Origin of the sequence: Kribbia dieselivorans NBRC 106261, assembly GCF_001552435.1 — a bacterium.
Classification (GTDB): Bacteria; Actinomycetota; Actinomycetes; order Actinomycetales; family Dermatophilaceae; genus Kribbia; species Kribbia dieselivorans.
On sequence record NZ_BCRE01000070.1, the window covers coordinates 1 to 44,367 of the forward strand.

General features: G+C 69.4%; 49 protein-coding genes and 1 tRNA gene. 16 read left to right on the forward strand and 34 right to left on the reverse strand.

Annotated features, from left to right (window positions below):
* Positions 1-80: 80 nt before the first annotated feature.
* Entirely contained in the window at positions 81-980 is a 900-nt protein-coding gene (gene ppk2 / locus KD1_RS06730; RefSeq protein WP_068399415.1) for a polyphosphate kinase 2, read from the reverse strand.
* Between the two features lie 106 nt (positions 981-1,086).
* Here ppk2 and KD1_RS06735 point away from each other — a divergent pair, with 106 nt between their 5' ends.
* Positions 1,087-1,974 (forward strand): DUF4031 domain-containing protein, encoded by an 888-nt coding sequence (locus KD1_RS06735; RefSeq protein WP_068399419.1) that lies wholly within the window; start codon positions 1,087-1,089, stop codon positions 1,972-1,974.
* On the opposite strand, the gene KD1_RS06740 is transcribed toward KD1_RS06735, so the two are convergent.
* The 4 genes from KD1_RS06740 to KD1_RS06755 are packed head-to-tail and all read right to left on the reverse strand — an operon-like array spanning position 1,921 to position 5,083.
* On the reverse strand, positions 1,921-2,985 hold the full coding sequence (locus KD1_RS06740) for a hypothetical protein (RefSeq protein ID WP_068399422.1): 1,065 nt from the start codon (positions 2,983-2,985) through the stop codon (positions 1,921-1,923). The two genes, KD1_RS06735 and KD1_RS06740, sit on opposite strands and share 54 nt — an antisense overlap.
* Positions 2,982-3,644 (reverse strand): hypothetical protein, encoded by a 663-nt coding sequence (locus tag KD1_RS06745; protein WP_068399425.1) that lies wholly within the window; start codon positions 3,642-3,644, stop codon positions 2,982-2,984. The genes KD1_RS06740 and KD1_RS06745 overlap by 4 nt, the downstream gene beginning before the upstream one ends.
* A gap of 9 nt (positions 3,645-3,653) precedes the next feature.
* Positions 3,654-4,412 (reverse strand): NUDIX hydrolase, encoded by a 759-nt coding sequence (locus tag KD1_RS06750; RefSeq protein ID WP_068399541.1) that lies wholly within the window; start codon positions 4,410-4,412, stop codon positions 3,654-3,656.
* A 35-nt stretch (positions 4,413-4,447) separates the two neighbouring features.
* Positions 4,448-5,083, reverse strand: a complete 636-nt coding sequence (locus tag KD1_RS06755; protein ID WP_068399427.1) for an L-threonylcarbamoyladenylate synthase — start codon at positions 5,081-5,083, stop codon at positions 4,448-4,450.
* A gap of 76 nt (positions 5,084-5,159) precedes the next feature.
* On the opposite strand from KD1_RS06755, the gene KD1_RS06760 reads away from it, so the two are divergent.
* Positions 5,160-5,822, forward strand: a complete 663-nt coding sequence (locus KD1_RS06760) for a histidine phosphatase family protein (protein ID WP_068399430.1) — start codon at positions 5,160-5,162, stop codon at positions 5,820-5,822.
* 10 nt (positions 5,823-5,832) lie between these two features.
* Here the strand turns inward: KD1_RS06760 and KD1_RS06765 are convergent, their stop codons facing one another.
* From KD1_RS06765 to KD1_RS06820, 12 genes are all read right to left on the reverse strand, one after another.
* Positions 5,833-7,314 carry a glutamate-cysteine ligase family protein gene (locus tag KD1_RS06765; protein ID WP_068399433.1) on the reverse strand — a complete coding sequence of 494 codons (1,482 nt, stop codon included), beginning with the start codon at positions 7,312-7,314 and terminating at the stop codon, positions 5,833-5,835.
* Positions 7,314-10,256, reverse strand: a complete 2,943-nt coding sequence (gene gcvP, locus KD1_RS06770) for an aminomethyl-transferring glycine dehydrogenase (protein WP_068399436.1) — start codon at positions 10,254-10,256, stop codon at positions 7,314-7,316. The genes KD1_RS06765 and gcvP overlap by 1 nt, the downstream gene beginning before the upstream one ends.
* A gap of 72 nt (positions 10,257-10,328) precedes the next feature.
* Positions 10,329-10,916, reverse strand: coding sequence for a MerR family transcriptional regulator (locus KD1_RS06775; RefSeq protein WP_068399439.1), 588 nt, complete (start codon positions 10,914-10,916; stop codon positions 10,329-10,331).
* 176 nt (positions 10,917-11,092) lie between these two features.
* The gene (locus tag KD1_RS06780; protein ID WP_068399442.1) at positions 11,093-11,593 is read right to left on the reverse strand and encodes a bifunctional nuclease family protein; all 501 of its coding nucleotides are present in this window, start codon (positions 11,591-11,593) and stop codon (positions 11,093-11,095) included.
* 91 nt (positions 11,594-11,684) lie between these two features.
* The gene (ftsR, locus tag KD1_RS06785; protein ID WP_068399445.1) at positions 11,685-12,413 is read right to left on the reverse strand and encodes a transcriptional regulator FtsR; all 729 of its coding nucleotides are present in this window, start codon (positions 12,411-12,413) and stop codon (positions 11,685-11,687) included.
* Positions 12,414-12,421: 8 nt separating this feature from the next.
* Positions 12,422-12,859 (reverse strand): FHA domain-containing protein, encoded by a 438-nt coding sequence (locus tag KD1_RS06790; RefSeq protein WP_068399448.1) that lies wholly within the window; start codon positions 12,857-12,859, stop codon positions 12,422-12,424.
* Between the two features lie 11 nt (positions 12,860-12,870).
* On the reverse strand, positions 12,871-13,260 hold the full coding sequence (gcvH, locus tag KD1_RS06795) for a glycine cleavage system protein GcvH (RefSeq protein ID WP_068399451.1): 390 nt from the start codon (positions 13,258-13,260) through the stop codon (positions 12,871-12,873).
* A 23-nt stretch (positions 13,261-13,283) separates the two neighbouring features.
* Positions 13,284-14,189 (reverse strand): DUF881 domain-containing protein, encoded by a 906-nt coding sequence (locus KD1_RS06800; RefSeq protein ID WP_245627303.1) that lies wholly within the window; start codon positions 14,187-14,189, stop codon positions 13,284-13,286.
* Positions 14,186-14,518, reverse strand: coding sequence for a small basic family protein (locus KD1_RS06805; RefSeq protein WP_068399454.1), 333 nt, complete (start codon positions 14,516-14,518; stop codon positions 14,186-14,188). The genes KD1_RS06800 and KD1_RS06805 overlap by 4 nt, the downstream gene beginning before the upstream one ends.
* Complete coding sequence (locus KD1_RS06810) at positions 14,515-15,450, reverse strand: DUF881 domain-containing protein (protein WP_068399457.1); 936 nt, start codon at positions 15,448-15,450, stop codon at positions 14,515-14,517. Before KD1_RS06810 ends, KD1_RS06805 begins: the two co-directional genes overlap by 4 nt.
* Positions 15,437-16,051 carry a CDP-alcohol phosphatidyltransferase family protein gene (locus KD1_RS06815; RefSeq protein ID WP_068399460.1) on the reverse strand — a complete coding sequence of 205 codons (615 nt, stop codon included), beginning with the start codon at positions 16,049-16,051 and terminating at the stop codon, positions 15,437-15,439. The genes KD1_RS06810 and KD1_RS06815 overlap by 14 nt, the downstream gene beginning before the upstream one ends.
* A 19-nt stretch (positions 16,052-16,070) precedes the next feature.
* Positions 16,071-16,637, reverse strand: a complete 567-nt coding sequence (locus KD1_RS06820; protein ID WP_068399463.1) for an amphi-Trp domain-containing protein — start codon at positions 16,635-16,637, stop codon at positions 16,071-16,073.
* 224 nt (positions 16,638-16,861) lie between these two features.
* Here KD1_RS06820 and KD1_RS06825 point away from each other — a divergent pair, with 224 nt between their 5' ends.
* Together KD1_RS06825 and bfr are read left to right on the forward strand one after the other, a co-directional pair.
* Positions 16,862-17,065, forward strand: coding sequence for a (2Fe-2S)-binding protein (locus KD1_RS06825; RefSeq protein ID WP_068399466.1), 204 nt, complete (start codon positions 16,862-16,864; stop codon positions 17,063-17,065).
* Complete coding sequence (gene bfr / locus KD1_RS06830) at positions 17,052-17,537, forward strand: bacterioferritin (protein WP_068399469.1); 486 nt, start codon at positions 17,052-17,054, stop codon at positions 17,535-17,537. The genes KD1_RS06825 and bfr overlap by 14 nt, the downstream gene beginning before the upstream one ends.
* 38 nt (positions 17,538-17,575) lie before the next feature.
* Here the strand turns inward: bfr and KD1_RS06835 are convergent, their stop codons facing one another.
* Complete coding sequence (locus tag KD1_RS06835; RefSeq protein WP_068399473.1) at positions 17,576-18,670, reverse strand: NADH:flavin oxidoreductase; 1,095 nt, start codon at positions 18,668-18,670, stop codon at positions 17,576-17,578.
* Positions 18,671-18,771: 101 nt separating this feature from the next.
* Between KD1_RS06835 and KD1_RS06840 the strand changes: the two genes are divergently transcribed.
* The 3 genes from KD1_RS06840 (at position 18,772) to amaB (ending at position 23,043) form a co-directional block, all read left to right on the forward strand.
* Positions 18,772-19,710, forward strand: coding sequence for an alpha/beta hydrolase (locus KD1_RS06840; protein ID WP_068399477.1), 939 nt, complete (start codon positions 18,772-18,774; stop codon positions 19,708-19,710).
* Positions 19,711-19,819: 109 nt separating this feature from the next.
* A complete protein-coding gene (locus KD1_RS06845; protein ID WP_217995815.1) occupies positions 19,820-21,352 on the forward strand; it encodes a hypothetical protein in 1,533 nt (510 codons plus the stop codon).
* A 155-nt stretch (positions 21,353-21,507) separates the two neighbouring features.
* Positions 21,508-23,043, forward strand: a complete 1,536-nt coding sequence (gene amaB / locus KD1_RS06850) for an L-piperidine-6-carboxylate dehydrogenase (protein ID WP_068399484.1) — start codon at positions 21,508-21,510, stop codon at positions 23,041-23,043.
* Here amaB and KD1_RS06855 read toward each other — a convergent pair.
* Positions 23,019-25,256: a thiamine pyrophosphate-dependent enzyme gene (locus KD1_RS06855; RefSeq protein ID WP_068399487.1), complete on the reverse strand. Its 2,238-nt coding sequence runs from the start codon at positions 25,254-25,256 to the stop codon at positions 23,019-23,021. The two genes, amaB and KD1_RS06855, sit on opposite strands and share 25 nt — an antisense overlap.
* A 117-nt stretch (positions 25,257-25,373) precedes the next feature.
* Here KD1_RS06855 and KD1_RS06860 point away from each other — a divergent pair, with 117 nt between their 5' ends.
* Positions 25,374-26,642, forward strand: coding sequence for a serpin family protein (locus tag KD1_RS06860; RefSeq protein WP_068399490.1), 1,269 nt, complete (start codon positions 25,374-25,376; stop codon positions 26,640-26,642).
* Positions 26,643-26,651: 9 nt separating this feature from the next.
* On the opposite strand, the gene KD1_RS06865 is transcribed toward KD1_RS06860, so the two are convergent.
* Entirely contained in the window at positions 26,652-27,197 is a 546-nt protein-coding gene (locus tag KD1_RS06865) for a MarR family winged helix-turn-helix transcriptional regulator (RefSeq protein WP_157073222.1), read from the reverse strand.
* Positions 27,198-27,275: 78 nt separating this feature from the next.
* Between KD1_RS06865 and KD1_RS06870 the strand changes: the two genes are divergently transcribed.
* Complete coding sequence (locus KD1_RS06870) at positions 27,276-27,857, forward strand: protoglobin domain-containing protein (RefSeq protein WP_068399496.1); 582 nt, start codon at positions 27,276-27,278, stop codon at positions 27,855-27,857.
* Here the strand turns inward: KD1_RS06870 and KD1_RS06875 are convergent.
* From KD1_RS06875 to KD1_RS06895, 6 genes are all read right to left on the reverse strand, one after another.
* Positions 27,839-28,342: an SRPBCC family protein gene (locus KD1_RS06875; RefSeq protein WP_068399499.1), complete on the reverse strand. Its 504-nt coding sequence runs from the start codon at positions 28,340-28,342 to the stop codon at positions 27,839-27,841. The two genes, KD1_RS06870 and KD1_RS06875, sit on opposite strands and share 19 nt — an antisense overlap.
* A gap of 1 nt (position 28,343) precedes the next feature.
* Positions 28,344-28,679 carry an ArsR/SmtB family transcription factor gene (locus KD1_RS06880; RefSeq protein WP_068399502.1) on the reverse strand — a complete coding sequence of 112 codons (336 nt, stop codon included), beginning with the start codon at positions 28,677-28,679 and terminating at the stop codon, positions 28,344-28,346.
* A gap of 81 nt (positions 28,680-28,760) precedes the next feature.
* Entirely contained in the window at positions 28,761-30,251 is a 1,491-nt protein-coding gene (locus tag KD1_RS06885; RefSeq protein WP_068399505.1) for a carboxylesterase/lipase family protein, read from the reverse strand.
* Positions 30,238-30,399: a hypothetical protein gene (locus KD1_RS17340; protein WP_245627304.1), complete on the reverse strand. Its 162-nt coding sequence runs from the start codon at positions 30,397-30,399 to the stop codon at positions 30,238-30,240. Before KD1_RS17340 ends, KD1_RS06885 begins: the two co-directional genes overlap by 14 nt.
* A gap of 269 nt (positions 30,400-30,668) precedes the next feature.
* Entirely contained in the window at positions 30,669-31,361 is a 693-nt protein-coding gene (locus KD1_RS06890) for a response regulator (RefSeq protein ID WP_068399508.1), read from the reverse strand.
* On the reverse strand, positions 31,358-32,518 hold the full coding sequence (locus KD1_RS06895; RefSeq protein ID WP_068399511.1) for a sensor histidine kinase: 1,161 nt from the start codon (positions 32,516-32,518) through the stop codon (positions 31,358-31,360). The genes KD1_RS06890 and KD1_RS06895 overlap by 4 nt, the downstream gene beginning before the upstream one ends.
* A 92-nt stretch (positions 32,519-32,610) precedes the next feature.
* Between KD1_RS06895 and KD1_RS06900 the strand changes: the two genes are divergently transcribed.
* On the forward strand, positions 32,611-33,003 hold the full coding sequence (locus KD1_RS06900; RefSeq protein ID WP_245627305.1) for a PaaI family thioesterase: 393 nt from the start codon (positions 32,611-32,613) through the stop codon (positions 33,001-33,003).
* A 24-nt stretch (positions 33,004-33,027) separates the two neighbouring features.
* Here KD1_RS06900 and KD1_RS06905 read toward each other — a convergent pair whose 3' ends face one another.
* Positions 33,028-33,831 (reverse strand): hypothetical protein, encoded by an 804-nt coding sequence (locus KD1_RS06905; protein WP_245627306.1) that lies wholly within the window; start codon positions 33,829-33,831, stop codon positions 33,028-33,030.
* A gap of 166 nt (positions 33,832-33,997) precedes the next feature.
* On the opposite strand from KD1_RS06905, the gene KD1_RS06910 reads away from it, so the two are divergent.
* Entirely contained in the window at positions 33,998-34,225 is a 228-nt protein-coding gene (locus KD1_RS06910) for a FitA-like ribbon-helix-helix domain-containing protein (protein ID WP_068399517.1), read from the forward strand.
* Positions 34,222-34,623, forward strand: a complete 402-nt coding sequence (locus KD1_RS06915; protein WP_068399519.1) for a type II toxin-antitoxin system VapC family toxin — start codon at positions 34,222-34,224, stop codon at positions 34,621-34,623. The genes KD1_RS06910 and KD1_RS06915 overlap by 4 nt, the downstream gene beginning before the upstream one ends.
* 39 nt (positions 34,624-34,662) lie before the next feature.
* Here the strand turns inward: KD1_RS06915 and KD1_RS06920 are convergent, their stop codons facing one another.
* The gene (locus KD1_RS06920) at positions 34,663-35,586 is read right to left on the reverse strand and encodes an LLM class F420-dependent oxidoreductase (RefSeq protein WP_068399523.1); all 924 of its coding nucleotides are present in this window, start codon (positions 35,584-35,586) and stop codon (positions 34,663-34,665) included.
* A gap of 124 nt (positions 35,587-35,710) precedes the next feature.
* Here KD1_RS06920 and KD1_RS06925 point away from each other — a divergent pair, with 124 nt between their 5' ends.
* Complete coding sequence (locus KD1_RS06925) at positions 35,711-36,154, forward strand: hemerythrin domain-containing protein (RefSeq protein ID WP_068399526.1); 444 nt, start codon at positions 35,711-35,713, stop codon at positions 36,152-36,154.
* Positions 36,155-36,191: 37 nt separating this feature from the next.
* On the opposite strand, the gene KD1_RS06930 is transcribed toward KD1_RS06925, so the two are convergent.
* Entirely contained in the window at positions 36,192-36,833 is a 642-nt protein-coding gene (locus tag KD1_RS06930; RefSeq protein ID WP_068399529.1) for a CGNR zinc finger domain-containing protein, read from the reverse strand.
* A 265-nt stretch (positions 36,834-37,098) separates the two neighbouring features.
* Between KD1_RS06930 and KD1_RS06935 the strand changes: the two genes are divergently transcribed.
* Both KD1_RS06935 and KD1_RS06940 read left to right on the forward strand, forming a co-directional pair.
* On the forward strand, positions 37,099-37,665 hold the full coding sequence (locus tag KD1_RS06935; RefSeq protein ID WP_217995816.1) for a cysteine hydrolase family protein: 567 nt from the start codon (positions 37,099-37,101) through the stop codon (positions 37,663-37,665).
* Between the two features lie 242 nt (positions 37,666-37,907).
* Entirely contained in the window at positions 37,908-38,411 is a 504-nt protein-coding gene (locus KD1_RS06940; RefSeq protein WP_068399532.1) for a hypothetical protein, read from the forward strand.
* A gap of 43 nt (positions 38,412-38,454) precedes the next feature.
* Here KD1_RS06940 and KD1_RS06945 read toward each other — a convergent pair whose 3' ends face one another.
* A complete protein-coding gene (locus KD1_RS06945) occupies positions 38,455-39,306 on the reverse strand; it encodes an alpha/beta fold hydrolase (protein ID WP_245627307.1) in 852 nt (283 codons plus the stop codon).
* 127 nt (positions 39,307-39,433) lie between these two features.
* Here KD1_RS06945 and KD1_RS06950 point away from each other — a divergent pair, with 127 nt between their 5' ends.
* Positions 39,434-39,880 (forward strand): SRPBCC family protein, encoded by a 447-nt coding sequence (locus KD1_RS06950; protein WP_068399535.1) that lies wholly within the window; start codon positions 39,434-39,436, stop codon positions 39,878-39,880.
* Positions 39,881-39,992: 112 nt separating this feature from the next.
* Here KD1_RS06950 and KD1_RS06955 read toward each other — a convergent pair.
* The 4 genes from KD1_RS06955 to KD1_RS06970 all read right to left on the reverse strand — a co-directional run.
* Positions 39,993-40,066, reverse strand: a tRNA-Pro gene (locus KD1_RS06955).
* A gap of 87 nt (positions 40,067-40,153) precedes the next feature.
* Positions 40,154-42,331, reverse strand: coding sequence for a bifunctional cytidylate kinase/GTPase Der (gene der / locus KD1_RS06960; protein WP_068399538.1), 2,178 nt, complete (start codon positions 42,329-42,331; stop codon positions 40,154-40,156).
* Positions 42,332-42,373: 42 nt separating this feature from the next.
* Positions 42,374-43,483, reverse strand: a complete 1,110-nt coding sequence (locus KD1_RS06965) for a prephenate dehydrogenase (RefSeq protein ID WP_245627308.1) — start codon at positions 43,481-43,483, stop codon at positions 42,374-42,376.
* A partial coding sequence (locus tag KD1_RS06970) for a pseudouridine synthase (RefSeq protein WP_068399556.1) occupies positions 43,480-44,367 on the reverse strand: 888 nt, incomplete at its 5' end. The genes KD1_RS06965 and KD1_RS06970, both read right to left, overlap by 4 nt.

The following is a 44,367-nucleotide window of genomic DNA, read 5'->3' on the forward strand; positions in this document are numbered from 1 at the left end:
GAGACCCGGCTTCCACCGGAGGCGACCATGACCACGCCCCGCACCAAGGGAGAAGTCTGCCCCTGTGAGGGGCAGCGAAGTTAGGGAGCGGTAGGCCAGTCCTGCGGGGCTCCGCTGACCGTGACCTCGCGGTTCTTGCTCCCGTTCTCGCGCTTCTCCCCCGGCTTGAGGCCGTTCATGGCCTCGACCGCGGCAGCATGGTCGGCCACCTCGTGCTGAAGGGACTTGTCCATGCGGATGTATCCCTTGGACTTCGGGCGCGGCGGGAGCTCCAGAACCGGGGCCTCGACCTCGACGTACGGCACCTTCGTCAGGACGTCGGCGATCATGTTCAGCCGGGAACGACGCTTGTCCTCGGACTCGACGATGTTCCATCGGGCCTCGGGAATGTCCGTGTGCACGAGCATCTCGTCTTTGGCGCGCGAGTACTCCTCCCACATCGACAACGACTTCACGTCCGTCGGAGACAACTTCCACCGCCGCATCGGGTCGGTCAATCGCGAGGCGAATCGGCGGTACTGCTCCTTGTCGGACACGGAGAACCAGTACTTCAGGACGCGGATGCCATCCTCCACGAGGAGCCGCTCGAAGATCGGGCACTGGTGCAGGAATCGGCGGTACTCATCGGGAGTGCAATACCCCATGACCTTCTCGACACCGGCGCGGTTGTACCAGGAACGGTCGAACAGGACGATCTCGCCGGCGGCCGGCAGGTGCTCGATGTAGCGCTGGAAGTACCACTGCGTCCGCTCCCGTTCGGTCGGCACCGGCAGCGCGACGATCCGCGTCTGCCGCGGGTTGAGATACTCGTTGAATCGCTTGATCGTCGAGCCCTTGCCGGCGGCATCCCGGCCCTCGAAGACGACGATCAGTCGCTCGCCCTCCCGTTTGACCCATTCCTGCAGCTTCACCAGTTCACCTTGCAGGTGGTACAGCTCAGCCTCGTAGACGGCTTTGTCCATGCGGGGTGTCGATGCCATCCCTCGATTCTTGCACTTGGCCGGCACGAGCCACCGGAGCCCAGCTCGACCGGGTGGCGAGCCTCGGCGGCTTTCGGGGGGTGGTCGGCCTCGGTATCCTGCGGAAATGGCCGTGCTCATCGATCCCCCGCAGTGGCCGGCCCGCGGGACGCTCTTCTCCCACCTGGTCTCCGATGCCTCGCTGGAGGAACTGCACGAGTTCGCCGACCGGCTCGGGGCACACCCCCGTGCCTTCGATCAGGACCACTACGACATCCCGCAGGAGCTGCACTCTCCGGCGGTGGCCCTCGGTGCCCTCGCGGTGTCCGGCACGGAGCTCGTGCGTCGGCTCATCGCCAGTGGCCTGCGCCTCTCGGGGGCAGCCCGACGCGCACAGACCACGACGCGGGTCTCGACGTTGCGACAGCACTGGGCCACCGTGCTCCCCCAGGCCCCCGCGGTCGGCGAGGAGTTGCTGGAACGGTGGGGTGATCGATCCCGCCGCTACCACGACCAACGTCACCTGCTCGAGGTTCTGGAGGCGCTCGGGTCTGCGCAGGTCGCCCACCCGTCACGGGCGCTGCGGCTTGCGGCCTGGTTCCATGACGCGATCTACGAGGGCCGACCCGGGCAGGACGAGTCAGACTCGGCCGAGTTGGCCATCGTCGCGCTGTCTGCGCATGTGCCGGTCGCGGAGATCGATGAGGTCACCCGGCTGGTGCTCCTCACTGCGGGACACCACGTCGAGCACTCGGACCATGACGGCATCGCCCTGTGCGACGCCGACCTCGCCATTCTCGGTGCCGACCCCGGCCGCTATGACGCCTACGCCCGCGACGTGCGGGCCGAGTACTCGGAGGTGCCGGTCGACCTGTTTCGTCAGGGACGAGCCTTAGTGCTCGACGACTTCCTCACCCGCGAGCGGCTGTACGTCGGTGACGTCGCCCACGCCAAGTGGGACTCACCGGCCCGGGCCAACCTCTCCCGCGAGGTCCACCGGCTCAGATCCGGCTGACTCACCACGCTGCACCCGCAGACGGCCGCCCGTGGCGGGCCCACCCTCCGGGAGACCGGGGTCCAAGCCGGCCTCGACGATGAGATCGGCAATGGTGTCGATCGTTGTGTCCGCGAACGACCGGCCGTCGGGGGCCATGGCGTCGGAGTCCATGTACGAGTCCGAGCCGCAGTGCTTCATCGTGCCGATGACGTGCTCGCTGACACGGCCTTCGGCCAGCGCCTTGTTCCACGCCGAGTTCCGGGCTGCCGGCCAACGCCCGGGGAAGAACACCTTGCCGATCAACTGGATGCGGTCCTTGGTTCCGCGGATGTGCCAGAGGTGCTTGACCCGGCGCACCCCCGGGTCGTTGGCCATGACACCACCGACGGAGACCAGTCGCACGTCCAGTCCGAGCGAGGCGAGGTACCAGACCGAGCCGAGCGCCATCTGAGCTCCGCCGCTCCACGCCAACAACGTCACCGGGCGACGCTCCGCCGGGCGGTAGCCGGCCCGCAGCAGGCCGGCCCAGATCTGCTGGGCCAGGCCGGCGCTGTACACCGGGCCATACCGGTTGTCCGCCGAGACGATGAGTTGGATGACGTTCCGGATGTTGATCGCGTACCCGATGATCACCCCGCGGCTGCGCAACCGGCGGGCGCGACGCCAGAGCCAGGCCGTCGGCCGCCGGGCGGTCAGCCCGCGGTTCTCCGCGGAGTACGGGAAGACGTCGCGGACCACCCGGGTGGCGGGGAGCCGCTCGTCCAGTGCGTCGAGGATGGCCCGCTCCCCGCTGGGCAGGTAGTCCCCACCGATCGTGGCGATGCCCGAGAGGAACACGAGGTAGTGGCCGGACGACGGGTCGGTCCCCGGCAGCGCATGGGGGTGCTCCCCGACGGCCTGGTGCAGCTGTCGCGCGCGTTTGCGCGACTCTGCCTGTCCCTCCCTCGACCACCACGCCAGCGACTCGAGCGGAGACAACAGCAGGGCCACGACGATGATGACGACGATGCCGATGAGGATCTCGATCAACGCTGCCCCTCCTGCGGGTCGGGCTCCGGCATCGGGAAGGCGTCGAGCACGTCCTGCACGGTCAGTTGCATGGGCGTCCCTGTCGCGAGTCGCCAGATGGTGTCGCGCACCCACTGCAGCGGACGCGCCATGAGCCATGCGCCCACCCGCGTGATCGCCCACGCCGCCACCGAGATGCCCAGCGCGGTCCAGCGGTCCACGTCCAGGACGACGGCCACTCCCGTCCACAGGACCAGGGCCCCCCACACCGACAGAATCCGCTCGATCCCGGGACCGAGGTAGGGCACCAGGACGAGGAACCCCCAGATGTGCGGTGCCGTGGCCAGCAGGACCACGGGCACGACCCGGCCCAGGCTGGGAGCATCGCCCAGCACGACCGTGGCCGTGCCCCAGACGGCCACCGCGGTCAGGGTGTACAGGATGAACGGTACGAGCGAGGCCACGACGATCGAGAGCACGAGGCGCCCGCCGCGGACCCCGTTGATCGCCAGCACCGCCCATCGCCCCAGCACCGACGAGATCCCGGCCAGCAGGGCGACGCCGAGGGCGACGACGAACTCCCGGCCGCCGCTGTCCACCCGACTGATCACCTCGGAGTCGAGCCCCATGGCACCGCGGGCGACCTGAAGAATGTCACCGAGCAGGTGAAGCACGTCCATGAGGATCGGTCAGCTCCAGGCGAAGACGGGCTGCTCGAAGTCGTGCACGGGCCGGTCCGACCCCTCGAGTCCGAGCCAGCGCATCTGCACGAGCACCGCGCCGGTGGGTGCGTGGATCAGGTCGCCACCGAGGGGCACCTGCACCACGGGCCGGTCGCTCTCGGGGATCGTCACGAACCGCGGGGAGTCGGGACGAGTCAGCTGGTTCAACCCGACGCGGTACACCGCCGCCACCTCGTCGGGCTGGGGCCGCAGCTCCAACGGCCCACCTCCCCACACGACGACCGGCGTCATCACGTAGCCCGATCGGGTCGGGTAGTCGTCCATCAGGCCCAACACCGCGGAGTCGGGAAGCCGCACGCCGCACTCCTCGTCGAGCTCCCGCAGCGCCGCGTCGATGGGTGTCTCCCCTGCATCGAGCCGACCACCGGGCAGCGCCCACTGACCGGAGTGGGCGTTGAGGCGGGCCGCGCGACGACACAGGACGAACGCCGCTCCGCCGGAGACGTTGACCATGCGACCATCCAGGTTCGACACATCGCCGGGGACGTTCGCCTGGGCCCAGTCGCCGGAGAGCGCGTACGGGTCGACGCGCACCTCACCGGGCTGGGAGTCGACCAACACGACCGCGACGGCCGCGTGGCGACGCCCCTCCAGATCGGCGACGCGGCGCTCATGGCGGGCCAGATGCCCGGAGATGCGTTCGCGCAGCGCCTCGTCGTAGACCAGCGCGGGCGGCGCGGCCGCGGCTGGGACGGTGGACCTCATGCCCGCCATACTAGGGCTCGGCCCGGCGGGTGCGCTCACTCGAAGGGCGTCGGGTCCCCAGCACCGATCCGTTCGAGCACGGGTTCGCCGCTGGAAAAGTCGATCACCGTGGTCGGCTCGGCCACCATGAGCTCCGCGTCGTCGTCGGACTCCTCGATGACGATGTCGACGACGGAGTCCAGTGCCTCCTTGACCTCCCACCCGTGCGTGGGCTGGTGCTCCACGTCGGGCAGGATCAGCGTGCTCGACAGCATGGGCTCACCGAGTTCGGTCAGCAGCGCCTGCACGATGTGATGGTCGGGGATGCGCACCCCGACCGTCTTCTTGCGCGGATGCAGCAGGCGACGCGGCACGTCCTTGGTGGCCGGGAGGATGAAGGTGTACGGCCCGGGGGTGGCCGCCTTGACCATCCGGAAGATGGCGTTGTCGACGTGGACGAACTGGCCCATCTGCGCGAAGTCTCGGCACATGAGGGTGTAGTGATGCTTGTCATCGAGCCGACGGATATCACGGATCCGGTCCTTGATGCTCTGATCGGAGAGGCGGCCGCCGAGGGCGTAACCCGAATCGGTCGGGTAGGCCACGAGGGCTCCGTTGCGGATTCCCTCGACGATCTTCTCGACGAGGCGCGGCTGCGGGTTCACGGGGTGCAGTTCCACGAATCGGGCCATCCCCCAAATGTACGGCCTGATTCCGCTCGTGTCGTGATTCCCCTTGTCGCGCAGTGATCCCCCTAGGCTGATGCGTATGGCCAGCGCGCGTACTCCCTCCTACGAACCGCCCTCGCCCAACGGGAGCCTCGTGCTGCTGCGGCACGGTCAGACGCAGTGGTCCCTCGACGGTCGCCACACCGGCCGCACCGATCTGCCGCTCCTGCCCCAGGGTGAGGAGGACGCCCGCGCCTTGGCCCCACGACTGGCGGGACATCGATTCGGTCTGGTGCTGGTCTCCCCGCTCCAACGGGCCCAGCGCACGGCGGAGTTGGCCGGGTTGGTGCCCGACGCCGTCGACCCGGACCTGCTCGAGTGGGACTACGGCGGCTACGAGGGGCGCACGACCCACGACATCCGCGAGGAGCTGGGATACATGTGGACCGTCTTCAGCGACGGGGTCGTGCCGGGTGCGGACTCCCCCGGCGAGACGGTCGAGGAGGTCGCCGCGCGCGCCTCCCGGGTGCTGCGCCGCATCGGCCCGGTCCTCCAGGATCAGGACGTCGCGCTCGTCGGGCACGGTCACGCCCTGCGCGTCCTCACCGCCGTGTTCCTCCGCGAGGCGCCGCGCTTCGGGGCCAACCTCCTGCTCGATGCCGGGTCGGTGTGCGTGCTGCGCTACGAACGCGAACAACCCTGCATCCACGAGTGGAACGTGCCCGCCACCCGCGGCGACGTGAGCACGCCGGCGGCCGGCTGATCACGCCGGCCTATGGCAGCGGCCACGTGTGCACCGGCGCGTTGGTCAGACTGTGTTCCCGATAGAGACGCACCATCTGGGCCAACGCGGAGGCCCGTGACTCACCGCGCTCCTCGAACCTCTCCACGGCCCGCGACTGCCAGATCGCCCCGTTGACGTCCCGCGCGCAACGGCCCTCGAGCACACCGAGATACCGGTCGATGGTGGGCCCGTCGGCACCGAGCGACTCCAGACCGGTCTGGGCCAGCGGTAGCAGTTCCTGCAGCACCAGGTCGTTGACGGACTGCTTGCCCAACCCGGGCCACCGCACCTCCGCGTCGAGCCCGCCCCGCGCGCCGGCCTCGAAGTTGCGTTCGGCCACCGCAAACGGCATCCGCGACCACATCGGCCGGTCGGCGCGTGCCAGCGCCTCGACCATCCCGTGGTAGAACGCCGCGTTGGCCGTGACGTCGATCGCGGTCGGTCCCGACGGGAGCACCCGGTTCTCGACCCGCAGGTGCGCGCGGCCGTTGACGACGTCGTAGATCGGGCGGTTCCAGCGGTAGATCGTGCCGTTGTGCAGACGCAGGTCCGTCAGCAGCGGGGCCGCCCCGGAGGCCAGCTCGGCCACCGGGTCCTCGTCGCTGAGCTCGGGCAGCAGCGAGGTGTAGTACGCGACGTTCTCCTCGAAGAGATCGAAGATCGAGGTGATCCAGCGCTCCCCGAAGACCGCCCGCGGGCGCACCCCCTGATTGCGCAGTTCCGGGGTTCGGGTGTCGATGGACTGCCGGAACAGCGCGATGCGCGTCTCGGCGTGCAACCGTCGCCCGAACAGGAATGGACTGTTCGCGCCGAGGGCCACCTGGACCCCGGTGATCGCCTGGGCCGCGTTCCAATACGACGCGAACTCATCGGGCGAGACCTGGAGGTGCAACTGCACCGAGGTGCACGCCGACTCCGGGGCGATGTTGTCGCTGTAGCGCCGCACCCGCTCGCCGTCGGGCCCGGTGATGTCGAGATCGATCTCCTCACCACGGGCCGCCATGATCGCGTCGTTGAGGGCGATGAACCGGTTGCTCGGCGTGATCCAATCCGCCGTCAGGTCGGCGTCGCGCAGGGTGGGCAGGATCCCGACCAGCGCCACGTGCGCGTCGTTGCCGGCCGCGCCGCGCTCGGCCACCATGAGGGCCTCGACGAACTCGTCCTCGAACTCGCGCAACGAGGCTCCGCCCAGTTCACGCGGCGGCAGGTTGAGTTCGATGTTGTACCGGCCGAGTTCGCTCTGGAACCGTTCCTGCCCGATCGCGGCGAGGACCGACTCGTTGATCATGGCCGGCTCCTCACCGGGCCCGACCAGACTCATCTCGACCTCGACACCGGTCATGCGCCGGTCGGCGTCGAAGTCGTGGTGCGCCAACAGATCGGCGAAGACGTCGAGGTCCTGCCGCACTCGCTCCCGGTAGCGCCGCCGCTGTTCCCGTGGGTACGTCTGGGCGGCGATCTCCCGGCCCATCAGAGCTCCGCCAGTTCCTCGGGTGAGGGGCAGGAGCAGACGAGATGACGGTCACCGTAGGCGCCGTCGATGCGCCGGACCGGGGGCCAGTACTTGGTCAGCGGGTCCATCCCGCCCGGGTAGACCGCCGTGGCCCGGTCATAGGCGTGATCCCAGTCCCCGACCAGGCTCGCCGCGGTGTGCGGGGCGTGACGGAGCGCGGTGTCGGCCGCCGCGATCTCACCGCTCTCGACCGCGCGGATCTCGTCGCGGATGGCAATCATCGCGTCGCAGAACCGGTCGATCTCGCCGCGGTCCTCGGATTCGGTCGGCTCGACCATGAGCGTGCCGGCGACCGGGAACGACATCGTCGGGGCGTGGAACCCGTAGTCGATCAGGCGCTTGGCGACGTCGTCGACGGTCACGCCCGTGGCCTTGGTGAGGTCGCGCAGGTCGAGGATGCACTCGTGCGCGACCAGACCGCCGTCACCGGAGTACAGCACCGGGTAATGCTCGCGCAGCCGCGCGGCGATGTAGTTGGCGTTGAGCACCGCGATCTGACTGGACCGCGCCAGCCCGGCCCCGCCCATGAGCCGCACGTACGCCCACGAGATCGGCAGGATGCTCGCCGATCCGAACGGCGCGGCGGAGACCGGACCGGCGCCGGTGGCCGGGCCCGCCTCGGCATCGAGCGGATGGTTGGGCAGGTAGGGGGCGAGGTGGCTGCGGCACGCGACCGGTCCGACGCCCGGGCCACCGCCGCCGTGCGGGATGCAGAACGTCTTGTGCAGGTTGAGGTGGCTGACGTCGGCGCCGAACTCCCCGGGCCGGGCCAGGCCCATGAGGGCATTGAGGTTGGCACCGTCGACGTACACCTGACCGCCGGCGTCGTGCACGAGGTGGCACAGCTTGCTGATCGTGTCCTCGAAGACCCCGTGGGTGGAGGGGTAGGTGACCATGATCGCGGCGAGGTCGTCGCGGTGGGCCTCGACCTTGGCCTGGAGGTCGTCCATGTCGATGGACCCGGTGGCAGGGTCGGTCCGCACCACGGCCACCTTCATGCCGGCCATGACGGCGCTGGCCGCGTTCGTGCCGTGGGCGCTGGCCGGGATGAGACAGATGTTGCGCTGCGCCTGCCCCCGCGCGGCGTGGTAGCCACGGATCGCGAGCAGGCCGGCGAGCTCGCCCTGAGACCCGGCGTTGGGCTGGAGTGAGACCGCGTCGTAGCCGGTCACCTCGCAGAGCCACCCGGAGAGCTGGTCGATGAGCTCACGGATGCCGCGGGTCTGGTCGGCCGGCGCGAACGGGTGGATGCTCGAGAACTCCGGCCAGGTGATGGCGGTCATCTCGGTGGCGGCGTTGAGTTTCATCGTGCACGAGCCGAGCGGGATCATGCCGCGGTCGAGGGCGAAGTCGCGATCGGCCAGCCGGCGCAGGTACCGCATCATCTGCGTCTCCGAGCGGTACTCGTGGAAGACCGGGTGGGTGAGGAATGCGCTCGTCCGGGCGAACGGCGGCTCGTACGCGGGCGCCTCGAACACGGGAGCGTCGTTCACCGGAGCCTCGTTCACCGGAGCGTCGTTCGAGGGCCAGTTCACGGCTGGGGTCTGCGCCCCGCCGAACACTCCCACCAGTGCCGCCAGCGTCGCCGGTGTGGTGGTCTCGTCGACCGACACCGACACGTGGTCGACGTCGACGCGCCAGAGGTTGATCCCGGCCGCCCGGGCCGTGGCGACGACCTCATCGGCCCGGCCGGGCACGGCGATCCGCAGCGTGTCGAAGTAGCGCTGGGTGACGACGTGGGCGTGGGTCGGGTCGATCGCGCCGGCCAGGAACGCCGCCTTGCCACGCACCTGCCCGGCGATCTCGGTCAACCCGGCCGGGCCGTGGTACACCGCGTACATCGAGGCCATCACGGCCAGGAGCACCTGGGCGGTGCAGATGTTCGACGTGGCCTTCTCGCGGCGAATGTGCTGTTCCCGCGTCTGCAGCGCCAACCGCATGGCCGGGTTGCCGTCGGCATCGACCGACACGCCGACCAGTCGACCGGGCAGGGACCGCTCGAGCCCCGCGCGCACGCTCATGTAGCCGGCGTGCGGCCCGCCGAAGCCCATCGGCACCCCGAAGCGCTGGGTGGTCCCCACCGCGATGTCGGCGCCCCACTCCCCCGGCGGTGTGAGCAGGGTCAACGCCAGAAGGTCGGCCGCGGCCGCGACCAGCGCGCCGACCTCGTGGGCCGCCGCGGTGAGCGCCCGCCAATCCCGGATCTCCCCGCTGGCCGCGGGGTACTGGACCAGGACGCCGAAGACCTCGCGGCCCCCGGCGACAGCCCGCAGGCCGTCGACCGAGGACACCCCGGACAGGTCGGCGTCGACGATCTCCAGGCCCAGCGGTCGGGCGCGGGTGCCCATGACCGCACGCGTCTGGGCGAACACGTCGGTGTCGACGAGGAGCACCGCGTCCTTGGCCACCTTGGACACCCGCCGCATGAGCGTCATCGCCTCGGCCGCGGCGGTGCCCTCGTCGAGCAGCGACGCCCCGGCGACCGGGAGCGCGGTGAGGTCGCCGACCATCGTCTGGAAGTTGAGCAGGGCCTCCAGGCGGCCCTGGCTGATCTCCGGTTGGTAGGGCGTGTAGGCGGTGTACCACGCGGGATTCTCGAGGACGTTGCGCTGGATCACCGACGGGACGTGGGTGCCGTAGTACCCCTGCCCGATCAGCGAGGTGAACACCTCGTTGCCGGCGGCCAGGGCCCGCAGTTCGGCCAGGACCTCGGCCTCGGTCGCGGCCGCCGGGATGGCGACGTCGAGGTGGGTGCGGATGACGGCGGGAACGGCCGCGTCGGCCAGGGCGTCCAGACTGGACGTGCCGACGGTCGCGAGCATCTCAGGCAGATCGCTCTCGCGCGGCCCGATGTGCCGGGCGGCGAAGGCGGGAAGGGCGGACTGAGACGGTTGGCTCACGGCAACTCCTGCTGTTCAACGCCCCCTCGGGACGGAGGAGGTGACCAACCGTCAGATTACAGGCGAGGCCGTTCAGGCGCCGCGCTTGGCGCGACGAGCGCTGAGTTCGTCACCCGGGTGCACGACCGGCTCGGTCGCGTCGGCCCGCTCGGCCGGCAGTTCGGCCAGGGTGCCCTCGACCTCGCGCCACACGCGCCCGACAGCGATCCCGAAGACACCCTGACCGCCCTGCACGAGGTCGATGACCTCATCGGCGCTGGTGCACTCGTACACGGAGGCGCCGTCGCTCATCAGGGTGATCCCGGCCAGGTCCTCGACACCGCGTTCGCGCAGGGCCTGGATGGCGGTACGAATCTGCTGGAGTGACACGCCGGTGTCGAGAAGTCGCTTGACGACCTTGAGCACGAGGATGTCGCGGAAGCCGTAGAGGCGCTGGGTGCCCGAACCCGAGGCATCGCGCACCGATGGTTCCACCAGCCCCGTGCGAGCCCAGTAGTCGAGTTGGCGGTAGGTGATGCCGGCCGCCTTGCAGGCGATGGGACCGCGGTAGCCGAGGTCCTCGGACAGGTCGGGCAGATCGTCGTCGAAGAGCACGCCCTGGGTCGGCGTGCGGGTTGCGTGGGTCGCCGGCTGACCCGCGGTGCTGCCTGCGCTCACCATGCCTCCATGTCTCGACCGGCGGATCCGGCCACATCTGCGACGTTACGGTCCGCCTGCGGCGGGGTCAATCACCGACGCCCGCGACACCCCGGGGCCGGAGCGTCGTTATCCGAGTGTTACCTGAGTGTACTGCTGTGACGGGTGTTGCGTGTGTGACTTGTTCTCGGCGAGCCGGGTCAGTGCGGCCCGGGGTCGCCGAAGTCCTCCGGCGAGATCGTGTCGAGGAACTCCTTGAACTGCTCGACCTCCTGCTCCTCGTTCTCGTGGGCGGCCTCGTCGTCGTCCGGCCCGGACAGGACACCCGCCTGGGCGAGCAGCTCGTCGTTCGTGACGACCTCGGTGCCGGTGCGCAGGGCCAGCGCGATCGCGTCCGAGGTGCGCGAACTGACCTCCACCCCGTTGTCGAACACGAGCGTGGAGTGGAACACCCCGTCGATGAGCCCGTCGATGCGCACCAACTTGAGGGTGCGCCCGAGCGCGTCGATGACGTTCTTGAGCAGGTCATGGGTCAGTGGCCGCGGCGGCACGACCCCCTGTTGGGCATACGCGATGGCGGTCGCCTCGGTGGCACCGATCCACACGGGTAGATAGCGATCGCCCCCACGCTCGCGTAACAGGACCACCGGCGACGAGGCCGGCATCTCGACACGGACTCCCAGCACGTCCAACGGCTTCACCCCTCCACGGTAACCCGATCGGCGGGCAGGGTCACCACAAATCCGCCGACGGCGGAGCGTCGTGCCCAACGGTGACGTGGGCCGCGCACCCTCAGGACTGCTGCCGCAGCGCCTTGCGCACCAGAGCGACGTGCAGCGCCAGGCACTGGCGGGCCACCTCGGCCGCGATCACGCTGGTGGAGGCCGAGCCCGACGCCGGGGTCGACGCGGTCGGCGATCGGCCCGGACCGCGCTGCGAGACCGCGTGACCGACGAGGGTCACCTCCCGGTCGGCGGCGCTGACGAAGGGCCGAAGATGCCGAGGCTCGATGCCGAACTGGATCAGACTCGCCGCCGCACTGGCCACGACGAGGTCGTCCTCATCGAGGTACTCCCCGTCCGGGGCGATCAGCCCGTACCCGACGAGCGATTCGAGTTGGGCGCCCGTCAGACCGGTACGTTGACCGAGCTCATGCCGGGTCAGGCGGAGCGTCGTGGGGGCGGCCAGGTCCTTCGCCCGCGGCACGCCGTCGCTGACCGGGGCCTGCGGCGCTCCGGCCGCGCCCTCGCCGCCGTGCGGTGTCATGGTACCGCGATCGATGGCGTCGAGTTCCTCGCGGATGACGCGCAACGGGAGGAATCGGTCACGTTGGGCGGTGAGGATGTACCGCAGCCGCTGGACATCGTCGAGGCTGAAGAGCCGGTAGCCCGCGGTCGTGCGGCGCGGGCTGACCAGCCCCTCGGCCTCGAGGTAGCGGATCTTCGATATGGAGACGTCGTCGAAATCCGGGCGCAGTTCGTCGACGACCGCCCCGATCGTCAGTTCCCCGGGAGTGGACACCGCGGCGGTCAGGAGTGAGCGGCGTAGAAGACCAATCGGAATTTGCCGATCTGCACCTCGTCGCCGGTCTGCAGCGGCGCGGAGTCGATGCGCTCGCGATTGACGTAGGTGCCGTTGAGCGAGCCGACGTCGCGGACGGTGAACCCGCCCTCGCGGCTGAAGACCGCGTGCCGGCGCGAGACCGTCACGTCGTCGAGGAAGATGTCGCTGTCCGAGCCGCGGCCTGCGGTGACCTCGGTGTTGTCGAGGAGGAACCGCGCTCCGCTGTTGGGACCGCGCAGCACGATGAGCAGGGCCGTGCCGGGGACCAGGGCGTCGACGGTCGCCTGCTCGTCCCGGGTCAGGTGGCGCTCGTCGAGGTCGGCACCCTCGAACGCGGAGTGGGCCCCGGCGTTCTGCAGACGCTGGGTCGCGGGGTCCGGCGCGAGGTTGTCGTTGTCAGTCATTTCGTCCTCCGTCAGGCGAGTTGGGCCTCGTAGGCACCGGCATCGAGCAGGTCGTCGGTGGTGGCCTCCACGTCCAGACGCAGCTCGTACATCCAGCCCTCACCATACGGGTCGGAGTTCACGAGTTCGGGGGTGGCTGCCAGTGCCTCGTTGACCGTCACGACCTCACCGGCCACGGGGGCGTAGAGGTCGCTGACGGACTTGGTCGACTCGATCTCACCGACCGCGTCACCGACGGCGACCTCGTCGCCCACGGTGGGGAGGTTGACGAAGACGACATCACCCAGGGCGTCCTGGGCATAGGCAGTGACCCCGATCCGCACGACGCCCTCGTTGCCCTCGCGCACCCACTCGTGGTCGGCGGTGTAGCGGAGGTCTTCGGGGTACTCCAGGTCGCTCATGGTTCTCCTTGATCGGTGACCGGTCACTGCGCCGTCGTGGGCACCGGCTGAGCGTAACGAGGCGCTTGGACACTGTGCAACGCGTCCACCGTCACGCTCTCGAATTCCTCGACCTTTGTCGACCCGCCGAGCCGTCGAATCGTGTCGGACACCCCGCCGGGGATGGCCATCGCCGAGGACATGGTCGCCGGGGTGCCGATGGCGATGATCCGGTACGGCGCCTGCAGCCGGGTGCCGTCGGCCTCGATCCCGTCGTTGTCGGTGAACGACGTGCTGGCCACGACCCGCACCGAACCGATCTGGATGGCCTCGGCTCCGGCGTCACGCAGCTCCTGCACGACATCGATGAGGTTGGCTGCCTGGACGGTGCGCTGCGGGTCGTTGATCGTCATGGTGATGCCCGGGCCGGTGGCGCGCAGGGTGCCGGCGAGGATCCCGAGGGTGTCAGCGCGATCGCGTGCGGCCTTCGCCGCCGCCGGGCCGGCCCCGGTGCGCAGGTCGTCGCGGGTGCGCTCGAGATCGATGATCTCCCGGTCCAGACGCGTGTTCGTCTGGGACAGGTCGTCGAGGATCCGCACGAGGTCCTCCTCGCGCAGGGTCTCCAGGCTCTGATTGCGCGTCGACTGCACCTGCGTCGAGATGGCGAAGCCCAGCAGAATCGCCATGAGCAACCCGACGACGCTCCCGCGGTTGAGTTGGGGACGCATAGCCCGGGCGAAACGGCCCCACGCCATCCGCGGCACGTCCGTCCCGCCGCCCCCGGAGGCCGGAGGGGTCGATTTCCGCGAGCCCTTCCGGGCGTCCCGGTTGTCGGGGTGGTCCGGGTGATCGGGCTCGACGAGCACCATGCCCGTGAGCCTCGGCTCCTCGGATCGCGGCTCCTCGGAGCCCGGCTGCTGCTCCGGCGCCGACCCGCTCGAGATGCTCATGCCTTGAAGAGGTGTCGGCGGATCGAGGCGACGTTGGCGAAGATGCGCACGCCCAGGACGACGACGACGCCGGTGGTGAGCTGACTGCCCACCCCCAACTGGTCACCGATGAAGACGATGAACGCGGCGACGATGACGTTGGAGATGAATGAGACGACGAAGACCTTGTCGTTGAAGATGCCGTCCAGGGTGGCCCGAATACCGCCGAAGATCGCGTCGAGGGCGGCGATCACGGCAATCGGGAGGTAGGGCTGCAACCACAGCGGCACGTCGGGGTTGAGCACGACACCGATGGCGATGCCGATGACCAGTCCGATGATCGGAATCACGAAGCGCTCTCCTTGGGGGTCACCCGGACGGTCGGGGGTGTCGACTCGCCGGGACGTAGGGGTGTGGCCTCGCGGGAGCCGATCTGGGCCGCCGCGGGCAGGGTCAGGTGATCGGCCGTCTCGACCGAGGTTCGGATGCCGAAGTTCGACGAGAGGGTCTTCAGGTACGCCCCGCCGGTGCCGGCACCGAACGCCAACTCCAGCGCCTTCGCATCGCCGATCGTCTCGACGACGTACGGGGGTACGAGCGGGCGGAAGTTGACGAGGATCGCCTCTCCGGCAAACCGGATCGCCGTATGGGAGGTGAGGCGTTGACCGTTGATGGCCATCGACTCCGCCCCCGCGGCCCAGAGGGCGTTGGCCACGATCTGCAGGTCCTTCGACATGACCCGCCCGTCGTCGCTGACTCCGGTGCGCGGATTCCCGTCGGCGCTGCCGTCGGTCGCTCGGGCGTCGTCGAGGGTGACGACCAGGCCCGGTCCGCTGACCTCCACGGTGCCGGCCACGCGCCGCAGCGTGTCGAGTTGCTCGGCGCTCAGCCCGGTGCCGGCGCCCGCCGCCGCGCTCTGCTCCAGGTTCGACACCTCCGATTGCAGGGCCTGGACCTGCGCCTCGCCGGCGTCGGCCTCCTGCTGGCGCGTCTGGATCTGTTGGATGATCTCGGCCTTGACCGGCGAGGCCAACTGCTGACGCGGAACGAGGGTGCGCGCACTCACCCCGAGCAACGCGCCCACGAGCAGCGCCGTGATGATGGCCGTCGGGGTTCGCCACGAGGTCGCCGGGGGCAACCCCTTGGACACCCGGTGGTCCGCGGCAGCCTGATAGGACGGGTCCAGGGGTCGCTCGAGCAGGGCCGTGAGCAGGGTCATCGACTCGTCGGGGCGGCGCGCCGGCCCGGTGGTCGGGTCCTCGGTGCCGTCAGTCGTCGCCATCGATCGCCTCCTGCCCCTCGGCGCCGTTCGCCCGGGCGATCTGTTCGATCTCGGCGGCGTAGACGACAGCGCTGAACCAGTACAGCCCCAGGCCCCAGGTCATCAGCGCCCAGCCCAGCGGACGTGCCCAGATCGTCGTCGCGTCAACGGCATGGGGCAGCAGCACGACCGGGAACGCGCAGAGCAACGCGAAGGTGGCCATCTTGCCGACGAACTGGACCGGCACCCCGAAGATGCCGAATCGCCGGGCCCACGCCATGAGGATGGCGAGGAGGACGTCGCGGCCCAGGAGAGCCACCACCAACCACCACGGCACCACGCCGCGGATCCCCAGGCCGAGGATCGTCGTGACGATGTAGAGCCGGTCGGCGATGGGGTCGAGCAGCTCCCCCAGTCGACTGGTCATGTTGAACGCGCGAGCGATCTTGCCGTCGAGCCAGTCCGTCAGGCCGGAGGCCACGAGGATGACGACCGCCAGGACGTCGTGATGGGTCAGGATCGCCCAGAGGAAGACCGGAACCGCGATGAGTCGCAGGACCGACAAGAGGTTGGGGATGTTCCACGGATTGCCGCCCGTGGGCGCAACTGTCGGTTCCGTCACGCGTTACCCCGTCGCCGGTTCAACTCTGGGCGGCGGGCCCGTGCGGGAACTCCGCCGGCGTCGTGGCCGCGATGGTCGCCGAGGTCAGCGCCACCTCGTCGTCCTGCTCCGCGTCGGACTTCCCGGCGTTGCCCCGCTCCCAGGACATGCCCGTGGCGGGTCCCACGACACCGGCTCGTACGAGCGTGAAGTCGACGTCCTCGGTGGCGGCGAGCACCGGTTCCTCACCCTCGAGGGCCACCGACTCGGCCTCGGCCCAGAGCGCATCGGCGTCGTGCATGGCCTCGTCGTCCCCGACGGACTCGAAGTCGTCGTCCAGGACGGCCTTGTCCTTCGCGACGAGGTCGTCGGCGCGCACGCCCGGCGCCAGCCACTTCAATTCGACCTCGAGCTCACTCCTCCCCGCGGCATCCAGTTCGACCTCGACCTCACATTCAACCTCCGCGGGCACCTCGAATTCGATCTCGGACCCGTTGAGTTCGAGTTCGACAGAGCCGTCGGATTCGAGTGCATCGGCGACGGCGCGAAGCAGTTCGGCGGCTTCGGCGCGGGAGCGGACGGTGGTGGACTTGAACGACGACTTCATGGGTGGCTCCTCACGTCGGCCAGTTCATCACTGGGGGTGTCTGGAACAGACTAGGGCGGCCGCTGCCTCGAAGTGGTGCGGGTCCACGTGGTGTTGCCAAATCGCGGCCTGGATCGACCGGGCACGGAGCAGCGGTTGCGCCTGAAGGCAAGGCTCCCCTAAGGTTCATTAGGCACGCCTAACCTTGACCCGGACCTCCGGGCCGACCCCCTCGGGAGCCCCGCTTGATCGTCTGCCACTGCGCCGTCGTCACCGATCGTGACGTCGAGGCCGCCGTCGACAGCGGGAACGCGAGCCTGTCCGCGGTGTGCCGTACGACGGGCGCGGGTCAGGATTGCGGTGCCTGCATCTTCTCCGTCAAGGCGTTGGTGTGCCAGCATCGTCAGGAACGACCCGACATCCCGGAGGTGGACCGTGCAGCCAGTTAGCCCACGCATCGTCGAACTGTTCAACCAGGCGCTGACCATCGAACTGACGGTGGTCAACACGTACTTCCTACACGCCCGCATGCTCGACAACTGGGGTCTGCCGAAGCTGGGCAAGGTCTTCTACGACCTGTCCATCGATGAGATGAAGGACGCCGACGACCTCATCAACCGGATCCTCTTCTTCGAGGGCCACCCCAACGTGCAGAAGCTCAACGGCATCACCGTCGGCGAAACCGCCGAGGAGATGCTGCGCCTCGCCCTGGCCAGCGAGATCGACGCGGTGGCCACCTTCAACGCGGCCGCGCAGGAATGCCACGACCTGGGCGATCACGGCTCCGCCGCGAAGTTCGAGGAGATGGTGCTCGACGAGGAGCGCCACGCCGACTGGTTCGAGGGCCAGCTTGACGCGATCGCCCGCGTGGGGCTGGAGAACTACCTCGCCATGCAGGTCGCCCCGGGCGAGGGCCCGTGATCGTTGGTTTGACGACGCTCCTCAGATGACACAGAGCCTCAGATAACGAAATCGCTCCACCCCGTCGCGAGGTAGTCGACGAACGCCTCCCCCACGGCCTGCTCTCGGAGGTGTTCGCGCGTCACCGGCTGTTCCGGATGGCGGTAGGCCTCGTCCGCGATCGCCTGACGGGCGAAGTCGTGGGCGAGGATGGCCCCGGTACCGACGAACACCGCGTCCGCGCCGCGGTCGAGGCACCAGGTCGCATCGGCGGCACCGGTGATCTTGCCGGCCACCGTCAGGCGGGTCTCGCCGCGCGGGATCGAGGTGAACTCATCGATGAGCAGCCGATCGCCGGAGTCGTCACCGTGGGGTGCCTTGAACGCGTCCCACAAGGAGATGTCGACGTAGTCGAGGTCGCCGCACTCCAGCGCCCAGCCGACGATCGCCTGCGCGTCCTCGAGGTGAATGCCGTACCGCTCGGGGCTGAGCCGCAGACCGACCTGGAAGTCCGGCGAGGTCGCCTCGCGGATGCCCGAGACGATCTCACGCATCATCCGGTAGCGGTTCTCCAGCGAACCGCCGTAGCGGTCGGTGCGGTGGTTCATCCGGGTGTCGAGGAACTGGGCGATGAGGTACCCGTGCGCGCCGTGGATCTCCGCTCCGTCGAAGCCGGCCTCCTGGGCCCGTACGGCACCGCCGATGAAGGCGTCGACGACGTGCTCGATCTCGGGCACGGTCAGGGCACGTGCCGCGTACTTCGCGTCATTCCACGGTGCCACGAGCGGCTGGCCGCTGACGTGGGCGTCGGCTCGTCGACCACCGTGGTGCAGCTGGACCGACGACACCGCCCCGGCTGCGCGGATCGCCGTGGCGAGCTGGGTCAGTCCCGGCAGCATGGCGTCGTCGTGGACCCCCAACTGCCCCTCCCAGGCCTTGCCCTCGACACTGACATACGCCGCGGCCGTCATAACCACCCCGAAACCGCCCTCGGCCCGTCGAACCAGCCAGCGCTGCTCATCATCGGACAGCGCCCCGTCGCGCTGGCTCTGCTTGTTCGTCAGCGGAGCAAGGGCCAATCGGTTGGGCCACGCCGGCCCGCGACGCAGGGTCAAGGGCTCGGCCAGGGTGGCGTGATGGACCGACTCGGACATGCTGTACTCCTTTGGGCGAGCGAGGCCGATTGACCGACCTTCGTGAGGGTAGCGTGACCTCGAAACCGCCAGCCGGGCGGAGGGTCCACACAGGAGTGAACATGGTTGTCCACGAGGGAAGGCCGCAGCCCACCGTCACCGTCGAGGCTCACGACGGAGCGTCGTTGCGCGGCTACCGCTGGCTGCCGGAGGACGAGCCACGCGCCATCGTGCAGATCGCGCACGGCATGGCCGAACACGCTGCCCGCTACGACGCCTTCGCGCGCGACCTGACCGCTGCCGGGTACGTCGTGTATGCCAACGACCACCGCGGGCACGGGCTCACCGCCGCCCCGGCCGATCGCGGATACTTCGCCGACGTCCACGGCTGGGAGACCGTCGTCGACGACCTCGCCCTGTTCACCGCCCAGGCCCGCGCCGACTTCCCCGACCTGCCGGTGGTGCTCTTCGGACACAGCATGGGTTCACTGCTGGCCCGGACGTACATCACCCGGTACGGCGACGGACTGGCCGCGGTCATCCTCTCGGGCACGGCCACCGACCCGGGGGCATTGGGCAAGGCGGGTCAGGTCATCGCCGCCCTCGAGTCGCGCCTGCGGGGTCGTCGTCACCCCAGCCGCCTCATGACCAACCTGACGTTCGGGCAGTACAACGCGAAGTTCAAGCCTGCCCGCACCGAGTTCGACTGGCTCTCGCGTGACGAGACGCAGGTCGATCGGTATGTCGCCGACCCCCTGTGCGGTCAGACCTTCACCAGCGGTTTCTACGTCGACCTGCTCGGCGGCCTCGCCGAGTTGCAGCGCGACGCGGTGGTCGTCGGCACTCCGACGTCGCTGCCGGTGCTCATCATCGCCGGTGCCGATGACCCGGTGGGCGGTTCGAAGGTCACCGAGGTCGGAGCGCAGTTGGAGCGGCTGGGCGTTGCCGATGTCACCGTGAAGACGTACCCCGAGGCGCGGCACGAGATCCTCAACGAGATCAATCGCGCCGAGGTCGTCGACGACGTACTCTCGTGGATGGATGCGCGCCTGACGAGATGAGTGCGGCGGCGACCCATCGTCGAAGGAGTCCGCTGTGCTCATGAACCGGTCCACGGCCATTGCTCTCCCGCTTCCCGGGTCACCCCGGATTCCGGGCTGGGCTCGGTCGGTGCAGGGTCTTCTCGTGGCCCTGGGGGTGGCACTGCTCACGGCGCCTGCCCTCTTCGCCGCGGTGACCAGCGACAGCAAGTACCACTACCTGCTGGCCCGCCATGACATCAACGGCAATCTGCTCAATCTCCCGGGCTTCGTCATCCACGACATGCGCTGGCGGCTGCACCAGGGGCGCATCACTCCGGTCGGGGTCTTCGCCCAGGAGGTGCAGTACTTCCTCGGCATGACCGTGGCCCAGGCCCTCGGGATCGAGTTGTACGTCGTGGAGGCGATCACCCGCGCCCTGCTCATCCTGGCGGCGATCGCGGCCTTCGCGTGGTTGGCGCGCGAGCTGTTCGGTCGAACCGGCTACGCCCGAGCGGTGACGATCATCTTCGCCGTGCTCTACGCCGCGGGTGCGAACGCCACGGTGACGCACCGCAGCGGCTGGACCACCTTCGTGGTGCTGTGTCTCGGCACGGTGGCCATCGTCCTGGCCACCGCGGCCCTGCTGTTGCACGTCACGCGGCGATGGCCGGACCTGTCGCCGCCGGCCCGGCGGGCGTGGGCGGTCGGCCTGTTCATCGTCGGCGTCGCGGTGGTCCTCTACTACGAGATGACCGTCGTCGCCGGGGTCTTCAGCGTCGTCCTGCTGGGGGTGCTGTGGTGGCGGGCCCGGCGCACAGGCGCGGCGGCCGTTCCGCTGGCTCCCACGCTGGCGCTGAGTGCCGGTGGCCTCGTCACCCTGGCGGTCACCCGCACGCTCATCCGGATCTACGGCTGCCGCGGCCCCGGCTGCTACCCGGGCTTCAGACTCCGGATCGACCTGCAGTGGCCGGTGGACGCCGTCCGCAGTGTCGTCGGATCGATGCCGGTGGCCTCGGGTGCCGGCACGGTGGCCCGAGACGGCGTGGGCGGTCTCCAGATGAGCAGCGGCGCGCTGATCATGTTCACCCTCATCGGGGCATCGTCGCTGGCCCTGGCCGGGGCGATGGCGCGGCGAACGGTCGGCGAGCGGTCGCTGGACCCGGTGGCCTCGGCGACGATCGTCGAGCGGGCGACGGCCCTGTGGATCGCCGGGGCCGTCGCGCTGGTCGCCACAGCCCTCGTGATGAGCGTCAGCGTCCAGGCCCAGGACTCGGTGCTCACCGCGTTCACCTCGACCTATCGGTCCACGCCGTTGCTCTGGTCCATGCTCTGTCTCCTCGCGGCACCGGTGTTGGCGTGGCTCCTGCTGCGCCCGAAGTGGGGCGTGGGCGTCATCGTGGCCCTGGCCATCTGGGGTGCGCTGATCGGGGGTCTGGCGACGCCGGCGAACAGCATGGCGGCGCGAGCCGATCGAGCTCGCGGTCTGGGCATCAGTGAGCAGACGCTCAAGATCGTCGTCATGGGACCGCGGGTGTACGACGCACCGGCTCGTTGCGCCGCCAGCGTGCCGCTACGGCGCCGGTATCACAACGTCTTCGACCGGTACACCGTCGAGTCGCCCGCGACGGCGTACCGATCGCTCTGGGGCGAGGACCTGTGCCCCGGCCGGCCCCGCCGCTGACTGACCGAGCCCCTACCCGCACACCCCAACCCGTCGAGTGATGGTTTCGGGCCGCCCCAGCCGTCGCGAAGCGGCCCGAAACCATCATTCGGCGGAGGTAGGCGGGCGCTGGGCGTCATGCTGGGTGAAGGCGCCCCCGGCCGAAGGAGCCAGTCATGACGACCCGGACGATCCCGAGCAGCACCGAACTGTCGGCCCTGGCCGATGCCGCTCTCGCCCGTTGCGGCGTGGACCTCGACGCACTGGGCGGCGGAGCGTCGATCATCTCCCCGATCAACGGTCAGGCCCTGACGACCCTGACGTGGGACGACGCCTCGGAGGTGGGTGCCGCCCTCGACCGGGCGGAGGACGCCTTCCGGGTCTGGCGGCGCGTGCCGGCACCCGAGCGCGGGGCGCTGGTCAAGCGCTTCGCAGCCCTGCTCGGCACCCACCAGAAGGACCTCGCCACGCTGGTCAGCCTCGAGGCCGGCAAGATCACCTCCGAGGCACGCGGTGAGGTGCAGGAGATGATCGACATCTGCGATTTCGCGGTCGGTCTCTCCCGCCAGCTCTACGGTCGAACGATGCCCTCGGAACGCCCGGGCCACCGACTGATGGAGACCTGGCACCCGCTGGGGGTCGTCGGCGTCATCTCGGCCTTCAACTTCCCCGTGGCCGTCTGGTCGTGGAACACCGCGATCGCGCTGGTCTGCGGCGACACGCTGGTCTGGAAGCCGTCGGAGCTGACCCCGCTGTCGGCCTTGGCGTGTCAGTCGATCCTGGCGCAGGCATTGGCGGAGCACGGTGCGCCCGAGTCGGTCTCGCAGGTCGTCATCGGCGGCGCCGAGGTCGGGCAGGCGCTGGTCGACCACCCGTCGGTCGCCCTGCTCAGCGCCACCGGGTCGACGCCGATGGGTCGCCGGGTCGGCCCGCGGGTCGCCCAGCGCCTGGGTCGGTCCCTGCTTGAGTTGGGCGGCAACAACGCCGCGATCGTCGCGCCCAGTGCCGACCTGGACCTCGCCGTGCGAGGGATCGTTTTCGCCGCGGCGGGGACCGCCGGTCAACGGTGTACGACCCTGCGTCGGGTGATCGCGCACTCCTCCGTCATCGACGACCTCACCGCGCGACTGGCCGACGCCTACGGCCGGCTGCCGATCGGCGATCCGCTCGCCCAGGGAACGCTCGTCGGGCCGTTGATCCGACAGCGGGCCCACGACGCCATGGTCACGGCCATCGATCAGGCTCGCGCCGAGGGTGGCGAGCTCATCGTCGGTGGGGAGCGGCTCCTGCAGGACGCGGCGCCCGAGGCGTTCTACGTGCGGCCGGCCATCGTGCGCCTGCCCGCGCAGACCGAGGTCGTCCTGCGCGAGACGTTCGCGCCGCTGCTGTGGGTGCTCCCCTACGACCACATCGACGAGGCCATCGCCCTGAACAACGCTGTGCCACAAGGTCTTTCGTCGAGCATCTTCACCGCCGACCAACGAGAGGCGGAACTGTTCGCCTCCTCCGAGGGGTCGGACTGCGGCATCGTCAACGTCAACATCGGCACCTCCGGCGCCGAGATCGGCGGCGCGTTCGGTGGCGAGAAGGACACCGGCGGTGGGCGCGAGTCGGGCTCCGATGCGTGGAAGGCCTACATGCGTCGGGCGACGAACACGATCAACTTCTCGGGCGAGTTGCCACTGGCTCAGGGGGTGGATTTCTCGGTCTGACGGCTGCGCTGCACGACCGAGCGGGCCGCGTCGAGGATCTCGTCGTGTTGCAGCAGCACGGTCTGTGCCGCCGGGCCGAGCGGGATGTACGAGTCGGCGCTGGCCACCCGCGCGATCGGCGCTCTCACGTCGGCGTCAACCAGTGCCGCGACGACACCCTCGCCCACCCCGCCGGAGGCTCTCGTCTCGTCGACGACCAGCACCGCCCGCGCCCGGCGCGCGGCCTCGATCACCGCGTCGACGGGCAACGGCGCGAGCCAGATGAGGTCGAGGAGCATCGTGCCGACCCCCTCCGCCCGCAGCGTGTCGACCACATCGGCACTGAGGAAGACCCCGTTGCCGAAGGTGACGATGAGCAGGTCGGTGCCGCTCCCCCACGTCGCGACCTCGCCGGGGTGGATGACCGACGTCGCGTCGGGCGCAGCGAGCCATCGCTGGTCACCGGCCTGCAGATCGCGTGTGTGGTAGCGCGCGATCGGCTCGACCACCACGCACACGCGCCCCTCGCGTCGGGCCAGGTCGAGGCAGCCGCGCAGCAGTCCGGGGGCGAGGGCGGGGTGGCTGGGCACGGCGAGCACGAGTCCGGGGATGTCGCGCAGCACGGCGAGGGAGTTGTCGTTGTGGAAGTGCCCACCGAATCCCCGCTGATACGCCAACCCGGCGATGCGCAGGACCATGCCGTTCTCGTATTGCCCGGCCGAGAAGAACCGCTGGGAGGCGGCCTCGCCGCGCAGTTGGTCCTCGGCGTTGTGCAGGTACGCGAGGTACTGGATCTCCGGGATCGGGGTGAACCCGGCCAGGCTCGCGCCGAGGGCGATGCCGAGGATCGTCTGTTCATCGAGGATGGTGTCGAACACCCGCGCGGCACCGAAGCGGTCGTACAGCCCCTTGGTCACGCCGTAGACGCCGCCCTTGACGGCGACGTCCTCGCCGAAGAGCACCAGGTCGTCATGGGCGGAGAATTGCTCGGTCAAGGTCGCATTGATCGCCTGGGCCAGCGTGTGGCTCGGTGCGGCAGGCGTCGTGGCTCGAGCGTTGGCGGCAGCCACGGGCGGAGGATCGAGGGGCAGGTCGACGGGCAACCGACGCCGGGGCGAGGTGGGCGCCGAGAGGGACAGCGGGGCGACGACCTCGGCGCGCGTGGCCAAACGAGGCTCCGCCACGACCTCGTCGGCGCACCGGGCGACGGCGGCGCGAATGGCCTCGTAGCGTTCGAGGATCTGGTCCGCCGTCGACGCTCCGGACTCGATCAGGGCCCGGGCGGTCGCGACGAGCGGGTCCCGATCGAGGTCGGCCGCGATCGCCCGGGCCGAGCGGTAGGCCCCCTCGACATCGGACCCGGCATGGCCGAGGAATCGCACGGTTCGCAGGTGCAGCGTGGCCGGAGCGCGGGTGGCGCGAACATTCTCGAGAGCGGCTGCAGTCGTCGCGAGCAGGCCGGTCGGGTCGGCTCCGTCGGCGACGAAGTACGGCACGCCCGGTTGGTGGCGCAATGCGGTCTCGACCCAGCCACGCGGCGTGCGGGTGCTGATGCCCAGGCCGTTGTCCTCGCAGACGAACAGAATCGGGCAGTCCTGGTGTCGATGCGCCAGGTAGGCTGCCGCGTTCAGGGCTCCGGTCACGGTGGAGTGGTTGAGCGAGGCGTCTCCGAAGCTGCACAGGACCACGGCGTCGCGCGGCCACGGCGTTTCACGCGCCAGCCGCCGCGCCAGCCCGAGGGCGAACGCCAGCCCCACCGCCCGCGGGGCGTGCGAGCCGATCGTCGAGGTCGTCGGGATGATGCTCAGACCGGGGTGACCGATGACCTTGTGACGCCCGCCTGACATCGGGTCCAGGCGCGAGCTCGTCAGGCTGCGCAGCGTCTCCCGGATCGGGTCGACGCGGCCTTCGACATGAGCCCGGGCGCAGTAGAGGGCACCCGAGCGGTAGTGCAGCAGGGCCGGATCGTCGACGCGCGAGAGCAACCCGAGCGCCGCGTTGGCCTCGTGACCGGCGGAGGCGATGGTGTAGAAGCCTTCGCCACGCCGTTGCAACTCCCGGGCGGCGAAGTCGAGGTGACGGCTCGTGGCTTGCGCCTCGAACAGGGACCCCAATGGATCCGCCGACAGACCCGCCTCCCCCACCCGGTTCGAGGTGTCAGTGGGCCGTGTAACGCCCGGTTGCACCTCGAACCCCGTGATGGCCTCGAGGAAGTGCGCGTCGACCGCTTCCATCGGACACTCCCTACGTGGCTGGGGATCTCCGGCCACTATCCCGCAAGACCCCGCGATGGAGCGTCACTTCGGCGTTAGGGTCGTAGGGACGCGATACCCGGGGGGAAGGACGCCACCATGCTCATGCGACGCTCTCTGCTCCACCTCACTGGTGCGGCCGGTCTGGCCGCACTCATGACACCGGCCATGACGGCGTGCTCGACGAGGCCGGCCGAGGCGGGTGAGGTGACGTCCTCGGTCGACCGGCGGCCACGGCGCTCCGGCAATGAGCCGACCGTGCTGGCACCGTTCGCGCTGCGACTGTTCGATCGCGTCCAACCAGACGCCGCCAATCGGGTGATCTCGCCGTTCTCCGTGGCGGTTGCGTTGGCCATGACCCGCAACGGTGCCGCCGGTTCGACGGCCACCGAGATGGACACCGTGCTCGGCGCCCCGATCGAGACACTCAACGACGAACTCAACACGACGCTGCAGGCGCTGACGGCGATCAACGACTCCGACGCCGACGTGCAGGTCAACGTCGCCAACTCGGTGTGGGGCCAGGCCGGAGTCCCGTGGGAACAGCCGTTCCTCGATGCCCTCGCGGCGAACTACGGCACCGGGATGCGGACCGTCGACTTCGACGCGGACCCGAACAGTGTCGTCGACGTCATCAACGCCTGGGTCAGCGACGAGACGAACGACCTCATCCCGGATCTGTTGTCCCCCGATCTGATCGACCATCTGACGCGCGTGGTGCTCGTCAACGCCGTGTACCTCAAGGGCGGCTGGAAGGCTCCATTCTCCGAGGCCCTGACGACCACGAAGCCATTCACGACGGCCACGGGTGAACGTGTCTCCGCGGACATGATGTCCGATCTGCAACAACATACGCACTGGCATGCGACCGCCGGTTGGAAGGCCAGCGCCCTCGACTTGATTCACCCCGACCTGGCGCTGGCCCTGGTGTTGCCGACGGCACCGGATGAACCCTCACTGTCCCGGCTTCTCGGGGATGACGGCCTCGATCGGATCTTCGATGACCGCACCCGCGCCAATGTCCAACTGACCCTGCCGAAGTGGAAGATGCGCCTGAAGGCCGACCTCAAGGCGACGCTCAGCGAACTGGGCATGCCCACGGCCTTCGACCCCAACCGCGCAGATCTCTCGGGCATGACGACCCGGGAGAAGTTGTTCATCAAGGCCGTCGCCCATGAGGCGGTCGTCACCGTCGACGAGACCGGTATCGAGGCCGCGGCGGCGACAGGCGTCGTCGGCGGGGTCACGTCGGCGCCACAAGTCGAACACCAGCTCACCCTCGACCGGCCGTTCTTCTACGTGCTCACCCACGTGCCGACCCGCACGCCCCTGTTCGTCGGTCGCGTCGGGGATCCAACGGCCGGCTGACCCGTTCGATCAGGCGGCGTGCTCGGGGCAGTCGACACGCAGGGTCAGCGGGGTCAGGTCGACCTGCATCAGCGCACACCGCCCGGCTCCCGGCCCCGGTTCATGGTGCAGGCAGGTCGCACACGAGCGGTCGACGGTGAGCAGCCCGTGACGCCACAGCCCACGAATGACCGCCAACGCCGAGACGAGCGCCTCGTCACCGGCCTCCGCGGCGGCCTCGGCAAAGGGCGCCAGGCTCTCGGCGATGGCCCGGGCCAACTCCGCTCCGGCAGGCGTGAGGACGAAGGCCCGGGTACGACGATCCGGTCCGGCCACCTGCTCGACGAGGCCCTTGCCCATCAGGGCACGGGCAGCGTCGGACACCGTCGGCGCGGAGACCGCGAACTCCACGGCCAGTTCCGAACCGAGCACCGGTGTCGGCACGCTCGCGAGGTGACGCACGATCTCGACCTGGAGCACCGACATCCCATGCCGGGTTGCCACGGACTGCACCAGCGCCCGCCGGGCCGAGGCGATGCGTTCCAACGCCGCGACCAACCGTTCTCCTTGGTTCACTCGACCATCGTACCCATTGACAAGGACTCCTAAGCATCCCTACGGTGAGACTACGCTTAGGAGTCCTTAGGAGATGCCATGACCCAGGTACCCGGATACTCGTACGGCTCGCCCGAGAACACGACCAGCCCTGTGAGCCTGACCGACCTCGACCAACTCAAGGCCACCCTGTTGTGGTCCGACGACGATGAACGATGGCGCCGCCGAGCAGGCGAACTGCTTACCCCACAGGCCGAGGACATCCTCGACGTCTGGTACGGCTTCGTCGGATCGAGCCCGCACCTCGTGTCGACCTTCTCCGGGGCCGATGGCCAGCCCGACGGCGACTACCTCGCCGCGGTTCGGCGGCGGTTCGCGCTCTGGATCCACGACACGTGTTCGCGTGACCTCGACCAGGCGTGGCTCGACCAGCAGCACGAGATCGCCCTGCGCCACACCGCGGCGAAGAAGAGCGCCACGGACGGCGTCAACTCCACCTCGGCCGAGGTGCCCCTGCGTTATCTCGTGGCCTTCATCGTGCCCCTCACCGTCACGGTCGAACCCTTCCTGAGCAGCAAAGCCGGCCCCGACGACGACGTCGCCGCGATGATGACCGCCTGGTTCAAGGCGATCACCCTCACGGCGACGCTGTGGTCGCAGCCCTATGCCGACGGCTGGTGAGCCTGGGCGAGGAGCTCGTCGATCTGGTTGATCGCCGAGGTCGATCCCTCCTCGACGCCCATGTCGATGACCGTCTGGAGCGCCTCGCGGGACGGGTACCGCGAAGTGTAGGTCGCCTTGGTGCCCGGCGCGGCCTCCTCGAAGGCGTACACGCTGTGCGCCACCGGCAGGTCAGGGTTGACGTTGAACTCCGCGTCGGCGAACCCGTCGTCGAACTCGAAGTCCGTGTACGGGTTGACGGCGGTCAGGTGCATGAAGCCGTAGAACCGCTCTCCGTCGGGGCTGGTCATGTAGTAGGTGACTCGCCCGCCGGGGGTGAACGAGTGGTCCACCACGGTGGCCGGGTACGTCGGTGGGCCCCAGATCCTCTCCAGTTGGCGTGGGTCGGCGTAGACCTGCCACACGCGCTCCGGCGGAGCGGCGAATTCGGCGGTGATGGTCAGGGTCAGGTTGTCGAGGTCCTTGATGATGTCGGTGACAGGCATGTCACGACTCCTGTTCGAGTAGTGCGTCGATGCGTTCGATGCGTCCGCGCCAGATGGCCTCGAGGTCGTCGAGCATCGAGGCCACGGAGCGAACCGCGGTGACGTCGCCGCTGGCCAGTTGCTGGCGGCCGGAGCGTCGTTTGTGGACCAACCCGGCGCGCTCGAGCACGGCGACATGCTTCTGCACGGCCGCGAAACTCATGTCGTAGGCGGAGGCCAGATCGGTGACCGAGTGCTCACCCGCCAACACCCGACGCAGGATGTCGCGCCGGGTGCGATCGGCCAGGGCGCCGAAGAGCGCGTCGGCCCGATCGTCGAGAACGGTGGGGGAAGTCACCTCTCAAACATACAACCAACTGGTTTCATGTCAAGGGTGATGGGGTCGCCAAGGTGGCGATCGACGCTCCGGTGGTGAAGCTCAGGCGCCCCCGACCCAGGCGAGGCGGTCCTCACGTCGCGGGTCGTCGACGATCTCCGGCCCATCGGTGGCGAACCGGCGCGTGCGCCGATCGGTGACGTCGTACGGCATCCACCCCGGGTCGCCTTGGCCGGCGAACCGCACCCACGCCCCGTGCATCGCGTCGGCCAACTCCTGCGGAGCGCCGTCGCGGGTGAGGTTCGACGAGGACAGCGTGTCGAAGACAAAGGCCAGTTCGATGGCATGGCAGGCCCCCAATCCGAGCAGCGGCGTGGCCCAGTCGAACTCGTAGGCGAACGTCGGGGCCTCGGCCCGCCCGGCCCGCGACTGCGCGATCCGGATCGCCGGCTGCCGGAAGAGGAGGTCGGTGATGATCGCCGACAGGGTCGCATCCGGAGCCTCGTTCGGCCGGCGGGAGAGATAATCGCCCACCACCGGCGCAGGCACGCCCATCGCCCCGGCCATGATCGGCAGGGTTTCCGCGGTCACACGGTCGGCCAGCCCGAGCCCGATGCTCCACAGGTTGTATTCGTCGGCCGTCGTCCCGATGAGCAGCGGCACATCGCCGCCGGCACCCTCGGCGATGAGGGTCTCGGGCAGGCCATGGAGCAGGTCGCCGTCGATCGCCGGGATGACCGGCATCATCGCGAAGCCGCCACGCAACAGGCTGGCCCCCCAGCGCTCGGGCCGGGGGTCGGTGGCGAGTTCGAGCGAGGCCGCACCCTGGGCGGTCAGCAGCGTCTCCGGGTCCACGGCACTCAGCGCCGCCGCCGTGGCCTCCACCCCGACCTTCTCCGCGACCGCCCGGGTGAACGTGGCCAGGTCCTCCGGCACACCGGCGCTCATCCCACCACCGGACTGGATGATGGCCTGCGTGAACAGCCCCAATGCGGCGGGCATCGCGAGCAGCGTCGCCACGCTCATCCCGCCGGCGGACTCCCCCATCACCGTGACGCGGCCCGGGTCTCCACCGAACGCCGCGATGTTGTCCTGCACCCACTGCAGCGCAAGCAGTTGATCGTGCAGCGCGAGGTTGGTCGGCGCATCCGGCAGGACCGGGAAGCCTGGCACGCCCAGCCTGTAATTCACGCCCACCAGGACCACACCGTCCCTGGCGAACGCCGCTCCGTCGTAGGTCGGGATGCTGTTGGCGCCACGCACGAAGGCACCACCGTGGATCCACACGATCACGGGCAGGTCGCCGGCGCCCGGATCGGGAGTCCACACGGACAGGTTGAGGTAGTCGTCGCCGGGCGACACCGAACTGGCCAGGATCCGCTCGATCGGCGCCGGGTAGGGCTGTTGGGGTGCGGTGGCGCGGTGCGCGGTCGCGTCCCACGTCCCGTCCCAAGGCGCGCGGGGCCGCGGCGCGGTGAATCGATCCGCGCCAACCGCGTTCTCGGCGAACGGAATACCCAGGAAGGCGGCGCCGCTCGCGGTGGCGACACCGCGCACCCGGCCGGACGTGGTCGTGACCTCAGGCTCGCTCATGCCGGAATACTGCCAGCCAGAGCAGCCATCCGAGAAGGACCACTTCACCGACGAAGGTGAACGAACTCACTTCGACCGCCGGGTCGGTGACGACCACCGAGACGATCGCATCGATGAGGTACCCGAGTCCGGCGATGGCGACCAGCACGGCGATCCATCGCGGAGCCCACCGACGGGTTGTCGGCCCTGACGATGCGGTCCTTGGCCCGGGCGCTCGCCATCCAACCCATGTCGCTCTACCACCACGTGCGCGACAAGGGAGTGCTGCTGGACGGGCTCGTCGACACCGTGTTCGCCGAGATCGACACACCGCAGGTCGGAGCGCCGTGGCGACCGGAGCTCCGTCGACGCTCGCTGTCGGCCCGCGACGCCCTGGGTCGACACCGAGCGGTTCGACACCGAGCGGTTCGACACCGGCTACTCCCCCGGCGTGACCAGCCCCGAGCGGTACGCCATGGCGGCGATCTGCACCCGGTCCCGCAGACCGAGTTTCGTCAACAGCCGGGACACGTAGGTCTTGACGGTGGCCTCGCTGAGGAAGAGCTGCTCGGCGATCTCGCCGTTGGACAGGCCGTGGGCGACCAGCCGGGCCACCTCGATCTCACGGTCGGTCAGGTTGGTGAACGACTCCGGCAGCACCCCGGCGGGTGGGCGCGCCGTGAACTGGGTCAGCAGACGCGCAATGAGCGCCGGGGCGAGCATGGATTCCCCACGGCTGACGACCCGAACGGCGTGGACGAGGTCCTCCGGCGTGGCGTCCTTGAGCAGGAAGCCCGAGGCGCCGGCGCGCACCGCTTCGTAGACGTATTCGTCGAGGCTGAACGTCGTCAGCATGAGGACGCGTGGATGTGGCCCGACCAACTCCATGATGCGCCGCGTGGCCTCGACCCCGTCGAGCCTCGGCATCCGGATGTCCATGAGCACGACGTCGGGGTGATGCTCACGCACGAGTTCCACCGCCGCGATGCCGTCACCGGCCTCCCCGACCACCTCGAACCCGGCCCGTTCGAGGATGAGCCGAAAGCCCATCCGCACCAGGGACTGGTCATCGACGATGACGACGGAGGTGCGTTGGGCCTCGCCCCCACCATCACGTTTCGACTGGCTCATACGCCCTCCAATGGCAGGACCGCGCGAACCGTGAACCCGTGCCGGCCCGCCTCCGTCTCCAGCCGGCCCCCGAAGAGTGCGACCCGCTCCCGCATACCGATCAGCCCCAGGCCGGGTGGGTGTGAGGACTCGCGCGCCGGACCGGTGTCGCGAATCTCGATGTCCAGCGTGCTCTCGCCGAAGTCCACCGCCACACTCGCCCGTGTCGCCGCCGAGTGACGGTGCACGTTGGTCAACGCCTCTTGCACCACCCGGTACGCCGTCAGGTCGAGCCCGGCAGGCAAGGTCTCCGGTTCGCCGTTGATCCGCAGGTCGACCTCGAGACCGACGCTCCGGGCGGCCTGGACGAGATCGGCCAGGGCATCGATCCCGGGTCGACGCGCCACGTCGTGGGTCAGGTGGTCGGAGTCACGCAGCTTGCCGACGAGACGCCGCATCTCACCCAGGGCGCCCGAGCTCGTCGTGCGGATCGTCGTCAGTGCCTCCCGCGCGAACGCCGGGTCCTCCTCGACGACCTGCTCCGCGGCCCCGGCCTGGACGGCGATGACCCCGATCGAGTGGGCCACGATGTCGTGCAGTTCTCGGGCGATCCGGGCCCGTTCGTCGACGATCGCTGCGATCTCGCGCTGCCGGGCGGTGGTCTCGGCGATGTGCGCGCGCACCGCCTCGGCCGCTGCCCGGTCCGCCGACACGCGCATCCCGTGGCCGACGAGCACCACCAGAACGAACAGCCCCCAGTGGTACACCAGCTCGGACGGGCTGTGCAGGGACGGGATGAAGACGTCCACCGTGGCGACCAGCACCGCGATGACGAGGACGCCGACCCAGCGATACCGACCCTGACCGTGGCGAGCCACGGAGTACAGCAGCGCAAGCATCGGCACCATCTGGCCGAAGAACAGCAGGTGGGAGGGACCGGTGCGGGTGATGAGCATGAGCAGCGGCCACACCAGGACCCCGGCCATGGCGAACCACGGGTGCGAGCGCCGCTGCGAGAGATGGACGGCGAACCAGATGACGCCGATGCTGCTGACGATGGTTGACCCATCGCCGATCCGCGAATCGAAGGGAACCCAGATCTCGAGCAGACCGAGAATCGCGAACAAGCAGGCGAGTGCCGTGTCGATCGCTCCCCCGCCCTTCTGCGCTCCCCTCACGGGGGTCAATCTAGGGGAGACGCAAGAACTCGTCATCCGGTTGCCGAAACGCCTCAGGACGAATGACCCGTCAACGATCTAGGCTCCGCGGTGTGAAAGCTCCCAGCGCCTTCGTCGTCGCCTCCGGACTCGTCATCGACGAGGTCGGCCCGACACACGTCTCCGCCCATGCCGACTTCGGCCCCGACCAACACACCGATGAAGGAGTCGTGCACGGCGGGGTCTACGCCACGATCGTCGAGGCGGTCGCCGGTGCCGGCGCGACCGCCGCCGTGACCGACCGGGGCCAGTTCAGCGTAGGCGTGCACAACGCGACCGACTTCCTGCGCTCCATTTCATCGGGGCGCGCCCTCATCACGGGCGACGCGCTCCATCAGGGGCGCACCCAGCAGTTGTGGGAGGTCGTCATCACCGCCGAGGCCACCGGCAAGGTGCTCGCGCGGGGACAACTGCGGTTGCAGAACATCAGCCGATCCGCCGACTGAACCTCGGCGGACCGACCCGTCGGCTCAGCGGTGGCCGCTCAGTTGGGCCAGCCGCGTGGCGAGGGCGTCGACCATGGCTCCGGCGCGCTTGGGCGTGATGCCCTCCTTGCGGTCCGTGGCGTGGCTGGCGACCGGGAGGACATCGACCGAGAGCTTGGCCCCGCCGGCCAGCGCGCGGAGGGCGTCGATCTTGTCTCCGAACGGCGATCCGCTGCCTGGGGAGTAGTAGTGCACCGCCTCGTCGAGGTCGTCGGCGTACAGGTCGGTCTTCGTCACCGCGATGACCAGCCAGATCGGCCTGTCGCGGCGGACCGCCATGGAGGCGATGCGGTGCGAGGTGATCGTCCAGTCCTCCAACTCGGCGGTGAGCAGTTCCTCCCGGGAGGCGCTCGCCGCTCCGGTCGTGCCGGCCGCTCGCCGGGGGGTCGCGTGACCGTAGGAGACGACGTGGATCACCCCGTCGACCGGCTCGTCGTGGAACACCTCGTCAAGGGCACCCAGGCGGGTGGCGGCGTTGTCGCCGGGCACGACCCGGAACCGGAAGCCGAGTAGGCGCGAGGACCGGCGGGTACGACGCTCCATCACGGCCGAGCCCACGTCGGAGGTGCCGGTGCTCGAAGACCGGCCGGTGAGTCGGTCGACGAGTTCCGTCTTGCCGACGCCGGTCATGCCGGTGACGGCCACCGTCGGGAAACGGTGGCGGAAGAGTCGGCTGAACCGCTCCGGCGCGGCCGCCAGCCCGGTGAGCACGCCGCCGGCCAGCGTGGCACCCACGGCGGCGCCGTTGATCGGCAGGACCGCTCGGATTCGGTCGGTTGCGCGTGACACAGGTTCTCCTCGGCGATGGGCTGGGGTCGCGGGGCAGGGTCGAGCCTACGTTCCACCGCCAGAGAATCGCACACCTGCGGTCTGCTGGAAGGGAGACCAGGCTCGCCGATCATCACATGTTGCCCACATGTTTACATGTGAAGAACATGCGATCTACCATGGGCCCATGAGGATGATTCAGGTGCGCAATGTTCCCGAGGACGTGCACCGGCAGCTCAAGGCCCGCGCGGCGATGGAGGGAGTCTCGCTGTCCGAGCTCGCCCTCACCGAGCTCACACGCCTCCTGGAGCGACCTTCCCGGCGTGAGTTTCTGGACTTGGTGGCGTCCCGGGAGCCGGTGAGCGAGGGACCGTCCTCCGCCGAAGCTGTCGAGTTCGCCCGGTCGTCCGAGTGATCGTTCTCGATTCCTCGGCCGTGGTGGAGTGGCTCCTCGTCCGTCGGGGGGCAACCGCGGTCCGGGAGCGCCTGCGCGACCCAGCGGTGACGGCTCACGCTCCCTCCTTGCTGGGCGTCGAGGTTGTCGCCGCGCTCCGAGGTCTGGTCCTGGGCGGATACGCGAGCCCGGCCCGTGCGGCACTTGCCCTCTCCGACCTGACCTCCGCGGACATCGAGTTCTACGACCCCTCACCACTCCTCAACCGAGCATGGCAGTTGCGCGACAACCTGACCCCGTACGACGCCGTCTATGTCGCGCTCGCGGAGGTGCTGGGCGCCGTGCTTGTGACCGCGGACGCCCGCATCTCCCGAGCACCCGGCGTGCGTTGCGATGTTGACGTCATCGTGACCGACTGAGGAGGACGTGAGGCTGTACGTGGACCGGGCTGCGTCGCTCTAGACCTGGGGCATGACCTCGCTGGCGATGAGGTCGAGGTGGTCGAGGTCGGCCATGTCGAGCATCTGCAAGTAGGTGCGCTGGCTGCCGATCTCGGCCCACTTTCCCAGGGTGTCGACCACCTCGGCCGGCGTGCCGCACAGCCCGTTGGTGCGCAGTTCATCGACGTCGCGGCCGATGGCCTCGGCGCGGCGCCGGATCTCCGTGTCGTCCTTCCCCACGCAGATGACCAGCGCGCTCGACCACACGAGGTCGGCCGGGTTGCGCCCCGCTTCGCTCAGGGCATCGCGCACGCGCCCGAACTGCCTCGTCGCCGTTTCCCGGGACACGAAGGGCAGGTTGAACTCGTCGGCGTAGCGGGCAGTCAACTGCGGCGTCCGTCGGCGGCCTTGGCCACCGATGAGGATTGGGATGTGCGGTTGCGTCGGCTTGGGCAGCGCCGGCGAGTCGGTGATGGGCCAGAGGGGACCGGGGTGGTTGAACTTCTCCCCCACCGGGGTGTTCCACAGCCCGGTGATGATCGCCAGCGCCTCCTCCAGCTGGTCGAAGCGACCGGCGTTGTCCGCGAACGGAATCCCATAGGCAGCATGCTCGGCCTCGAACCAACCGGCCCCGAAGCCGAACTCGACGCGCCCGCCGGACATCTCGTCGACCTGGGCGACGGTGGCGGCCAGCAGCCCCGGCAGTCGGAACGTCACCGAGGTCATCAACGTGCCCAGCCGGATCGTCGTCGTCTCGCGGGCGATGGCGCCCAGCGTGGTCCAGGTCTCGGTTGGACCGGGCAGCCCTTCGCGGCCCATGGCCAGCAGATGGTCGGAGCGGAAGAATGCCCCATACCCGCACTCCTCCGCCCGTTGGGCAACGGCCAGTTGATCGGCATAGGTGGCGCCCTGCTGGGGCTCGACGAAGACGCGCAGATCCATGGTTTCTCCTTGACGTGAGTTCGCCCCCATCTTGACCTACGTCAAGGCGCCGATGCGCATCGTGCGATGGACTGGACTGTACGGACGGGACGACCCGACGTCCCGCCGGATCAGGGAGGCAGCAATGTCCGAGCACCACGACCACCACCACGAGCATCACCACCACCATGGGTCTGCCGACCATCTCGACGCCGCCAGCGCCGAGCAGATCCGCGCCCACCACAAGGTCATGGTCGCCGATCTCGATCGGTTGAGCGCCGCCTACGTGGCCCAGCCCGATTCCTCGACTCGCGAGCCCCTGCTCACGTGGTTCCGTGAGGTCCTCGTGCCGCACGCCGCGGAGGAGGAGGTCTCGACGTACGCCGCGTGCGCAAAGATGCCCGAGGGGCGTCTGCTCATCGACGCGATGGTCCGCGAGCACGTGCTCATCCGGCGTCTCGTCGAGTTGGTCGGCACGACGACCGATCCGGTCGCCGCTGCGGCCTACGGACGGGCGGTGTTCGAGGCCTTCGAGAGCCACCAGCTCAAGGAGAACGAGATCATCTTGCCGCTGCTCCTGGAGGGGTGATCTGCCCGCCGACGTCGCCGGGCCGGAGCGTCGTTCTTCACGTTGTCGGGGTGACGGACCTGGGCGGATTGTGGAGCGGGCGGGTACGGGCCTGGGCGTGACGCGCGTACGACGCTGCCGCGCGGGCGCGCGTGCCGCAGGCCGGTGAACACCAATGGCGGCGCGGCCGGTCCTGGAGGAAGAACAGGGGGCAGTTCGGGGCCGGGCACGCCCGCAACTGCTGGGCGCGCGGGCCGCCGAGCAGTGTGAGCATGTCGGCGGAGATCATCGCCAGAGCGACCTCCGGGGTCGCTCCGTCCGCGTGCGCCCGGAGGTGCCAGACGCCCTCATCATCGGGTAGGAGTTGGGGAGACGACGGGATGCTGCGCGCGAACGCATTCAGCGCCTCCACCTCGACCGCCAAGGGTGGAAGTCCATCCGCGGCGCGGGCCCCGGCGGCGCGAATGACGTCGCGAAGCTCGTGGAAGCGAATGACGAGGTTCTTGTTCACCACGCCGTCAGGCGTGTCAGCGCCGCCCGTGACACGCGGGCCAGCATCCTTCAGCCACGACGCCAGGGCCGGCTCTGACTCGATCCCGTCGAACAGGCGCTTGCGGACGTTGAAGTGGGTGTTCGCCAGGTCCAGGGCGATCGAGTCGCCGATCATCGGGGGCTTGCGCATTGTCTCGGACTCGGTCACATCCTCACGCTACCACCAATTCGTATCGTGAGAACAGCCGAACCCCGGGCGACTAGTCGAGGCACGACACACCTCGGCCAACCTCTAGTTTCTCACGTTTAGTGTTGCTTCATTCGTGAGAATCTGGTAGAACTGATGTTGCCTGGTCAGCGAACCAGGCTCCCTTCGAGAGAGGCACACCATGTCCCTGAATCCCGCAGACACCGCTGTCGTCATCACCGACCCGCAGAACGACGTGCTGCGCGAGGGCAACCTCGTGTGAGGCTTGGTCGGCGAGAGCATCGCGGCCAACGAGACGATCCCGAACCTTCAGCGTCTTCTCGGCAGCGCCGATGAGCACGGCTTCACCGTCTTCGTGTCGCCGCACTACTACTTCCCGACCGACCAGGGCTACGAGTTCGGTGGCCCCATCGAGACGATGATGAAGGAATCGGGGATGTTCGCACGTGGATCGCAGACCTCCGGCGAGGGCTTCACCGACTCCGGCGCTGACTGGCTGGACAGCCTCAAGCCCGTGATCGAGAACGGCCGCACCGTCGTCACGAGCCCCCACAAGGTCTTCGGCCCAGCCACCAACGACCTCATCCTGCAACTGCGCAAGCGCGGCATCCAGAAGATCTTCCTGGGCGGCATGTTGGCCAACCTCTGCGTCGAGTCCCACCTGCGAGACCTCATCGAGAACGGCTTCGAGGTCATCGTCGTCTCTGACGCGGTCGCGGCTCCCAACCACCCTGAGTTCGGCAACGGACTCGCCGCGGCCAACACCAACTTCGGGTTCATCGCCAACGAGGTGATGACCACTGACGAGGCCGTCCGTCGGCTCTCCGAGTAACCCGGCACGTCGGGCCGTGCCGCCCCGGCGCCCCCGCCTGTGCTCTCGGCGGCGGGGCAACCCAGCAGGAGGCGCCCGCGCCGCAGCAGCCGTCCGCCGGCGGTTCGGTCCTCGAGATCCTCGGCGGACTGCTCGGCGCCGGACGTCGCTGACCGGATCGTCGAGCGACACTCACCCGCCGAAAGCCCGGATCTGAGTAGGCCAACCCTCGAGACGGGCGGTGCGCAGGCGGAGACTGAACCATGGCACGCCTGCGCATCGCCCTTCTCGCCGCGAGTTTCGTGGCCGTCTCCGGGTGCGGCAACCTGATCGATCAACCCGAGCACGTGGGCCGAGTCGGTGTGAGCGTGACCGCCGATGGCACTCCGCTCATCATCGTGGTGCCGTGCCGCGCTGGGGTTGCGCAGGTCCTCATCCACGAGTCGCGCACCCCTGACATGAGTCCGGACGAGCAGAACCGCGAGGTGGGTGTGTGGACCGCCGCCAGTCCCTCCAGTGAACCAACGGAGCTCCGCTTGGCATCTCCAGGACCAGCCTGGACTGGCGAGCCGGTTGTCGGCCCGAAGGGTGACACGGCGTGGATCGTGGATGCCACGTTTGCCGGGGAGGGCATGACGACGTTGGTTGGACCCAGCGTGTCGGCTGACGACCTTCGCGCGCTCGACGACGACAAGGTGCTCGTCGACAACCAGGGGAACGTCGAGGCGATCCCGCGAGCCGACCTCGACGGTGACTGCGGCCGCTGAGCCCTGCTCCACCCGCCGACATCGCCGGGCGGAGCGTCGTTCCTCACGTCGTCGGTGTGACGGACCGGACGCGGTCGATGATGGCGGCAGCGAGTTCCTGCGGTCGCTCGTCCGGGATCCAGTGTGAGGCGCCCTCGAGCACGACGAATTCGTAGGGGCCGGTGACGAACTCGCTGGAGTGCTCCGCCTGGGCGCGTCCGAGGGCAGCATCCCGCGTGCTCCACACCAGCGTGGTCGGCACGACGGTGGCTGGCCGCGGGTCCCGCATCGACAGTGGCAGCGCGCGGTACCAGTTGAGACCGCCGGTCAGGGCCCCGTCCTCCACGATCTCGGAACGGTACCGAGCCAGCATCTCCTCGGTCATGCCGCCCTTGCGGAGGGCCGCTTGGGCGCGTCCGTCGGGATCGCTCAGCAGCCGTTCGGCAAGGACCGGGATGGAGAACAGGCCCATATACCAGGAGCGCTTCGCTTGTTTGCGGGTGCGCAGGGCGCGGGTGAAGGCCTGCGGGTGTCCGACGCTGACGGCGGTCAGTGAGGCGACCCGGTTTGGGTGTCTGGCCGCCACGCCCCACCCCACCATGGCGCCCCAGTCGTGGCCGACGACGTGGACGGGCTGGTCGATCACGTCGATGAGGGCGGCGGCATCGGCGACCAGCTCGCTGATCCGATAGGCGCGCACGGACCGCGGGCGTGCTCGTGGTGAGTATCCACGTTGGTCGGGCGCGAGCGTGCGCATCCCCGCCGCGTGCAGGATCTCGGACACGGATGCCCACGACGTCGCACGCTGCGGGAAACCATGCAACAGCACCACCGGTGGCCCGTCGATCGGGCCTGCGTCGACCACGTCGAACGTGTACCCATCACGGCTGAACTCGGTGATCCGCTGCCCATTCACTGCCAAGTCCCTCCGACGACCTTCGGGCCAACCTTGTGTTCAGCCGCTGCCTCTCAGAATGACTGACAGCGGCCGGCAACGAGGCGTTTCGGGCCAGAGGCCCAAGGACGCCTTGTATCCTAAAGGGGTGGCCAACGTCACTGGGAGTGTGCGGATCGTCGCGCCGCTGGACAAGGTCTTCGACACGGTGGCCGATTCACGCAACGAGCCTTCGTTCAACGCCGCGATGACTGAGGTCGAGTTGCTCACGCCTGAGCCGATCGGACTGGGCACCAGATTCCATGCACGCATGGGCCGCGCTGGCATGGACATGTTCGTGGAGCTGACCCAGTTCGACCCACCCCATCGGCTGGGTTCGCTGACCACCAGCGCGATGATGGAGACCTCCGGGACGCTGACCTTTGCCTCAGAGGAAGACGCCACGCTGATGGTGTGGGACTGGCAGGTACGCCCCAAGGGATGGTTCCGCATCCTCGGCCCCCTGGTGGGGCCGCTCGGTCGGCGTATGGAGCGCAAGATCTGGACCGCCCTCAAACGCAAACTTGAGGCCCCCGACAGCACTGACCCGGCATGAAGGTTCCGAGTGCGCATGGCGGTCAGGAATGGCAGTCAGACTCCCCCGAAGAAGCATCAGGAGCCGTTCCAGATTCCTCCGAAACGGCCCCTGACCTGCGGTCTTGCCTCTGTCGGGCTGACAGGATTTGAACCTGCGACCCCTTGACCCCCAGTCAAGTGCGCTACCAAACTGCGCCACAGCCCGTTGCCCTGCGGCGGTGAACCGCAGCGCGACAGCCAAGATTAACGCACGAAGGCCCGGAGTCTCGAATCGACCCCCCACGTGTCTCACTCAGCGGCGCGAACGCTTCTCCCGCACGCGAACCGAGATCTCGATCGGGCTGCCCTCGAACCCGAACGCCTCGCGCAACCGGCGCTCGATGAAGCGCCGGTAACCCGCCTCCAGGAACCCCGACGCGAAGATGACGAACCGCGGCGGCCGCGTGCTGGCCTGCGTGCCGAACAGGATGCGCGGCTGCTTGCCCCCACGCACCGGGTGCGGATGCGCCGCGACGATCTCACCGAGGAAGGCGTTCAGGCGCGACGTCGGGATACGCCGATCCCAGCTGTCCAGCGCCGTCTCCAGCGCCGGCACGAGCTTCTGCACGTTGCGCCCCGTCTGCGCCGAGATGTTGACCCGCGGCGCCCACTGCACCTGCACCAGTTCGCGCTCGATCTCCCGCTCGAGGTAGTAACGACGCTCCTCGTCGAGCAGGTCCCACTTGTTGTACGCGATGACCAGCGCCCGGCCGGTGTCGACGACCTGGGAGATGACGCGCAGGTCCTGCTCGGCGATCGCCTCATCGGCGTCGATGAGCACCACCGCGACCTCGGCCTTCTCCAGCGCCGTCTGCGTGCGCAGAGAGGCATAGAAGTCGGCCCCACGGGTCTGGTGCACCCGACGCCGGATGCCGGCGGTGTCGACGAAACGCCACTGCTTGCCGCCGAGCTCGATGATCTCGTCGACCGGGTCGCGGGTGGTGCCGGCGACGTTGTCGACGACGACGCGGTCCTCCCCCGCCAGCTTGTTGAGCAGGCTCGACTTGCCGACGTTCGGCCGCCCGATCAGCGCAACGCGCCGCAGCCCGTCGCCCGAGCCCTTGCCGGGCGTGTGCTGGGCCACCTCGGGCAGCACGTCGAGCACCGCGTCGAGCGCGTCGCCAGTCCCCCGCCCGTGCAGCGCCGAGACCGGGAACGGTTCGCCCAGACCGAGATTCCACAGCGCGTACGCATCGGCCTCGAACCGCTGGTCATCGACCTTGTTCGCCGCGAGCACGACCGGCTTGCCGCTGCGCCGCAGCAGTTTGACCACGGCCTCGTCGTCATCGGTGGCGCCGACGCGGGCGTCGACGACGAACAGCACGACGTCGGCCAGGTCGACCGCGATCTCGGCCTGCTCGGCCACCCGCAGGTGAATCCCGGTCGCGTCCAGGGCCCACCCGCCGGTGTCGACCAACGTGAACCGGCGCCCGGCCCATTCGGCGTCGTACGAGACCCGGTCACGGGTCACGCCGGGCACGTCCTCCACGACCGCCTCACGGCGCCGCAGGATCCGGTTGACGAGCGTCGACTTGCCGACGTTGGGTCGCCCGACGACGGCGACGACCGGCAGCGGCCCCTCCCACACCTCGTCCTTGAGCCCGATCTCGGCCTCGAGCAGCGCCCGGTCCTCGTCCGAGAGATCGAACTCCTCCAGCCCGGTGCGCAGCGCCTGCTCCAGCGCCACCGCCTGCTCGTCATCGGGGGCGGCCCACCCGGACATGTCGACCTCGTCCGAACCGCGCTCCGCCACAACCTCGCTCACGGCCTGCTGCACCGCCGCGATGCTCTCCTCGAGCGACAGCGACGACGTGTCGATGGTGATGACGCCATCGGCGGCCATGCGGAATTCGCTGACGGCACTGTCCTGGGCGTCGCGCTCGACGACCTCGGTGCGCGTCGCCTCGATCGACTGCTCGTCGGCCTCACCGCGCACCTCCAGGGCACGTCGGCGCAGGCGGGCGTCCTCGTCGGCGGTGAGCAGGATGCGCACGTCGGCGTCGGGCGCGACCACCGTGGTGATGTCGCGCCCCTCGGCCACAACCGCGCCGCGCTCCGCCGCGATCGAGGCGATGAGGTCACGCTGACGCTGCTGCAACACCGGTCGCATGAGGGTGTTGGTCGCGATCGCCGAAACGGTCTGGCTGATTTCCGGAGTACGGATCGCCTGGGTGATGTCGGTGTCGCCGACGTGCACGTGGGGCTGGGTCGGGTCCGTGCCCAACTCCAGCGGGAAGGTGCGCGCGGCCTGCGCGACGGCCTCGTGATCGGCTGCGTCGATGCCCTGCTCGCGGCACCACCAGGTCAGGGCCCGGTACATCGCGCCGGTGTCGAGGTACCCGCCGGCGAGGTGCTCGGCGACGGCCTTGCTGACGGTCGACTTGCCGGAACCGGACGGGCCGTCGATCGCGACGACGATGGGGGTGCTCATGAGGGGCAAGCCTAATCGCCCGGCGCGCACCGCCTCACATCCTCAGTCGTGCACCTGCCACCCGCGGGTGCTCAACTCCTCCTCGAGACGCAACTGGGCGGCCGGCAGCACCGCGACGTCGGCGACACCGAACGGGATGCCCAGACCATGTTCGAGACGCAGATCCTCGATGTTGATGTCGGCCTCGCCGATGTCGTTGAGCAGTCGCGCGAGTTGGCCCGGCTCATCGGGCACGAGCACCGACACGACCGCGTACTGGGTCGGGGCGGAGCCGTGTTTGCCCGGGATGCGCGCGCGCCCCAGGTTGCCCGCCGCGATGGTCCGGGCGAGAACCGCCCGGGCCCCGGGGGCGTCGCGGTCGAGCCCGTCGCCGAGGTCGTCCAAGGCGGTGACGACCTCGGCCAGGTCGGCGGCGACGTCGGCCAGGACCGTCCGCACCGCCGGGGCGTTGCCCGACAGGATCTGCGTCCACAGCCCCGGGTCGCTCGCAGCAATCCGGGTGACGTCGCGCACGCCTGGGCCGGCCAGTCCGATGGCGGCCTCGGTCAGGTCCTCGAGGCGGGCCGCGACGAGCGAGGCCGCTACCTGCGGTACATGCGAGACCGCCGCGACCGCCGCGTCGTGTTCGGCCGCGCCCAAGGTCGTCACCGCTGCCCCGACTGCGTCGGCGATTGCGCGTACCGCTGCGGTGGCTCGCGGGTCGGAGCCATCGTGGGGACACAACACCCACGCCCGGCCCTCGAACAGGTCGCCGCGCGCGGCGATGGCGCCACTGCGCTCCCGCCCGGCCATGGGGTGACTGCCGACATACCGGCCCAGGTCGACCCCGAGGCGCTGCAGATCGGCGAGCACCACACCCTTGACCGAGGCGACGTCGGTGATGAACGCCCCGGACCAGCGGTCCAGCGCCTGGGCGACGAGCATCGGGGTGACGTCCGGCGGAGCTGCGACGACGACGAGCTCGGGCGCGATCGGCTCGTTCACGCTGCCGGCGCCGAGATCACGGGCCAGCGACGCCGCGGTGATCGACTGGTCCTCCACGGTCACGCTCGCCCCGGCTCGGGTCAGGGCGATGCCCAGGCTCGCGCCGATCAGGCCCGTGCCGACGATGTGGACCGAGGGCAGGGTCGCCCCGCCACTCGACTCGCTCACAGACCGGCCGCCTTGTACAGCGCGTCGATCTCGGTGGAGTTCAGCACCCGCCACTTGCCCGGCTTGGTGTCGCCGAGGTGGACCGGCCCGACCTGGGTGCGCACGAGGTTGAGCACCGGGTGGCCGACCGCCTCGAGCATGCGCCGCACGATGTGGTTGCGGCCCTCATGCAGCACGACCTCGACCAGCGCCTTGCCCGGCCGCGAGTCGACGAGCTTGAACGAATCGACCTTGACCGGTCCGTCCTCCAGTTCGATGCCGGCGCGCAGTCGCTTGCCCAGGTCGCGCGGCACCGGACCGGGCACCTCGGCCAGGTACGTCTTCTGCACCCCGTACTGCGGGTGCTGCAGCCGGTGGGCGAGGTCGCCGTCGTTGGTGAGCAGCAGCAGCCCCTCGGTGTTCGCGTCGAGCCGGCCGACGTGGAAGAGCCGTTCGTTGCGCGTGCCGAGGTAGTCACCGATGTCGATCCGGCCGAGTTCGTCGTTCATCGAGGTCACGACGTTGAGCGGCTTGTTGAAGGCCAGGTACACGCGCGAGGTGTCGAGTTGGACCCGCTCGCCGTCGACCTTGACGATCTGGGTCAGCGGATCGACGCGCACGCCGAGTTCGGTGACGATCTGGCCGTCGACCTCGACGCGGCCTTGGGAGATCAGTTCCTCGCACGCCCGGCGCGACCCGACCCCGGCCGCGGCGAGCAGTTTCTGCAGCCGGGTACCGGTCGGGTTGTGGACGTCGACCCGCTCCTCGGGTCGCTCCCGCGGGAAGCCCGTGGGCTGGCCGAGGCGGGTCTTGCCGGAGCCCGGTGTGTCGGGTCGTGCGGGACGGCCCGGCTGACCTGGTCGGCGCGCCCCGGGACGGCCCACTCCCCCGGCCCTGGCGGCGCC

What these genes read in the sequence shown, in the direction of transcription:
- ppk2 (WP_068399415.1), bottom strand. Translation starts at nt 980, where the DNA reads ATGGCATCGACACCCCGCATGGACAAAGCCGTCTACGAGGCTGAGCTG.
- KD1_RS06735 (WP_068399419.1), top strand. Translation starts at nt 1,087, where the DNA reads ATGGCCGTGCTCATCGATCCCCCGCAGTGGCCGGCCCGCGGGACGCTC.
- KD1_RS06745 (WP_068399425.1), bottom strand. Translation starts at nt 3,644, where the DNA reads ATGGACGTGCTTCACCTGCTCGGTGACATTCTTCAGGTCGCCCGCGGT.
- KD1_RS06750 (WP_068399541.1), bottom strand. Translation starts at nt 4,412, where the DNA reads ATGAGGTCCACCGTCCCAGCCGCGGCCGCGCCGCCCGCGCTGGTCTAC.
- KD1_RS06755 (WP_068399427.1), bottom strand. Translation starts at nt 5,083, where the DNA reads ATGGCCCGATTCGTGGAACTGCACCCCGTGAACCCGCAGCCGCGCCTC.
- KD1_RS06760 (WP_068399430.1), top strand. Translation starts at nt 5,160, where the DNA reads ATGGCCAGCGCGCGTACTCCCTCCTACGAACCGCCCTCGCCCAACGGG.
- KD1_RS06765 (WP_068399433.1), bottom strand. Translation starts at nt 7,314, where the DNA reads ATGGGCCGGGAGATCGCCGCCCAGACGTACCCACGGGAACAGCGGCGG.
- KD1_RS06775 (WP_068399439.1), bottom strand. Translation starts at nt 10,916, where the DNA reads ATGGTGAGCGCAGGCAGCACCGCGGGTCAGCCGGCGACCCACGCAACC.
- KD1_RS06790 (WP_068399448.1), bottom strand. Translation starts at nt 12,859, where the DNA reads ATGACTGACAACGACAACCTCGCGCCGGACCCCGCGACCCAGCGTCTG.
- gcvH (WP_068399451.1), bottom strand. Translation starts at nt 13,260, where the DNA reads ATGAGCGACCTGGAGTACCCCGAAGACCTCCGCTACACCGCCGACCAC.
- KD1_RS06800 (WP_245627303.1), bottom strand. Translation starts at nt 14,189, where the DNA reads ATGAGCATCTCGAGCGGGTCGGCGCCGGAGCAGCAGCCGGGCTCCGAG.
- KD1_RS06810 (WP_068399457.1), bottom strand. Translation starts at nt 15,450, where the DNA reads ATGGCGACGACTGACGGCACCGAGGACCCGACCACCGGGCCGGCGCGC.
- KD1_RS06820 (WP_068399463.1), bottom strand. Translation starts at nt 16,637, where the DNA reads ATGAAGTCGTCGTTCAAGTCCACCACCGTCCGCTCCCGCGCCGAAGCC.
- KD1_RS06835 (WP_068399473.1), bottom strand. Translation starts at nt 18,670, where the DNA reads ATGTCCGAGTCGGTCCATCACGCCACCCTGGCCGAGCCCTTGACCCTG.
- KD1_RS06840 (WP_068399477.1), top strand. Translation starts at nt 18,772, where the DNA reads ATGGTTGTCCACGAGGGAAGGCCGCAGCCCACCGTCACCGTCGAGGCT.
- amaB (WP_068399484.1), top strand. Translation starts at nt 21,508, where the DNA reads ATGACGACCCGGACGATCCCGAGCAGCACCGAACTGTCGGCCCTGGCC.
- KD1_RS06855 (WP_068399487.1), bottom strand. Translation starts at nt 25,256, where the DNA reads ATGGAAGCGGTCGACGCGCACTTCCTCGAGGCCATCACGGGGTTCGAG.
- KD1_RS06860 (WP_068399490.1), top strand. Translation starts at nt 25,374, where the DNA reads ATGCTCATGCGACGCTCTCTGCTCCACCTCACTGGTGCGGCCGGTCTG.
- KD1_RS06870 (WP_068399496.1), top strand. Translation starts at nt 27,276, where the DNA reads ATGACCCAGGTACCCGGATACTCGTACGGCTCGCCCGAGAACACGACC.
- KD1_RS06875 (WP_068399499.1), bottom strand. Translation starts at nt 28,342, where the DNA reads ATGCCTGTCACCGACATCATCAAGGACCTCGACAACCTGACCCTGACC.
- KD1_RS06885 (WP_068399505.1), bottom strand. Translation starts at nt 30,251, where the DNA reads ATGAGCGAGCCTGAGGTCACGACCACGTCCGGCCGGGTGCGCGGTGTC.
- KD1_RS06890 (WP_068399508.1), bottom strand. Translation starts at nt 31,361, where the DNA reads ATGAGCCAGTCGAAACGTGATGGTGGGGGCGAGGCCCAACGCACCTCC.
- KD1_RS06910 (WP_068399517.1), top strand. Translation starts at nt 33,998, where the DNA reads ATGAGGATGATTCAGGTGCGCAATGTTCCCGAGGACGTGCACCGGCAG.
- KD1_RS06920 (WP_068399523.1), bottom strand. Translation starts at nt 35,586, where the DNA reads ATGGATCTGCGCGTCTTCGTCGAGCCCCAGCAGGGCGCCACCTATGCC.
- KD1_RS06925 (WP_068399526.1), top strand. Translation starts at nt 35,711, where the DNA reads ATGTCCGAGCACCACGACCACCACCACGAGCATCACCACCACCATGGG.
- KD1_RS06940 (WP_068399532.1), top strand. Translation starts at nt 37,908, where the DNA reads ATGGCACGCCTGCGCATCGCCCTTCTCGCCGCGAGTTTCGTGGCCGTC.
- der (WP_068399538.1), bottom strand. Translation starts at nt 42,331, where the DNA reads ATGAGCACCCCCATCGTCGTCGCGATCGACGGCCCGTCCGGTTCCGGC.